Genomic DNA, 57,671 nt, shown 5'->3' on the forward strand with positions numbered 1-57,671 from the left:
CCCGCCTCATGCAAGCGCACGGGAGATCACTCGGAATCCCGCTGGCGACCAACCGCACAACCGTGTGGAAGTGGGAGCAGGGCCAGGAGCCGGACGCGGATACCCAGCGTGTGCTGGCCAACTTGCTGCGGGTGCCGTTCGAGCAGGTCCGGGAGGAAGGATGGCCCCGATGGCTACCGGTCTGGGAGATTGCAGGGCTCGCCACGCCGTGGACCGAGGCCGGTACCGTTGAAGCCTTGTCCGAACTCGTGGGGAGTGGCCGCATGGACCGCCGGGGCTTTCTCACCATAACCGGCGCCGCCTTGACGGGCCTCGCAGCGAGCTGGGCGGACGCGCCTTCCGCCTTCGCCTCAGCGCTCAACGGCGACCAGGTCACGGACACGATGGTCTCGACGATCGAGCAGCGCATCAGCACGCTCCGCACGCTCGACGACCAACTCGGAGGCGCCCGGCTCCTGGAGCAGGCACGCGGTGACCTCGCCTTGGTGACTGGTCTCCTCGGCGCCGGCCGGTACACGGACAGGATTCGAGTCCGCCTCTACTCGCTAGCGGCCCGGGTATCGCACCTGACCGGCTGGATGGCCTACGACGCCGGCCTGCGGTCCGCCGGCCAGCACTACTACGTCGGGGCCCTGCGCAGCGCTCGAACTTCTGGAGACGACGCCTTCGGCGCCTTCATCCTCGCGGAGTTGGGAGTCCAGGTCTCCGAGGCTGGACGGACCGCCGAGCGGGTCGACCTCATCTCGACCGCCATAGACAACGCGCCTCAAACTCTGTCGCCGTACACCCATTCCTTCCTCTACCTGCACAAGGCCGAGGCACTGTCACGTGACGGCGACCATCGGAACGCCGGAACGGCGCTCAACCGAGCCGTGTCGCTCTGGGAGCACGGCGCGGCGGAGGAGAACCCGGACTGGCTCAACTGGTTCGGCGAGGCGCAGTTGAAGTCGACCGAGGGCAAGGTCCTGTTGCGTTCCGGGCAGGTGGAGCGCGCGACGAGTTCCCTGGAGACCTCCGTGGAGAGCGCGGCTCCTCGGGACAAAGCCGTACGCTCCAGTCGCCTGGCAGAGGCACGGCTCGCCGGCGGAGACCTGGAGGGGGCTCTGGACGCCGCGAACTACGGCGTTGGGCTCTTGGAGAGCAGTGTCAGCTCCGTACGGGCTCTGGACCGCTTGAAGGAGTTCAACGCTCGACTCGAACCGCGCAAGTCCGTCTCCGCCGTCCGCGAGTTCCGCGAGCGTCTTCAGGCCCTTCCCGTCGCGGCCTGACAGGCCCCCTCTCGTACGTCGAAGGCCAGCCCGCCTCGCCGGAGTAGACGATCCAAATGCCAGGATGGATGGCATGACGACGATCGACGGCGAGGTCGCGGCTGGGTTCGAACCGGTGCGTGAGGCGTTCGAGGCGAACTTCTCCCAGCATGGGGACATCGGCGCGGCGGTGTGCCTGTACCAGCACAGCCGACCGGTGGTGGACCTGTGGGGCGGCGTCGCCGACCCCGAAACCCATCGACCGTGGACGCGGGACACGCTGCAGCTCGTCTACTCGGCTACCAAAGGGGCCACCGCGACCGCGGCTCACATGCTGGCCCAGCGCGGCTCGTTGGACCTGGACGCGCCGGTGGCGAAGTACTGGCCGGAGTTCGCCGCGAACGGCAAGGCGGACATCCCGGTGCGCTGGCTTCTGTCCCACCAGGCTGGCTTGATCGCGCTGGACCAACCGGTCCCGCTGAACGAGGCGTTGGCCTGGCATCCAATGGCGGCCGCACTGGCCGCTCAGCGTCCCCTGTGGACGCCGGGCACAGCGCACGGGTACCACGGTCGCACTTGGGGCTGGCTTGTCGGCGAGGTGATCCGCCGGGTGTCCGGCCGGACGCCGGGCCGCTTCTTCGCCGACGAGATCGCCGCTCCCCTCGGGCTGGACTTCTTCATCGGATTGCCGGCGGAGGAACGCGCCCGGGTCAGCCGCATGGTGTACCAACGACCGGACGTCGACCTCACCACCGTGCCCGCCGAGTCGGTTCCCGAAGAACTCCGCGAACTGGTCGCCGCCTGGCGCAACCCCAAGTCATTCAGCAACAGGGCGTACGCCGTCACCGACCCCACCGAGATCGACTTCGACTCGCCCGAGGTGCAGGCCGTGGAACTCCCAGCCTCCAACGGCATCAGCACCGCACACGGACTGGCGCGCATGTACGCCGCGCTCATCGGCGAGGTGGACGGCATACGCCTGCTCACCCCGGAGACCCTGCAGGCAGCGACCAAGGAACAGGCCAGCGGGAAGGACCGGGTGATGCTGATCCCGAGCCGATTCAGCACCGGATACATGCTGCCCACCGAAGCCAACCCCATGACCAGCCCGAGCGCCTACGGCCACACAGGGCGAGGCGGCTCACTCGGCTTCGCCGACCTGGAGCACGGCATTGCCTTCGGTTACGTGATGAACAACATCATCGGAGGGGCCGACGATGTGCGTGCAGCTTCGCTGGTTGCCGCAGTGCGAAGGTCACTGGTGTAAATGGCACCGTCACCACTCCGAGTGAGCAGTGTGACGATCGGTCGTCTCAATCCCACAGGGCGACCCAATAGGGCAGCCACAACCAAGTTCAGTCCATGGTCAGCTGCTCGTGATCGGGCAGGTCGAGGTGTGTGATGCGGCCGGCTGGCGTCTCACCGAACTCCCGTATCTCCTGGGCGTTACGGACGAAGGCTCGGTGATACGACAGCTGGGGCGAGAGCGACACGAGGGCGGGGCACGGACGCACGATGCCGTATAGCGCGTGATATCGCCCCTGGGAGTACACCGGCACACCGTAGGCGAAGTGCGCCGCCAAGCTCGGGTTCTCTGGTATCTCCACTCGCAGTTGTTCCTCCCGCCAGGCCAGTGCGGCAACGGCAGCAAACAGTTCCTCGACCTGCTGTCGTGAGAGCCGACCCCACCATGCCTTCGCTGCCTCCAACGCTTGCCGGTCCCTCTCCTCCTGCTCAGCCTGTTCACGAGCGCGGCGGGTCTCCTCTTCGGTCTGCCGTTGGCGCATCTCCTCCATGCGGATGCGGTTGCGCTTCTCCTGCTCTTCTCGGCGGAGGGCAGCCTCCTCAGCACGGCGGAGCCGATCCGCCTCCTCTTGCTCTTTTCGCCGTCGCTCTGCCTCCGCCTCCTGCTGCTTCTCGCGCGCCTGTTTCGCCTTCTCCTGGCGCTGGCGCATCTCCTCGTGTTCGTTCTGGGAGCGCACCGACTGCCGGGAGGTCCACCACAAGTCCCGCAGGGACACCCAGTACCGGTCCTCGACCACGCGGGTCACCCGTCGATACCGCGGCAGGCTACGGCAGGGCAAGAGCTGCCCATGTAGTGCCCACCGGACGAACCTCTGCAGCTCCGCCTCTCGGAACGTCCAGCCGCCAGCGGTGTAGTTGAACCCTGCGACTCCGTCATCCACCATCCAGGGCCCGTCGGCCTCCGGGGCACGCACGCGTACTCCCGGCACAGCGCCCATCCACTGCGGCGGCTTCTTGTGCGGGCTGACCCAGCACACCGCGATCTTCTCGGCCCGGTAGCGGGCAGTTCGAGCTCGGATGTCCTCCACGGTGATCGGCGAGAGCTGCGCCTCCCACGCCATGCGCTCCGTGCCATCTGGCGAGGACGCCATGACATCCGCCCGCCATGAGCCGTCCTCCGCCGGGACTTCCAGTTCGGCGTACCATCCGGCGGCGCGGATCGCGCCCGCCAGCTCCAGCTTGAGCATGTGGTGTCCCCACGACTCATTCGACAGCTCGCATGACGGCGGCCGCCCAGGGTCGTGGCAGAAAAACCGCACACCGTATCGAGAGATCTTGGCGTGGACGCCCCAGGAGCACTCTGGGCAGGTGAGCAGCACGCGGGGACCCGACTTGTGGATCTGGGCCCAGTCCATCGCGCACCCAAGATCGGGCTGGGTGGCATCAAGTCGTCCGGCGGTGGGGTGCAGTGCGGTGAAGGGCATGAATCGCTTCTCCTGGCGATCCGGCGCATATCGCGGCCTATCTGATACCACAGCAGATACCAGGCGGCACTGACAGCCCCTTTTTCGTCCGCTCTCTGCGGGCATGGCGGGTCCGAGGGAATGGCTCCTGCCCTCAGAGCGTGACGCTACGTCTGGGGTCACGGCGTCGGAGCGGCCGGGCCACAGCACATGAGTTGCCGTGATCGGCCCAGTGCTCCTTTCGCCCGGAGGACTCAGCCGGAACGGATTCCGGACTTGCGAACTCATCCGGAGTCTGGACGCGAGCTCGTAGTGGGCGTTGACGTCGTGGGAGCCAAGGACCTTCAGCAGTCCCCGCGTCCTCCCATGACTGCCCAAGGAGCAGCACCAAAAAAGTCGCGGCGAAGGTGTGGGATCTCGAGTCTCCGCATCCATATGAGTCGCCAAGACTTAAAACCACCGTACGAGGATTGGTGTTGCTCAAAATGATCACCAGCGGCGACGAGGCTGAGCTGAAAGTGGAGATGCCACTCGAGTACACAGAGGATCCGCCTCCGCCTCCCCTAGCCCTCGAGCAGGACAGGCAGATCTACGACGAGCTGCTACGGGCGGAATTTCGCGGACCCCGGTATGACGCCTTCGCTCAGGAGCTGTGGACGTATGGCATCCGCACCTTGACCGCGTGGATGCGTACGGGCGCGATTACTCACCACTGCCACCGGTACAGCGTCGCCTTCGACGCTTCCGAGATCGAACTGTCCATCCTCGCCCGGACCTCAGAAGTGCGAGAAGCCCTGGCGGTGGACAGCGTCACGGCGGCCGCGCCCCGCTTCCTGGAGCGCTCTTTGCGCGGCGGTGAATGGGACCCAGACAAAGGCGCCAGCATGTTCACCTTCTTCGTGGGCGGATGCGTCATGGCCTTCGGTGATGCGTTCAAGACCTGGTCCAGGAAGCGGCGCCGGGAAGTGGCGGTGATGGCCTCCGGCCTCCTCAACTCCGCGGAGGCCAGCGCTATCTTCCCCGGTCAGCTCAGCCTGTTTGACGACCCCGCTGAAACGGTCGCCTCGCGTGACACGCTGCAGCGGATACTCGACGAAGCCACTCCGGAGGCTGCTGCCATCTGCACGTTGATGCTGCGCCGACCGGAGCTGAACCAGCGCGAAATTGGCGCTCTCCTGGGCGGTATGAGCGCCCGCGCGGTCGAGGGACAGCTGCACCGACTCCGCAGGACCGCTCGCGGGCTCGCGGCCAGCGGGAAGATCAGCTGGCCACGACTCTGCCCGGCAGGCCAGCGATGACCGTACAGATCGCCCCCGAAGCCATGATGCTCCTCGTCATCGGCTGCGTCGTCGGGCTCGCCGTCTACAAACACACCGCGCGGACCCACACTGGTGCCCCAACCCGAGGAGACCTCGTGGGCTCGATCGGGGCGGCAGTGGGTGTCATGACCGTCCTGGCACTCCTGCTCGGCCTAGGAGACGCCGGCGAGTCGGCAAAGCCTCCAGGCCCGGTACCAAAGCCGACGGCCATGACGAGCGCGGAAACCCGAGCTCCCTGAAGTGCACGGCCTCCGCTGTCTGTCCGGCGGGCATAGTGGTGATGCAGGTAGGCCCTTGCCGAGGGCTTCTGGATGACGACGGTGAGCACGGTTGGACAGCGGTGCACCTTGATCGCCTTCGGTCGTCTTCAATGCCTCGGCATCACCGCAGCAATACGGTCAAGCTTCACTCTGTCGAGGTAAGGCCGGAGGGCGGTCACCGGAAGCAAGGTGAATGATTGAGCGCCGCCTTGTTGTCGGAGTTGTTGCCCGCCACGTGCCACATCTTCGGCACGCAGAGGTGAGGACCTCATCTGTTGTCCGCTCTATCAAGGTTCCCAGATGACGCAGAGCACAGCCGCCCGAGCCGGGCGCTTCCACCAAGGCCGTTTATCCGAAGGACGTCCCCAGACGCTGGATGCGTGGCGTGTCACCACCGACGACGCTGAGGTGGCTGCCCGCATCGCCGGCCTCCTGGGAGGCCAACCTCGGCCAAACGAAGGACGAGGGGGCCTCGCCCACGAAGTCCTGACGAACCGTGAGAGCGTACGCGTAATCATGGATGGGCCTGGCGCGGTAACGGCTCGCATGGTCCTCTGGAGCAGCAAGGGGGTCATCCACCACTGCGACGGCTCGGTGTTCCTGTCACCGCAAGAGAAAGAGGGTCACTCCTGCGGCTGCCCTCCGCGGCTTGAGGAGAAGAGGCTGGCGGCCAGATACGGCCGCGGCCCGACGCCCTCCATCGACCTCGCCTTCCGAATCGCAGCGGCACCCATGCTCGGCGAGTTCCACTTCATGACAAGCTCATGGATGCTGGCCGAGCAGCTCTCCGATCTGATGGAGGCGCTGGAACGTGTCGGCGGGTCTGCGGTCTGCGACCTCACGATGGAACTGGTTTCCTTAACGACCAAGGCAGGCCAGAACGTCTGCTACCGGAAGCCGGTAGTCACGGTGCTCGGCAGTCCCGACACCGTTACGCCGGAACCCCCGCCAACAGCCGCACCCACGCCTTCGTCGGCACCCTCGCCCGCCCGGCGCACGGCCAGGCGAGCCCCTGAGCCGACCACTCCATCTCCACCTGAGCCGACCTGCTCCGTGAATGTGGATGCAGCCATGCTCCGCCGTGCCGCCAAGGTTCTGGGCACCAGTGACCACCAGGAAACCGTGATTGCTGCCCTTTCCAAGGTCGTGGCTGGCCGACAGCAAACCAGAGAGTTTGCCCGGCTGCGCGAGCGTGTCGGGCACATCGCTGACATCGCGGGACAAGCGCTCCGAGATGCGGATTCATCGCTCACCTAAGCGATTCCGACCGTGTCACGGTGATCAACGGCAGCCGGGACAGACTGGTCTCACTTTTGGTCTCATTCACCCCCGTCCGGCGACGTCCAGAACCCGCGTCAGCGCCCACTCCACCGCAGGTCAGAACGCCCCCGTCCCACCCCGAACCCCCAGACGAACATTTGGAAAGCGTACTGGGGGCAACCCCTCACGAGTTCGAATCTCGTATCCTCCGCAGCCTCCCATCTGGGCAAACGAAGGCTCCGACCAAAATTCGGTCGAAGCCTTCGTCGTGCCATGGACCCAGTTGCACTGGCTGGACTTGGGCGGACCACGGCTACGTGCACGAGCCCCAGCGGCCGGTGGGGCCGCTAGCCGAGCACCACTTCAAGCCGACCTGTTGGCCGCCGATACCCGCACCACGAGAGCTTGATCTCCAAGATCGGGCAAGCCCTACACCTGCAGGATGAGGGCCTCCACTTGGCTCAGCACCGTCGCACTGTCCTGAGCCGCCTTACGGGCGGACGCCAGGCGTTCCATCCACTGGATCCTCTGGTCGGCAGGCAGCGGATCCTCACCCATCTGAGAGCGCAGGCGGCTCGCTTCGCCGAAGTCCTCTAGGAGGGTGTTGGTCGCCTCGACGGCACGCTGGTAGATGCCTTCGGCCAGCTCGATCCGGGCCGGCAGTTCTCGTCGGAGTTCGGCAAGTCGGTCGCGCGGGTCGTATGGCGGTACCTGCCCGTGGAGGGTCGTGGCGCCGTCCACCTGGTTAGTGCTCTCGGAGTCGGTCCCCCCGTCGCCGACGTCACTGCCAGAGGCACCGGTCCGTGAGGCACGGCCCAGTTCTGCCGGGAAGAGGTGATCGAACCACTCCTTGTCGGCGACAAAGGAGGTGGCATCGCCATTGAGGTCAGGAGCGAGCACCATCCCCGGCACGATCGGGGTCTGGTCTTCCTCGCTCCAGAGGCTCTCGCCATAACAGACCAGCCGTCCGCCGCCGGGTGCCTCCGGCGCCTGGGTCGCGTCCGGGTGCTCCAGGACGGACCGGGCGAACGCGAGCAGAAGCTCCCTGCTGACTCCCAGCGCATTCTCGGTGTAAGCCAGCGTCAAGGCCGCCAGGGCATTCGTCGGCGTACGGCGAACGCCCTTGCGACCCGCTCCCGCTTCACTGCCCTGACCGGGAGTGATCAGAGGTTCGGGAGCGTGGATCAGCGCGGGTGTCATCCGTCGCACCAACGCGGCCCACGCAGTGGCGTCTCCAGCCTCGGCCCCGAGAAGCAGTTCCTTGAGCGGCCGCGGGTCCTGCCCGGAGCCGTCCTTGACTTCGGGCACGCCGAACAGGCCGAGCGCGGAGAGAATGTTGGCGCGGTGCAGGAACATCTGCGCGATGGCAGCGGACCAGAGCCTGGTACGGGCCTCGGCGGTCTTGGCCCGGATCTGGCTCCACGGAGCTTCCTGCAGGGCGGCCTTCACGATGGGCCAGTAGGGTCCGGTGTCCCGAACCTGGCGCTTGCCCGTCTCCGGACCGGCGGGGGGTACGTCCGGGAAAACGAGGGTGGTGATGGCCCGGATGGCGATGTCCCGCAGGGTGACCGGCGAGACCTTCTCGTCGGCGGGCAGAAGGGGAGCCAGCGGGTCGAGGGAACCGTTCGCGGTGAGGGCGTCGCGCACGCCGCCCAGGTCCAACAGATCAGCCCCCTGAGTAGTGGGGAAGGCGTCGGCAAGGATCGGACCCAGCTTGCCCTCCTTGGCGTAGGTGTCCACGAGCGTGGCAAACAAAGCGATCAGGCGCGCGTCCTCGTCGTACGGCTGGATTCCGCGCAGGTGGTCGTTGACGTTCAACGCCCGCAGCACGTGCTCCAGCGCGGCAGGCTTGCTGCAGCCGATGACAATCTCTGCCGGCACGGTGGCGATCTTCATTGCCCGCAGCGCCTTGTGGTCCGGCTCCGTCACCTCTGCGGCGCTGTCCTCGTTGAAGCCGTGCGAGACGCGGTTGAGGATCTCCCGCTGGCTGAGCAGCAGCACGGTGGGGTCGTTCGGCCCCTTGGAAAGCGGCACAGCGGCCTGAGGCATCCCGGTTACCAGGTGCTCGGAGCGCAGACCGAAGACATCTAGTCGGGCTAGGGCGCGGTTATTGGCAGTCACTGCGGCCATCCGCCACAGCCGGGAGGTACTGCCATCGGCGTTGGCGACTTGCCACTGCTGGAGAACACTCATGCCACGCGTCAGCTGACCGGCAGTAACGAGGGACTCGGCGAGGTCGTAGCCGCGGGTTTTGCCGGAGCGTCGCAGGTTCTCCACGGCGTAGCGGTGAACGTGGACGGCCACCTCGTACGGCTGCTCGGCCAGGACGAGGGCGGTTTTGGGCTCGCCGCCTTCCTCTGCCGCGTGCACCACCGGGCGTGGCCGGCGCTGGCCAAGTGCGGCAAGCAAGGCGGCTTTCGTGCGCTCAGCCTCCCGCACCCGCTTGGTGGCCTGCACGTACTTCTCCTGCGCCGCGGCGAGGGCCGCAGCGGCGTGCGGATCATCGCCGGGTGCGCGTCGCCGGGCATCACACTCCTTCTCGGCGAGCTTCTTGGCCTTCTCCGCGTTCTCCAAGTCGGCTTCAGCAGTTACGAGTTCAACGACGCGCTGGGTGGCTTCCGGGCTCGGCGGAGCCCAGGAACTGACGGTGCGGTCATTGAGGTCCCAGGGGACCACGGCAGCGCCGTGGACGTCGCAGATGAGCAAGAGCACCTTGTCGTCACCCGAGTTGACCTCGCGCCAAGCGGAGGGGGTGAGGACCTTCTTGCCACGCGAGGTGACGACGATCTTCTTGATCTCGGTGTCGCCGAGGGCGGTGGCGATACCCTCGGTGATCGCGGAGCGCGGGGGCGGGATCACACCCGCTTGCTCACAGGTGTTCTCGACGGCGTCCGCGAGTCGCTCGCCCCAGCTATCGGTGCCGATGTAGGGATAGATGCCGTCAGGCCGCTTGGTTGCCAACGGAGTTGTCCTTCTCCCAGCCGGAGCTGGGTGACAGCACGCACCCGTCCGCCGGGCGCGTGACACGCGCCCGAGGCGGAGCCTCGGGGCAGCGGGACGCAAGCCGACAACCCTGGTTGTTCGGCATGTTCCGCTTCGTACGGTCCAGCTGCCGACGCCCGCAGAAGGATCAACCCGAACGGCACCATGGGCCTGGGAATCTCTCGCCTGGTTTCCTACTCCGCCGACGGCGGCATGAGGCGGACGCCGAGGATGGACCACCGACGTGTGTGGTGAACTCTGCCATCGGAATGCCCACCTGGGCCCATTCCCTCCGAAAGCAGTCACTCGATCGAGTGGGCTGCCTGGCGATCTCCTTGCTAAGGATGGCCGTTGAGATAAAGCGGTAGGGATGCCGAAGCCGTTGTGCGGTGCGAACGCCCACGGACTTAGGCACGAACGCGCCTGGAAACCAACTCCCGCTTACGCTCCACACTCGCCTCGTTCCGGCCCCGGTGGACACCGCCATGGTCGGCTGATCTCCCCCTCCGCCGTCAACCCGTACCGCCACAGTCGCATCCATGGGCCGACGAGGCCCTCTGTCCAGGTGCGACGGATTGCCAGTCTCATCAGGATTTGCGCATGCCCGGCGTCGGCCGCGCGTTGCGCCAGTCGTTCTGCCGACCGAGGGTCGTACTGGTCGCGGTATTCGACCAAGGACTTGAGGAACGCAATGTGTCCATGCGAGGCCGCTTCGAGCGCGTACTGGCTAGCCGACTCGCGGTCACCGGCCAGTTCCCTCAGCCGCCCAAGGTCACTCAGAGCACGTACGTGACCGGCCCGGACAGCCTGCTGGAGGGCTCCTTCAGCACCACTGCGGTCGCCCGCCAGCTCTCTGATCAAGGCCAAGTTGAACAGGAGCCGAGTATTCCCTTCCACCACCGCCTCCAGCAACAGGCCCTCGGTGGCCTCCATATTCGGGGCGGCTTCTCGCAACGGGGCCATCTCCCGCCACATCCGGGAGTCCGCCATCTCGGCTCGCCCCCAGGGTGCTATGGCATCAGTGCCGTTCTGTCGTTTCAGCCTTTTCGCCTCGTCGTTCGCAGCCAACCGTTCGCGTACAACGCTCTGCCGCAGGCTCCAGTGAATATCGGACTCGGCAGCTGCTGCGGCTCCTGTACCCCCCGCGTCGACCCGACTCGGGTCATTCGCCCTGTCGCCAGTGTGCGTGCGCAGCAGGGCGACGCCCTCAAGCGCTTGTACGTCCTGCTGCACGGCCGCCTTTTCGTACAGGCTGGCCGCGTCCCGAAGCCTCCAGCGCTGCCGGGCGGCGTACGCGAGCAGGGAAACGTCCTGCGGGGTCTCCGCATGGGCCGCCGCCTCCCAGAAGGCGGCTGGCGGGCTGATGTGCCACCGCTCTGTACCGCCATGTTGTTCCAGGTAGTCGGCGAGCCGGTACCCCGGTCTGCTGTCGACGCCGGCCGAAGCGGGGCGGCGGCGAATCGGACTGAGCGGGCCTCGTGTGCCGCGACACGGTTCGGAAAGATACCGGAGCGCTTGGTCGAACCAGTCGTCCTCCAACAGGTCCCATTCGTCGTCGCTGAGGTAGCCAGACGCTGCATGCTGCAGGAATGCCCGCGGCAACCGCGCACCGTGGCCGAGTCGCCGTGCGTCCATCGCTGCCCAGAGGAGGGCACGAGCGGGAATCGAGGCATGGCGATAGCGACGGATCAACTCCGGTGCTCCGGCAAGGAATTGAGTCACACGTCCATCGCCTGCTTCAGTAGCCTGCGTGAGACGGGGATCGGCATCGAGCAGCTGCTTGTGGCCGAGCAGCTCGTACTCGCTGAAGTTCTCCGGTACGTGAACCACAGTGGCAAGCCGGAGCAGCGAACGGGCAGCCGCATGGGGTTCGGAAGCGTGTCCGTCCTTCTCTGGCTCGGCAGTGAGCTCCTCCCAGTACCTGGGCCAGAGGGACCCCAGGATGAGCAACGGCCCCGTTCGGCCGTCAGTCAGCAGCTCCTGCAGGGCGGCGGCGACATGCTCGCCGTGGGGACTCGGAGTCATGTACAGCTGGGTCTCGTTCAGCCACAGCACAGTACGCGGAGCGATGCGCCCCGAGTTCAGTGCCTCCAGCACCGAGGCGGGCCGGTCCGGGGTAAGAGGGTGCCATAGACGCCAGCCGTCCGGCAGACAGGCGCGCACCGCCTCCCACGCCGCGCGCGTCTTGCCTGTGGACGATCCGCCGACGAGCATCACCAGCCGACTGCCGTTTTCGGCATCGGCTACGGCTGAACGTAACTTGTGGTCCACGCTGGGCCGTTGGAGGTAGGGCGGCAGAATGTCGAGCTGCTGATCGGGCTCGTGTACTTCGATCGCCGGATGAACCTCCAGCGCCAGCGCGTGCTCAGCCGGTAAGAAGCTCACCCAACGCCCAAGCGATGGGCTGTCCTTGGCCTCGTTGACATCGTCGGGCTCGCGCAACGCCGTGGAGAGGCGGCTCGGCAGCAACGAAACGCCGATGGCGTCCTCCAGGCGCCGGGCGGCATCGGCCGGCAGGTTGCCGTGCCAGCCATCAACTCGAAGAACCGCCAGGTGCTCAGGCCCATCGGCCAGATGATGACGGCCCACGAGGCCGATGAGGGTGCCACCGCTGAAGACGGCGGCGCCGGACATCCCTTCCCACGGAGATCGGTCGGCGACCCGCCTAGGCCCCGTCGCCGTAGGGCTCGCCGCGACTCTGAAGTCCAAGGTTCCCTCGCGGCGGTTGGACCACACGGCGCAAGTCCCATGGGCGTGGCACGAATCCCGATACCGCGAGCCGTCGGCAGCGGTGCGCATTTTGAAGGCAGGGAACCCGACGGCAGTGCACTGCAGCACGACATCCCGATCGGGAACGCGTCCAAACTCGGTGCAGGCGACGCTCTGTCGATCGCCCTCGACCGCCAACACGGCGACATCGATGCCCGTGTCCTGCCAGAGAACACCGGCACGGTGAACCCTCTCGGTCGGCAGATCGGCGTCGAACCTCACCTCGACCGTACGTGCACCCCTCACCACATGAGCGGCGGTGAGCACCCGTCCGATGGCGACCAGATAGCCCGACCCCCGCCCCCCTTTGTCGTTGTTGCCGGAGACGATGACCTCCGCGGCTCGACGCACGTCTAAGCCAGCGGGCACCCCTGTAGACACTTCAGCGCTCGTCGGCCACATCGTCGCCGGAAATCAACACGGCCGCACCGGAATTCGCAATACGCGGCTGCAGGGTGAAGGTGATCCGCTGCGTCTCGGCTTGCGCCATCTTGGCTGCGCCTCCTCCCTCGACCACGAGGAAGCGCAGCCGCGCATTGCCGCTCGCTTCCTTGCTCACGGTCACAGACGCCTCCACCTCTACGGGCCCCAGCTCGAACCGCACCTGCTCCCCGTCCCCCGCGGACAGTGCCGTCGTGAACTCACGGCGCAGCTCGCGAATCATCTCCGACAGTTCGATCACGGTTCCCCCAGGTCGATGACGACTCCAGCACCCTACTGATACTCCGCCCCGTGTGCACCAGCAATGACACAAGGGCGCCTCCCCCACGCGCCGACGTGTGTTCTTCAACCTCGACTGCGACATCGAGGAGTGGCGACCGGGTCTGTTCACGGAGTGGGCGCAGGTCGGAGGGGCTGAAGACAGTCGCTCCGTGGTTGCAGTTCTGGTTGCATTCACCGGCGTACAGCACCGTTCGGAAGCCCCACCCGCAACAGCTGCACCGCAGGTCAGAACGCTCCCGTACGCCACAGCACCCCCAGGCGACCTTTGGAAAGCGTGTGGGGGCACCAGCTCGAATCTCGCATCCTGCGCCACCCGAGGAGCGCTAGATGTAACGACCTGAAAGCCGGAGGCTACTGCTGGGCCCGGCGGCAGTGTCGTAGGCGCCTGACAGACAGTAGCCCCTGGCCAGAGCCTCACTATCAGGATAACCAGGGACATAATTGAAGGAGCAGAAAGAGCTCAGCAGCATCATGTCGCCCAGCTCTCCTACTCTTGACATCTGAGGGTGAAGCCGCCTTCGGCTATAGCCCCGGCTCCTTGCGCACATGCTTCGTAAGCGACTCAATGAATCCGGCGTAGGCTAGCTTCGAATCGGGTTGACTTATCGAACGCTCGGGGTCTTTGGGAGCCAACACAAAACAGGCGGCATCGTACAGCCCGTCCTCGACAAGCCTGCGGCAGAGCACTTGATAACGGTCAGCATATGAAGGTCGCCCCTCAAATGCCTCATCTACTTTGAAGCTCGGCCTGAAGTCTCGCTTAGCGCTCTGCGTGGAAGCTTCTACATCCTCCAACAGGAAGACATATCCAAGCCATGGTCGGGCATCACCAAGAAGGCCCTTGGAGATGGCGCGCTGAGTATCTATGGCACTACCGATTGCCTCTTCCGTTCGGTTGTTGAAGTTGTTCCCAAAGGATGGCCCGGACTGCGACTTGAACTCGATAGCTGCAACCAGCTGGGTTCCATCCTTAACGATGAGATCCCATTGCTTGGTTGGCCGATAGTAGCCCGGCAGCTCAGCCTTCTTACCCAGAGAAATCGAGCTAGCGGGGTAGTCAAGGACATCCACGAAGTGTTCCACGATCAGCTGCGTCAGGGCATCGAGGTGGGCACCCCCTGTGACGGCGCCTCGGAGCCCTGAGTCCTGCTTCCCCTCGGCGATTTGCCTCGCGGTCTGCTGCTCTCGCGTCTCCCAGTACTTCCGGACTGCGAGTTCGAATCTTCCGTCCATGGACCCACCACCATAGGCGTGCAGCCAGCGGGTAGGCCGCACGAGACTGTCGCAGCTCTCGACACTGCGGGCCTCGATCACCGAAGCCGATGATCAGGCTAGTGGACTGTGCCGTCTCGGCGCTTGGCATGGCTGGAACGCAGCCTCCAGACCCAAGCCGGTTCACGTCCTGTTTGCACAGTACTTTGCGAGATAATTCCCAAGGGAGGCCATAAAGCCGCTAAAGTCAATACCAGTGCCCGGGTCCGGCTGCTTAATCAGGGTGCCAGGATCGGTATTCGAAAGAAGGAAACACGCTCCATCGTAGAGCTTGTTCTCCAACAGTCGCTGACAAAGCAAGCGATATCGCTCCTCATAGGATGGGTTAGTCCCATAGGCGGGATCCGTCGGAAGGGCGGCACTCACTTGTTGGCGGGCCGGCCGCGTCGACTTGGGTGCCTCCTCCAGAATGAAGAAGTACCCAATCCAGGGCTTATGATCATCTCCCCTATCCCTTCCAAGCAGCCCTCTCTTGTGGGCAAGCCTCAAGTCTGTGGCACTCCCAATGGCCTCCTCGTTCCGATTATTCGCGTTATTGCTGATCTTTTCCACAGACTGCGATTTCATCTCAGTGGCAAAAACAAGGCGGTCACCATCCAGCGCGACGATGTCCCAGTTCTTGCGCGGCCGGTACACCCCAGGAAGTGTGGCGGCCTCACCTCTCAAGAAGGTAATGGGCGTGTTCTTGCAAGCCTGCTTCGCGAATTTGATCACGAGGTCTTCGACCGAGGCCATATGCTTCCCGCTTTGAGTGCCACGCGAACGGGCCGCCCACATCGCGTGGACGGCCCGGTTCAAGGCGTCGTTGTCCCAGTTCGGTTGGGTGCTCATCAGTCCCCCATGTCAGCGTCAGTCCGGGATGCGCTCGATCCCGTAGACGCGGAGGGCGGCCTCTGTGGCTGCTTGCACATCACGGCGATCAAACGCGTGTGCCAACGCTAGAGCATCGGTCTGACAGATGGCCTCGGGGCGAGGTACCCGGATGCGCCTCAGGTACTGGGCCTGGAAGCGGAGTGTGCCGCCCCGCATCCTCACGGCGTACGCCTCAACGAAGGTCTGGGCCACGCGAGATAGGAGAAGCCCTCCCAGGACTTTCATGTCCCATGTGTCGGACACGACGTAATAGAGGTTGTGGTGGGGATAGTAGCCACCTTCATCCAGTACAGGATGAATAGTCATCTTCATGTCCGGCAGCAGTAGCTTCGGTCGATCAGTGAGGCTCGCATCGATCTTGTCGATCGTCTTGTACCAACGGTCAGGCTGCTTCTGTGCCACGTACCGGCCTTCAAGAGCTGTCCGATGCTTCTCAAAGTAAGCCTTCAGCCTGGGGTACCTGTCGAGGTCTACCAGCTCACCATCCTCATCCCACGGGTTGACCATGTGAGTGCCATGCCACTTCAGGTGCCCGCTCTTGGCATCCTTCACCATCGCCATGCGGAGAAGCCGATCTCCCTCCACGAGCGTGTCGTCCTCGGTGAGGAAGACAGCGTCAGATCCTGTGGCGACGCCGATCCCCACCTTCGTCAGGGTCTCTTCGAGCACAGGGAACCGGTCGTTCAGGTCCTCAAGCAACCCGAGGCGCGCGGGGCTGCCCGCCGGCCACGAGTCCGCTGCCGAGAACCAATGCGGCAAGCGGGCCGCCTTGAAGCTGCTTGTGCTCGCAGCAGCGCGATCTTCGTCGCCGATCCAGCTCATCAGCTGGCGAGCCTCGTCTACTCCAAAGGACTTCGTGGTATCGACGGCTACTGACCTGCCTTGCGGGCGATTACGCAGAACCGTGATCGCCGGGTAGGCCGACACCTGCTCGTCGAAAGCATCCACGTCGTGCATAGTTGCAACGAAATCCATGCTGAAACGGTCAGCGACCAACTTACGCAGCTCACGACCATATTGATTGCGCATCCAGCGATCCGCACAGATGAATCCGAGTGCCCCACCGGGCGTGAGGGAACGTAGACCCCTCTCAAAGAATCCGACGTAGATATCAGAGCGGCCAACCATAGACGGATGACCCTTCCGGTAAATCTTCATCCGCTGATCTGGAACATCTTCCAGACGGATATACGGTGGGTTGCCGACAACGAAGTCAGCCTCCCTTGCAGCGTTAAGGAGATAGTCTCCATGCTGAATCCACTGGTTGACGTGAGTATCGACCGTCTCGCGATCCCAACCATCCGCCAACAGAACGTCCGCCACTGCCTCACGGCTTGCCTTCACGTTGCGACTCAGCAGGTCGAGGGCGCGGACCCCCTGACCGGGGAGGTCCCTGTCATGCTTTCGACATACGGCACTGAGGCGCTCAACGATGCTAAGAAGAAACGCGCCGGAACCGCAGGCGGGATCGACGATGGTCAATTGATCAAGATCCCGGTCGGTGGTGTACCCGACCAGGTCGAGGATCATGTCGACGACCCATCGGCGAGTGTAGACCTCGCCATTGGCCACGGCCTCTGCGGGGATCGCTTCGGCATGGACAGCGGCGCTAGGCGGGCTGGTGAGAGACACAGACGTGAGGCTATCGTCTCCGGCGGCCACGTCGACCGCGAAGAGGGCGTCATCAAGCGTTCCTGCCGGAAGGTCCGCTCCATCCTTTGAACGCGCGACTTGAGGGATGTGGGCTGAAGCAGAGGCAACATTCGCCATCAATGAAATCCTTTTCTGAGGGTCTGCGATTTGCGATGAGGTAACTGTGACATGCCTCGCGAAGGTGTTTCCAGTCATTCGCGTCTGCCCCCAGCGAACTTGCAGTCTATCTCAACGTTCGCCTCAAAACGCATGAACGGGCCCATTTCTCAGGTTACGAACAGAAATGTAGAACACCTCATCCACCTAGTTACCTCATGCTCCCGCCACCCGTAGGATTCGGATGTGGCTCCCTACACATCGCGGCCCACTCGCACCTGAGAAACGTTGCGCCGAATTTGCTTCTCCTTCTTTCCAGCACAGCCAAACGCCCGCGAAGGGTCAAGTTGAATTGGCGATGTCCGGTTCGTCGATCAGCCCGTAGAGGCCCAGACCGGTGGTCGGCAGACAGCCGGTGATCAGGTACGGGTGGTACTGGATCTTCTTCAGCTTCCGCTTGATCGCTCGGGTCAGGTGTCTGAGCTCCGCGGCGGCGAAGTCGGTCAGGGCCTGTTTCAGCAGGCTCCAGATGCCTTCCTTCAGGTTCATCTCCGGTGCGTACGGCAGCAGGTGGAAGATGACGAACCACTCCTTCTGCTCCGGCGCGAAGTCGAAGTGCTCCTGCTGGAGATGCACGCTGAGGTTGTCCCACACCCAGACCACTGGGGTGCCGAGTTCCAGGCGAACGACTTCGACTCGCCCTTGCGACCGTGGTAGATGTGCAGCTTGAAGAACATCCGCGGGTGGCGCCCGGGCCGGAAGCACACCGCGCCGGCGATGTCTACCCGCCCGCCGCGGCGACCGGCCACCCGCACCACCGGTCGGGCCCCGCGCGGCGCCCATGTGCGCCCCTTCGGCGGGATCAGCGACCGCCCGCTCTCGTCCGCGAAGCAGATATGGGCGCCCAAGTCGTGCGCGGTACTTTTACCCGCGGCCACACCTCGGTCTTCCACACTCAATCGCCTCCTCGTCCCGTTCCAGCGCCCGACGGACCGGCACCTGGTAGCTCTAGCCGTGCCACCGCTACAACCGCCACACGCCCTGGATGGTGTAGCCGACGTTTGGCCACAGTAGATCGATGATCACGGGAACAGGTGTGCCTGTGGATAACTGCACCGCAGCCAGCTGTCGAACTCTCGGACGACAAGGAGCACCTCGTGGGCACTCATGATCTGGAGGACTTCGTTGCGCAGACCGCGACCCGACTGGCTGTCGAGTATTAGCGCATCCGCAAGCGGAATGACGACCGCGGGACGTCTGGCGACGAGGGCGAGGTGCGGTATCCGCAAGAAGAAGATCCAGTACCGCCCGCACCTGATCACCGGCTGTCTGCCGACCACCGGTCTGGGCCTCTTCGGGCTGATCGACGAACTGGTTATCGCCAATTCAACTTGAGTAATAGCATTTTCGGAATATCGGGGTGCACCACGCTCGGGGGCTCCCGAGCCAACGTCCAGGAGTTGGCCAGCAGGCCAGAGCGAGCACCCCAGCGGGCGAACTGCGGGGCGCAGAGAGGCCGGACTGGCCCGCAACAGGCGTGCAGTATAGGAGAGTTGAGCCTCAAGTGAGCTTTCTTGGACTAAATCCTCGAAACTCACCCGCCACCAGGGCTCGGCTCCACTAGGGTCCACGACGCAACCACCTCCGACAGGTGGTCGCTCCACGGACTCGGAAGTCCAACTGCCCTCGCACGCGCATGTGGACGCGCTTGGTCAGCTCTGGTGTACGTCTCCATGGGGGCGGCGCTCGCGTCGTCAATCACCAAGCGCCCACGCCGGCGCGACGACGACGCATCCGTCTCCACCGTGCACTCCTCACAGGCCAAACAGAGCCGCCGATACGGGTGTGTCAGCAGGGAATCGCTGACATGGCACGCAAGAGCACATTCCGCTTCCTCCGCCCCCCGACGGAAGATGTGATCGCCGACGCGGTCGAGGTAGAGGGAGTCTTCCCTCTACTCCCTCCGCGGTTCGAGCCCCTCGATGCCGAGCCGAACCTCGACGACGGTGTCCCTCCGACGAAGCTCGGCAAGGCCGTCATGGAGTGGTACGGCGACGCGCACGCATGCGACCCGTCTGCCACGCCGACCAGCGTTGTACGTGCAATCGAAGCAATCTCGGCTACCCCTGACAACTTCAATGCGGTCCGTAAGGCTCGCTGGCGGCGCAACCATGCTGGGCAGTTCTCTGTCGCACAGCTAGAGGTACTCGTTCCGCTCATCCGACCTGCAACTGTCCAGCCGCGCATGGCAGCTTCCGCTCAACGGATCATGCGAGATAATTACAGTCAGTCGCTCATCCACGAAGTGAGCCCCAATCTCAGGATCCACGCGCAGTCAGCCGAGCACCTGCGCAACATCACAGACGCGCAGAAGAACGTGCGGCACCCACACACCTACGTTGGTCCTGCTGAGAAGGAGTTCGCTGACTCGCTCGCGCTAGAAGGGATCCGCGAGGAGCTGCGGGGCTACGTCTACGACCTTCATGTGTCGGACGACGAGCGCGGCCACCTGGTCGAGACTGACGACGGCTGGACCCGGGTGACAGTCGCGCAATCCTTCATGGGAGCGCTGATGGAGACAGACGCGGACCTCTCCACGCTGCATTGGGAAAACCCTGATGGCACCCTTACCGTCCGCCCTCACACAGCAGAGACAATTCTGAGGGCACACGAGGCGCTCCAGTTCGAAGAGGCGCCCTTCGCCGTGTGGCCTACCACGCATACCCGATCTGGTGTTTCCTCATGGGTCGCAGGAGCTTCACCCGAAGCCCTCGCAACCATTCGAATGATGACGGCGCGTATGGACATTGGGATCGCCGTTCGTCCGTACCGTGAGAACAGCGATCACGATGTCGTGTATGCAGACATGGCGCGCTTCCACGTGAAGGGCCAGAACCCCACGCTCTGGGGCAAAGCAGATGACGAGGCTTTCAAGGCGCGTACGGTCGTCAAGGACCTCGTTCGACGCAACTACATCACCCCGGAGCAGCGGGACATCTTCTTCGGCGACGTTGTCGTACCGTGGGCAGACGACGCCCTACGAGCCCCGTTCCGGAACCGCGTCGTGGCCATCACCAAGGTGATGGTGTCCACCGTAGTCGCCGACCCTGCGACTCCCGGCCGCTACCCAGAGGTCCGTCGCACACTTAAGCGTCTGCGTGTATCCAACTCTCCTCTGCAGGCGGCCACCACGACCGCATCGCTCGCGGGACTCGTCGCTGGACTCGACGGTGACGGGGAAATGGGGCAGTTCACAGCTGCGATCTCGCGGACATTCCGCAAGCCTGAACTACGCGAAATCAGTGACACCACGAAGCACCGTGGTAGCTGGACCGACGTAATTGACCTTGACGCCAAGGAAATTGCCGCGGGGGCTCGCAAGGAGCTTCTCGATGCCATCGGTGCCGGCAACACTCGTGTCCCAGGCAAACACCAACGCGCCTTGGCCATCTTGGCGTTGGTTGCACACGCAGCCAACCCTGCATTGCGCGACTACCGCCAACCCATCGCGGGGGACGAGAGCGGTAGGACCCGGCGGTATCCGTCTTCAATGACGCTGACCGGTCGCGGGGGACGTGGCGGTGTCAGGCCAATCGACGCAGACACGATCTGCTTCAACGCTGCTCGTTCGCCTCATGGGATCAATCAACTCGAATCGATCATCAACGCAGCGACTCTCAGCTCTCCAACGGTCCCTCTCGACCCGGAGACCGGTGAGGAGTTGCTGGAGGAGTGGCTGCGTATCCGCTGGCAAGTGGCACCGGATGCGACTGGAAAGCCAGCCGAGCGGACCGCAACCGCCAGCGGTATGACCTCGACCAACGGGTTCCAGCAGCCCGAACTCGATCTGGACGATGAGGCCAGCGAAGTCGGCACTTCGAGAACACCAGACTTCGATCCGCTATCGGATTCCCACGAGTGGAATGCGGAAGTGATCACGCTCATCGACGAAATTTCCCAACTGGCAGACAGGATTGCGACTCTTTCGCAGGTCCGCGCCAATGCCCAACTGGCAGATGTCGACGAAGAAGACTTCGATCCCGATGATGAGAGTCTTCCCTTCATGATCGATAAGATTGGGATCGATCCGGAGGTGGAGAACGGGTCGGACGAGTCTCTCGACAAGCTCCGCAACTTCCTCAAGCGCGGTGTCTTGGGCTACCTGAAGCAACGGGCACGGCTGTGACGATCCAGGTGCCCCGCGGCAGCGCGTTGGGAACAGTCGGGGTTGACTGCGAGGGGCGGCCGGTAGTCCATCGCCCGAACGACGTCACCGATCAATGGTGGCGCTCGGTCACCGCCTTGCTGCGACCCGCCCTCCACAGCATCTCACCAGCAAAGGTGACTGTGCATCGGCATCGCGCGGGGGCGCTCACACGGCTTCTGGCTCGCTATCCCGCTACAGCGGTCAGCTGGGTTTGGACGCCTGCAGCCACACTTATGCGTGAGGACGTTGCCAGGAGCGCAACAGGGCTGAGTCGGCTACTCGCCACAGATATCGCCGAACAAGCAGTGTGGCCATCCGATGTTGACCTGGAGGCTCTTGGGTTCGTCCGGCGGCTGCGGCCCTTCCAGCAGGTCGCCGTCGCCCGCTTGCTCGCTGCAGGCGGCGGGGCAAACTTTTCTGTCCCCGGCTCCGGCAAGACGGCGGTGACCTATGCCGTGTTCACGGCACTACGCTCTCGGGGCTCGGCACATGCGATGCTCGTCGTCGCGCCACCATCTGCCTTCGAAGCGTGGGTGGATGAAGCCAAGGCATGCTTCGCGGACGACAGAACGCCGGTCGTCACCGTCCGCCCAGACCTCCCCTCCCGCCGCGACACCATCCTCGTACTCAACTACGAGCGTCTGAGCGACGCCACCAGCCGCGCTGGGCTCTCCGGATGGGCACGCGGCCGCAAGGTGCTCACCGTGTTCGACGAGGCCCACCGTGCGAAAGCTGGCCCAACCTCAAGACGCGGCGCGGAGGCCGCGGCGCTCGCCCGTCGTTCGGACGCAACGATGGTTCTGACAGGGACACCAATGCCGAACAGGCCCACAGACCTGGAAGCAGTCTTTGACTTGGCATGGCCGGGGCATGGCAGCCGACTCGTACGCGGTGACCTCGCCAACGCCCGCGAGCGTGCCTATGTGCGAGCTACGAAGGCCGAATTGGACCTTCCAACCTTGGAGGTCCGGGTAGAACGGGTGGCGCTCGACGGCCCACACCGCGCGCTGTACGACGCGATGAGGTTGCGCATGTCGGAATGGGCAAACGCGCATAGCCACTCCGACGATGTAGCGGCCGATGCTGGACGTGCGGTGATGCACTTGATTGCCGCCGCGACAAATCCAGCGGCGGTGTTCACACCGGACCAGCCATGGTCGCTTCCATTCGACCGCCCCGACTTCACCGACCTTAGATCAGTCGTTACGGATCCAACCCTGCACATCCGCCCTGCCAAGATCGTGCGCGCCGCACAGCTCGTCACAGAAAACCGGGCCCTTGGCCGCAAAACTGTCGTGTGGTCCACCTTCGTCGCGAACATTGCCGCGCTCACCACAGCGCTAGCGCGGCACAACCCTGCCGTCATCACTGGCGCTACCGCCGTCGATGAGGCATCGGCGCCGACCGATCGGCGCCGGCAGTTGGAGCGATTCCGGACTGACGACGACTGCTGGGCCCTCATCGCAACGCCGCAAACACTCGGGGAGGGCGTCTCCTTGCACCAGACCGCGATAGACCAAGTGCACGTTGACCGTGGTTACGCTGCTGGGACATGGCTTCAGGCGATTGACAGGACACACAGGCTTGGCTTGCCTGCGGACGCAAACCCCACGTGCACCGTCCTCATCGCCGAAGACACAATCGATGAACGCGTCTCCGAAGTTCTCAATGCCAAGGTCACAGCAATGGCCTCGGCGCTCAATGACCACGCCCTACAGCCGGTCGCCGACCCAATGATCGCTGAAGGCGACTCAGTGGCGGCCGTCCTGGGCGACATCGACGCCCTCCGGGAACTCCTACGTCCAGAAGGCGAAAAGATGACCACGCGACGTGACGCGAGCAGCGGCGGAATACACATCACCAGCAGCGGAGCCCAAATCAATACGGGGAATGTCGGCGGAGACCAGCGACAGGTCTACGTCAGCGGTAACGCCGAGGACACCTCACTCCTCCTGGCCGCGCAGACGAAGCTGGCCGAGCTGAACGCCGCCCTTGAGGAGCACGCCGCCGAGCTGAGCAATCCGGATCTCGCCCGCCGTACTGCCTCCCGCATCGGCGAGGAACTGACCAGCCGGAACCCCGACCGGCGACGCATCACGGAGAACCTGGAAGACCTCGGTCTGGCTGTCGGAGCCGTGGCATCCATCATCACCATCCTGCAGGGGCTCACGGCTGCGGTGGCCGCGCTGCACGGCTAAAGGCCAGCTAACGCGGAGCAAGGCTGGGAGCCATCTGGGAGCCAACCCGCTCCACAAACCCCTTCGAGACCACCCGAGACCACGCCACCCCGACACTCTGACCAGGGCAAACTCCATCCGCGCTGGCAAGATCACCAACCGAACCTCATTCGGGACGAAGAGGTCGTGGGTTCAAATCCCGCCACCCCGACAGCTGAAATACCAGGTCAGGCCCGGTGCTGAGAGATCAGCGCCGGGTCTGATTTGTTGTGCGGGCCCGTTTTGGGGGCCATTTGGGAGTCGACTTCGGGAGCGGGCGTATCGCCGTGTCCTCGACGGGCCGCAGCGATCGACCGCGCAGGGCTGTATCCGCAAAGTCCACGAGGCCGACCGGTGTCAGGCGCTGAGTGTGGTGCGCAGCGTGTCGGCCATCAGTCGGGTGTTTCGGCTGACTCGGCCGACTCGGAGTCGTTGGTCGACGCGTACTCGTCGATGTGATGGGTCGCGGCCCAGCTGGCCAGCAGGTTCAGGGCGTCCTGCGAACGTGACGCGGGCTCGGCGGTGTAGGTGAGGAGGAACTGGCCGGCGTCTGCCCCGAGTGGGAAGGTCTCGAACGGCAGGTCGAGGTCGCCGACGACCGGGTGGTGGAGGCGCTTCAGGCCCGTGGTGTGGATACGGACGTTGTGGGCGGCCCAGCGGCGACGGAACTCCTCGCTGCGGGTGGACAGTTCCCCTATCAGGTCCGTCAGCCGTCGGTCGTAGGCGTCGCGGCCGGCCTCGGCTCGCAGCATGGCGACCGTGTCGTTGGCAACTTCGTCCCAGTCGCGGAAGAACTCGGGTGCGTGCGGGTCGAGGAAGACGAACCGGGCGTTGCTCGGTGGCCGCACCGGGTCGCCGTAGAGCGGGGAGAACAGCGCGCGCCCGAGGTGGTTCGCGGCCAGGATGTCCAGGCGTCCGCTGAGTACGAACGCGGGTGTGCGGGTCATCGAGTCGAGGACGTGCTGCACCGCAGGCCGGACGCGCTGCTGGGCCGGCCGACGGCGCGGGGGACGGGTCGTGCCGGCGCCGCGCAGGAGGTCGAGCAGGTGGATGCGCTCGACCTCGTCGAGCCGCAGTGCCTGCGCGATGCCGTCGATGACGCTCTCGGAGACACCGGTGGCGTTGCCGCGCTCCAGCCGGGTGTAGTACTCGCTGGAGATTCCCGCGAGTAGGGCGACCTCCTCGCGGCGCAGCCCGGTGACCCTCCGGCGGTCTCCACCGTAAGCGGGCAGTCCGGCCTGTTCAGGGGTGACCCTGGCCCGTCGCGTGCCCAGGAATTCCCGGATCTCCGCACGGAAATCATCACGGATGTCGCGGTTGGTGCCGTAAGGGTCGTTTCTGCCTGCCATGCGCTCCACTCTACGAGCGCTTCCCGCTGGCTGGGGGTCCCTCTCAGGGACCCCCTCATCAGGGACTCCCACGCTCCCGTGACAACCGGTTCTGTTGGTGGTGCACCGCCCACGGCGGTGTGAACGGCCCGGATACGGCGGCGCTTCCGCCGCCGGTCTCCAGCCCCTCTGCGGCGCCGTCGGCGCTGCGATCCTCGGAATCAGAAGGATGAATCATGCGTCGATACACCAAGCCGGCCGTCGTAGTCACGGCGCTGGGAGCGCTCGGCCTCGCTGCCTTCGGAACGGGTGCCGCGGACGCGGTCGGCACGGACAACGCCAACACCGGCTCCGGATCGCCGTCTCGCGTCACGGCGGAATCCGTCACGTGGAACCACGGGACCGCGCAGCTGAACAAGCGCATCATGGAGCGCTTCACCAGCGAGTTCCTGCCCACCGGCGACCCCGCGCAGGCGAGAGAGTTCATCAGCCCGGACATCGTCATGCACTTCGGCGGCCAGACGCAGGAGGGCCGGGACACGTATCTCGGCATCGTCGCCGCGAACATGAAGGCTTTCCCCGACCTCAAGTGGACGGTGGAGGACATGCGGGCCGAGGGCGACACGGTGGCCATCCGGTACACCATGACGGGCACCCACGAGGGACCCTTCGCCGGGGTCGAGGCGACCGGCAAGGTCATCCGCGCGGAGAGCATGGCGTTCTACCGCCTGGCCGACGGCAAGATCGTCGAGGAGCGTGCCCAGCTCGACATGCTCAGCATCCTCCAGCAGATGGGCGCCATACCCGCCGCATAGCAGCGGAGCGCTGTGCGCCACCTGCCTACGCCCCACGCCGACGCGATGACCGGCACTCGCCGTCTCCCCTCGGCGCGGCACGGGCCCTCCGCCGGCCCTGCGCCGCACATCCAGAGAACCAAAGAAGAACAGGACACCCCCCATGGCAACGAATCTGACCGGCACCGTCGCTCTCGTCACCGGCGCGAGCAGCGGTATCGGCGCCGCCACCGCCCGTCGGCTCGCGGAGGACGGTGCTTCCGTCGCCCTCGTGGCCCGCCGCAAGGACCGTCTGACAGACCTCGCCGCCGAGATCGAGAAGGCGGGCGGCACCGCGCTGGCGGTGGAGGCGGACATCACCGACCGCGCCCAGGCCGAAGCCGCCGTACAGCAGACCGTCGAGCACTTCGGACGGCTGGACACCCTGGTCAACAACGCCGGCCTTATGCTCCTGGGCCCCGTCGTCGGCGCAGACGCCGACGAATGGGAGCGCATGATCGCCATCAACGTCCAGGGCCTGCTGTACACCACCCGCGCCGCTCTGCCTCACATGCTCAGGGCCGCCGAGGACGACCCGCGCCGGGTCGCCGACATCGTCAACATCAGCTCGATCGCCGGCCGCGTCGCCTGGAACGGCTACGGCGTCTACAACCTCACCAAGTTCGGCGTGAACGGCTTCACCGAGTCCCTGCGCCAGGAGGTCACCCAGCGGCACGTCCGCGTCGGTGTCCTCGAACCCGGCGGCGTGGACACCGGGCTCGGCTCGCACAACGACCACAAGCCCGAGGTCCGTGCAGCGATCGGCACCTTCTACGAGCAGACCGAGGTCCTCGCCCCCGACGACATCGCCGACGGCGTCGCCTACATGGTCACTCGCCCCTGCCACGCCTCCATCGGCGAACTGTGGATCATGCCCACCGACCAGGCCTGACCGCCTCCGCACCCCATCAGCATCGGCATCAGCATCAGCTGAAACTGAACCCGGAAAAGGACCCCCCATGAGCAAGGTCATTCTCGTCACCGGTGCCGGACGCGGTCTGGGCACGGACATCGTCCGCGAGGCCCTCGCCGCCGGTCACCAGGTCGTCGCCACCGGCCGCCGCCCCGAAGAGGTCGAGAAGACCCTGGGCGGACCCCAGCACAACCTGCTGGTCACCAAGTTGGACGTCACCAGCCCGGAGGACGCCGAGGCCGCAGCGCAGGCCGCCGTCGACCGCTTCGGCCGCATCGACGTCCTGATCAACAACGCCGGCAATTTTTTCGCCGGCTACTTCGAGGAGATCACGCCCGCGCAGATGCGCCAGCAGATCGAGACCAATCTCTTCGGCCCGATGAACGTCACCCGCGCCGTCCTGCCCGTCATGCGAAAACAGCGCGCCGGGCACGTCGTCACCCTGTCCTCCTCCGCCGGCATCATCGGCCAGGAGTTCTGCGTCGCCTACGCCACCTCCAAGTTCGGCGTCGAGGGCTGGATGGAGTCGCTGCGGTACGACGTCGAGCCGTACAACATCCACACCACGGTCGTGGAGCCCGGCTTCTTCCGCACCGAGCTGCTCGTGGACGCCTCCACCACCTGGCCCGAGCCGACCATCGACGACTACACCGAGCGCACCACCGCCACCATCGCCGCTTGGAAGAGCATGAACGGCCAGCAGAGCGGCGACCCCGCCAAGCTCGCCCGCGCCCTACTGGCCATCTCCGACCAGGAGCAGCCGCCGCTGCGCTTCGTCGCCGGCGCCGACGCCATCGAAGGCATCGAGGCCAAGGCCCGGGAACTCCTCGCCCAGGCCCAGGCATCCCGCGAACTGGGCGGCAAGCTGGCCTACGACGACACCACCGCCTGACACGCCCGGATCCGGGCTTCGAGTTCACACCCCGGAGGTGAATCCGGGCTGCGCAGCCGTTCGACTGTCGAGCTCGACCTCGTCCCCGTCGTGGAACACAATCGCCCGGAACCCGTCCCACTTCGGCTCGCAGCGCATGCCCTGTGGCATCTGTTCCACGGACTTGGCGAGTATGGGCTTCACGGGCGGCATCACAGGCAGATCCATGCTCCGGCTCCTGAGCGGTCCACGGCATGTCTCGGGACGGCCAGAACGGGCAGGTCAAGGAAGCGGGATCGAGCGCAGGGCGTGATGGGTCCTCGGCTCGACGACGACATGGCCCGAGCGGCCTCCCGGCGCGATGAGCGCGGGGTGTTCGCCGCCCCTGGACTGCGGGTACGGCGGGGACATGCGCGGCGCGGCGGCTCCGGTCCCGTCCGGGCCGGCGTGCAGGTCGATCGTGATCACGCGTCCCCTGGTGTCGTCGTTCCCGGGGGTGAAGGTCACGAACCGCCCACCGGACAGCTCGCCTTCCTCCGTGGTGGTGTCGTAGCTCCACAGCCTGCGGGGGTGGTTGAGATCGTAGGCGTTCCAGGTACCGGTGCCCGGGTCCTCCGGGGTGTCCTCGAACAGCACCAGCACACCGTCCGACGAGATCACACCGCGTTCGGGCCTCAGGCCCGGGTCCTCGGCGGCGGTCCTGAGTGGCCCGAGCGTGACCGGGTCGAGACGGCGCAGGGGCGGGAAGGCGTCGCCGGCAGTAACGGAGCTGCCTGCGCACACCAGGTAGCCGCCGCCGGAGATCAGGTGCGGGCACCAGTCCAGGGGGACGCCGCCGTAGGAGGCGGTGCCTGGCGGGCTGGTCGCGACGCTCCTGCCGGTACGGGCGTCGCGGGCGGTGACCTTCGTGCCGTCAGTGCTGTAGACCCGGCCGCCGAACGCGGCGATGCCTTCGTACGGGATCGCGTCGACGGCCCTGTGCCACAGCACTGCACCGTCGGACGCCCGGAAGGCACCGAGGGCGACGTTCGTGTAGCCCTCGCTCTGCACGGCGTCGCTCTTGGCGTCGAGGGCGTAGACGACGCCGTCCGCCGCGGCCATGCCGACGTAGGAGCGCGTGGAGGGCAGCCGGTGGGTCCAGGCCGCCTTGCCCGTGCGCAGATTCGCAGCGCGTAGCGTGTGACCGCCGCTGGTGGCGGCGCGTTCGTCGGCTGCGTCGACCACGAGCCCGCCGTTCTTTCCGCCGCCACCGGTGGCGGGGACTGTCCAGGTGATCGCGCCGGTGGCCCGGGAGACCCCGACGAGGCCGTCGGGGGCGGTACTGCACACGACCTGGTGGGCCGTGGCGCCACAGGTTCCGGACGCCTCCTGCCGGGAGAGGGACTTCGTCCACGCGCGCCACGGACCGTCGACGGCCACGGACGTGTGCGTGGTGGAGGGAGCGGGCTGTGCGGTGCCCGTAGCCGAGCAGCCGACGATCAACGCCACGCCCGCCAAGGACGCCATCCCTCGCACTCGTCGCATGCCAAGTCACCTCCCGGCAGCCCTGCTCCCAGAGACGACCGACCGCGGCGGCCGATGGTTGTACAGCGTCAGACACCCGAGAGAATGGAACCTTTGTGTGAACGTGGCCGGGCGAACGACTCCGGGAAAGCGCAGTGGAGTTGAGACGGCCCACCGATGAAGGATCCTGAGACAGCGCGGAAGGCCCAGGTCACAGAGCCGCGGCCTGGCTGACAGGCTGGTTCGCCTGGTTTCCACCAGTCTGGGTTGATGTGAGTCTCATCGGAGTTGGCGTTTCTCATCGATGTCTGCCGTGACCGATGAGTTTTGTGCGGATCCGTGGTCGATACGGCTGGATACACCGACAGCGGTGGGCCTGTGCTGGGGACGTTCCAGCGCGGGAGGAAGCAGAGGGTGGCTGTGATGAGCGTCGACGACTCCGACCAGGGGCACGCGATCCGGACGGGCGGGCAGGGGACGCGGGTCAGCGGTCCCAGGGTGTTGGTGGCGGGGGCGAGCATCGCGGGACCCGCGCTGGCCCACTGGCTGCGCCGGCGGGGGGCCGAGGTGACCGTGGTGGAGCGGGCTCCCGAGCTGCGTCCCGGCGGGCAGGCGGTGGACGCGCGCGGGGTCGCCAGGGAGGTCATCGGGCGCATGGGGTTGGACGCGGCGGTGCGCGCGGCGTGCACCGACACCGCCGGCGCGCACACCGTGGACGCGGACGGGCAGGTGCTGGAGACCTTCCGTGCCGACGACGACGGTGGCGACGGGTTCATCGCGGACATCGAGATCCTGCGCGGGGACCTGTCCCAGGTGCTCTACGACGACACCCGCGACGGCGTCGAGTACGTCTTCGGCGACCGAATCGCCGAGCTCGCCCAGGACGCGGACGGGGTCGACGTGGTCTTCGCGGGCGGCAACCGGCGGCGCTTCGACCTGGTGGTCGGGGCAGACGGGCCGCACTCGGAGCTGCGGGCGATGGTCTTCGGGCCGCATGAGCGGTTCCTCCGCCACCTCGGGCACGTGCTGGCCTTCTACAGTGTGCCCAACGAGTTCGGGCTGGACCGCTGGCTGCTGGAGTACCAGGATCAGGAGTCCGGGCGCTCCGCCCTCCTGCGGCCCGTCCAGGACGCCACCCGGGCGATGGCCATGTTCTACTTCGCCTCGGCCGACTTCGACGTCGACCACCGTGACGTCGCGGCCCAGAAGGTCCTGCTGCGGGAGCGGATGGCGGGCCTGGGCTGGTTGGCCCCGGACATCCTCGCGCACCTGGACGACACTCCGGACTTCTACCTCGACCAGGTCGCCCAGGTGGTGATGGACCGCTGGTCGAGTGGACGGGTGGGGTTGCTCGGGGACGCGGCGTTCTGCTCGTCGCCGATGTCCGGGCAGGGCACCGGGCTGGCCCTGGTCGGTGCCTACCTGCTGGCCGGAGAGCTGGCCGCCGCCGGATGGGACCCCGACGCCGGGTTCGCTCGCTACGAGGCACGGATGCGCTCGTTCGTCGAGGCCAACCAGGAGATCGGCCGGTTGAACGCCCGCAGCCGCGACGTCCCCGGGCCAGACGCCGAGCCGGGCCCCGATTTCGCCGGCGAATGGTTCACGGAGCTGGTCGGGCGCGCGATCAACGGCGTCGAGCTGCCCGACTACGCGGGGGTGCCGGACTCCGCAGCCCCGGCCGGATCGCCGATCACCTCGTCGGCCAAGCCGTAGGTGTCACACAACGTGTCGAGAGGGACCACGCTTCGGTAGGACACCGCCGCGGGGTCTCTGTGGTTCTGCCACTTGCCTGGTCGGCGCTCACCGGAACTGACAAGACCATTGGGACATCGACCTTGGCGGGCTTTCGCAAGGACAGGCTGTTCAGCCCCGACCTGATCGGCGAGCACCGAATGCGCGCCACAGTTCACCACCTGCTCTGGAAGGGGAGTGCGCCTTCGGGAAGGGCGTGCAAGTGCGTGGCTCAATTCCCTTTCCGTACATGAGAGTTGCGCGCATCACCCGACCGGCGGCCGGACATGATGCACCCATGAAGCCGGAGACCAGGCGGTCATGGGTGTGGGTGGCAGGTGTCGCCGGGGCCGCCCTGTTCGTCGCGGCTCTCATCTGGGGGCCCTGGCTCCTCGAAGGCCACCATGTGCGTGACAAGAACGGCAACCTCGCCTCGTCCGCGGGCATCATCATCACCGGACTGCGCACCGCCGTCATCGCCATCGCCGCCGGTGCCATCGCGGCCCTTGGCCTCTGGTACACCCACAAGAACCATGAGCTCAGCCGGGAAGAACAGGTCACCGACCGTTACGTGGAAGCCATCAAGCTCCTGGGCTCGGAGAACCTGCACGAACGGCTTGGCGGCATCTACAGCCTCGAACGCATCATGAAGGACAGCGAGAAGGACCACGCCACGATCATCGAGGTGCTCGCGGCGTTCATCCGCACCCCGAGTTCGGACCAGCGGCAGGGGAACCTCGCGCTGGACGACCCGTCCGATGAGGAGGGCGACACGGATGCGACCGTTCCACTGGCCGTCGACGTCTCGGCCGCCCTGACGGTCGTCGGTCGTCGCCCGGATCCCGACGCGACGCCCATCGCGGACCTGCGGCGCATCGACTGGAGCAACACCGACCTGGAGCACGCGAACCTCCAGCACGTGGACCTCACGGGCGCGGACCTCAGAGGGGCCCGGCTCAAGGGCGCGGACCTCAGAGGCTCGGACCTCACCGGCGCACACCTGAAGGGAGCGGACTTCCAGGGGGCGCACCTCACCGGAGCCGGCCTTAGGGAGGTGGACCTGAGAGGGGTGCACCTGCGAGGGGTCGACCTCACGGGGGTGGACATCAGAGGGCTGCGTCTGGGGCGCGTGGATCTCACGGGCGCCCAGTTGAGAGGTGCCGACCTCACGGAGGCCGATCTCAGGACCGCGCATCTGAGGCAGGCGGACTTCACGAACGCGGGGCTCTCGGGGGCGAATCTCGGAGCGGTGGACCTGACCGAAGCGGTGTTCTGGAGGGCCGATCTCAGGGGAGCGCACCTCGGGATGGCGCACTTGGTGGACGCGGACCTCAGGGCGGCTGACCTCAGGGGCGCGCAAGGGCTGACGACCGAGCAGCTGCGGCTTGCTCGGCTCTACGACGACACGAAGATCCCCAAGGAACTCAAGGCCGAGCGCTCGATCCGGGAGCGCATCAAGGAGTGCAAGGCGGAGTCCAAATGGCGGGAGGCCGCCACCCGATGGCGAGAGGAGGGCACCCGGCCCGAACCGTCGTGACCGGCGCAGGCGGCCTTCTACCCGGCCACCATCGGCAACACCGAGATCCAGCTGTACACCGAAATCTCCGATCCGGACGGCGACACGGTCAAGGCCCGGTTCATCGTCTGGTGTACCGGACAGAGCGACAACCTCGTCGACCGCACCGTCGCTGTCTCGGCTCCCAGCGTCGGGCCGCTGACACCGAGTTCGCGCCTCAGGAGCGCGTTCGGGCAGCTTGGGGCATGAGCAGGTACGCCGCAGCCAGGATCTACGCGCTGCCGGAGTCGCTGGACGGATTCGTCGGGCCGGCATCCGGCGCCATGACACTGCCCCGTCACATCGACTGGGGCCCGCATTGCGTGTACGACCTCGGCGATGAGGCCGATCTGCTGCTCATGTACGAGCGGGTCATCCGAATCACTCCGGCCGGTACTCGGCCCACGTCTTGGGTGTCTCGGAGACCCTGACTGCGGTCAGCTCCGGAAATCGATCGGTCCAGAGGCCGAAGATCCATACGGCCAGATTCTCCGCCGAAGGCGAGATACCCCCCCCCATCGCCTCATTCAGATGACGGTGATCGAGGGTCTCGTCCATCCATCTCTTGAAGGCATCAAGCTCACGGTAGTCGCGGACGAAGCCTGCCTCGGTGAGATCCTCGCGGCGGGCGGACAGTTCCAACACGACGATGTAGTTGTGGCCGTGCATGCGGGCGCAGGGGTGCCAGCTCGGCAGCCGGTCGAGGACGTGACTGGCCGAGAAGTGGAACTCCTTGGTGATCGTCAGCATGGCGGCTCCAGTGTGCCACCTGCCGTCAGAACCCTTCCTCGGCCGTCCGCCCTGGTCACTGGTCGTCCCCTGCACCCTGGAGGATGGCGTTGTTGAGAGGGACCCGCGTGAGGAACCGGTCGGGCGACACGTCGCCGGTGATCTTCTCCGCCTTGCGAGCGACCTCGCGCCGGGCTCGCTCGAGGAGTGCGTGCGCTTCCTCCGGCACTCCTGCGGCGGTCTGGACGACTGCGGAGAAGTACAGGACCTCCTCCGTACGGAGAGCGGGCATGTCCCCGACCTCGTCCAGGATGCGCACGGCCCGGCGGGCCTGATCCTGGGCTCCGACCGTGTCGCCTTTCCGGAGCAGGATGCGGCTGCGCAGGGAATGTGCGGCGATCTCGCTGCGGATCATGCCGCTGCGCCGGGTCTCGACACAGGTGGCCACCGCCAGGCGGTCGGCCTGATCCAGGAATTCTCCGGACTCGTCAGCAGCAAGAAGCAGGATCTCGGCGTACAGGTTGCGGACGATGGGGACGAGGTTGGCCAGCCAGGTCCGCTCTGTCTCCGCCCACGCGTCAGCGATCAGCTCCAGGGCATGATCGCGCCGCGTCGGCTGCTGCACGAGGAGGTGAGCGAGCAGCGCCTTGTTGTAGGCGTGCCAGCCGCTGTCGCCGCCGCGGCCCGCCTCGAAGTCGAGAGCCTCGCGAAGGATCTCCTCGGCTTCCTCGTAGGCGCCGAGGCCCATGTGCACCTGCGCCAGGTAGTTGAGCGCTATGGGCAGCTCGGCCTTCAAGGACTCGTCGCGCAGCCGCTGAACGCAGCGGCTCAGCCTGGTCAGTGCCTCACTGAGGTGTCCGCTGTCGAAGAGAGTGATGCCGAGCTGCATCTCTCCCAGGTTGCGAGCATGCTGGAGCACCGGGTCACCGGTACCGCCGAGACGCGGATCGGAGGCGTACATGCGCTCCGCCTCCTGGAGCTGGGTCAGACCGTCGGCGAGCCTCCGCTTGGACACCTGCCGCCCGTATTCGACCCGAGCCACGAAGAGGGCGACCGGGTCACCATGCTGCTCGGCCAGCTCCACGGCCGCGCGGAGCTTGTCCAGGGACGGCACCAGTCCCTGGGTCGCGAGCAGGGTCTTGCCGCGCAGGAGCGTCGTACGGATCGCCAGCTCAGGCGTTCCACAGCGGCTCGCCGCGGCCTCGGCCTCGGCGGCCAGGGCGTCGATGTCCGGGCCGCCGGCCGGCCGGTGCTGGCCCCGCCAGCGCACCTCCGTCAGCGACAGCAGCAGTTCCACGGCCTGGATGAGCCACCGGTCCCGGCTCTCCTCCTGCTTCGGCAGGTCCCGGACCGCCTTGATCACTTCTTCGCAGTGCCGCTCCGCCTCGGCGAAGGACAGTCCTTCCATCGCGGCGTCCCGGGCCAGCCCATAGTGCGCCTCGGCCGACGCGAGCAGGCACTCGGTTCCACCACTGCGGAGATGGCGGGCAATCTCCAGTCGGCGTTCCAGCGGCATACCGTCCAGTGCCTCAGAAGTGAGCGCCGCCGCGATACGGGCGTGCCGGGACCGCATCTGCTGAGGCGTCTGCCGGCCGTACACCACGCCCCACAAGGCGTTGTGCTCGAACCGATAGCAGTCGGACGCGTCCAAGCGCGCCCACCCGGGAGGCTGTTCCGGCAGGATCAGCCGGTGCTGGGCGGCGATCAGCCGCAGCCGCTCCATCACTTCGTCGTGCGGTGCTCCCTTGACCTCGGCAACCGTGCGTGACAGGAACGTCTCGCCCTGAGCCGACCCGATCATGAGCAGTTCGCGATCCGGCTCGGGGAGCAGCCGGAGACGGTCTTCCACCACGCGCGACAGACTGCTGGGCAGTTCAACGACGGACCCGTCTTCCGGACGCCACTCCTCCAGGCAGAGGGTGACGAAGACGGCGTGGCCGGCGGTCAGCCGGCTCAGCTGTTCCGACAGAGCCCGCGGGGCCTCCGGGTGCCGGGAGCGCACCAACTCGGCGACTGCGTCCCGCGGCAGGCCGTTCAGCACCCGTCGGCGCAGGAGTCCGTCCTTCGCCCAGTCGTGCAGCAGATCCTCGACCGTGGAAGCCGGGCCATCAACGTAGGCTCCGTCCGTGGTGTGGCCGAGCACGAGGCCAATCGGCTCGTCGGGCAGCCGCCGCAGCAACCGGTCGAGGACCAGCAGGCTGCTGGGATCGCCGTATTGGATGTCGTCGATGAGCACGACCGTGGGCGGCCCCTGCCGAACGAGGTCCAGCAGTGCGTCCACGATCTGCGCGGCCGCTCCCTGCTGGAAGGGCAGCAGGCTGTCGAATGGCATCGATCCCGAAGCGAGGGAGGACTCTGCGACTTCCTTGCCCAGGGTGAACAGGGCACCCAGGCCGGGCACGATCGCGGACAGCACTTCCGGCGCAGAGCGGACGACGCCCTGACCGGTGAAGCTCAGTAGCCGACGGAAGACCCCGGGCTGCTTGAACTCCTGGTCCCGGGCCAGCTGTAGAAGTAGTTCGACAATCACTCCGTAGTGCAGCCCTGATCCGATCGACGGCTGGCACCGCACGGATACGGCTCGTCCGACGCCCGACCCGTGAGAGGCCGCGACCTCAGCCTCGAACGCCCGCAGTAGCGCCGACTTACCCATGCCCGAGACGCCGTCGACCACGAGCGCCCGGCCACCGCGCCCTGTGGTCACGTCCGCCAGTAGCGAGCGCAGCTCGTCCATGTGCTCCACGCGGTCGACAAATCCGGTCCGCACCACAGCCCCCGTCTCAGCCATCCGTCGCGGAACTTCCGTACCCACTCTGGTACTTGCCGCCCACGGTAGATCATGTGAAACGCGTCTCCCACTGGTGTGGAAGTGAGGAGCGCTGACGTTGATCGTCGCATCGCCCCGCGCAATGGGAATCGCCGTCCCACCCCGAGGAGCGGACGCTGCCGGTCCGCATCGACCTCGCGCGCGCCGCGGGCATGGACTTTGACGCCGAGGTGGTGACGTCGCCGATGCCCCTGGTCGAGGCGTACGACGGCAGAACGATCGACGCAGTGCTCGCTCGCCGTCATCGCGCGACAGCAGAAGGGGCAGGTCACCGTCTTCACCTCGGACGTCGACGACCTGGAGGAGCTGCTACCGGACACGATCGTCGTCAAAAGGGTGTGATCCGACGATGCGCCGACACACGGCGGTGCCGGCCTCTCGTCCACCCGGCCTCTCCCCTCAGCGACGGGCGGCGACCGGCGTGGGACCGTCACTTCCCGCCGGAGGAGGTACGGCCATGGAGGCGCAGGGCGACTGGACGAGTACCGCGCGTGGGATGTGGCTCTGGCCGGTTGCGGTTCTGACCGGCTTTCCCGTCGGGGGGTTGATCGCAGACCTCGTCGTCGACGGAGTCGAACGTGATCACGACAAACGTCGATGAGCAGTTCACGAACTTCGGCGCGGGCGGAGCGCTCGTATTCGGACTGCTGACCGGTCGAGCGGGCCTCAGCGACCGTCCCGCCTGTAGTTCGCATCCTGAAGTACACGGGCCTGATGTGTTGTGTGGGCCGTTGCCGCGTCGTCCGGAACCGGTCCCTCCCCACGTGGGGACCGGTACCGGACGACGCGCGAGGCCTCGGTCCGCGCCAACGCGGCGCCGGCCGAGGCGGGGCGGGATCCGTGGTCGGCGATGAGCGGTCCGGATGGGACCGGCTCCACGGATCTCTCAGGCCTTGGGACGGGTCCGACACCGCCGACTCGTAACTTCGGCGGAAGCTGGCCGAGAACGTACGGCGTCATTGGCTGCCTCTCCGAGCACTGGGCTGGTGGCCTGTCATAACGGCGCGCAGTCGGTTCGCTACTGCGTCGTGATCCTGCCATCTGGAGCTCCTGACGAGGAGGTTGCGGCGTCCGGTCCGGTCCTTCCTCGCAGGTCAGCTGTATAAAGTGAGTTTTCCGGTCCGGATGTTCGGCAGCGAGGGAAGTAAGGGGTGGACACCTTGAGTTCCGACTCAGGGGCGCGCACAGCCTTCGCGGAGCGTCTTGCGCTGCTGTACAAGGAGGCCGGCAACCCTCCGCTCAAGCGGGTGGCCGAGGCGGTCGTACAGCTTCAGCGGGTCGACGAACGCGGACGGCCCGTGCGGGTGTCCGCTCAGCGGATCAGCGACTGGCGACGGGCGAAGAACGTGCCTGCCCACTTCACCGCCCTGGCCGCCGTGCTGTCCATCCTGATCCCGCAGGCGCGGCGCGCACGGCCCACGCCGGTGTCGACAGGCCTGTACGACCTGGGTCAGTGGCAGCGCATCTGGGAGCAGGCGGTGGCCGATCCCATCGGCGAGCGTGCCGCCGTGTCCGGAGACGAGGAGGAGCGGCCTTCGGGCGAAGGTGCGGCCGTCCCCGGTGGGGTGTGTCCGTACCGGGGGCTCGCGTCGTACAGGCAGCAGGACGCCCGGTGGTTCTTCGGCCGGGAGCGGAGCACCGATGCCCTCATGGCCCAGCTTCACACGGCGGAGGAGAGCGGCGGCCTGGTCATGCTCGTCGGCGCCTCCGGTGCGGGCAAGTCCTCCCTGCTGAACGCCGGCCTGGTGCCGGCCCTGGAGCAGGATGCGCGGGAAGTGGTGCAGCTGGTGCCGGGGGGCAATCCGCTCGCCGAGCTGGCCGAGCGGATCCCCGAGCTCGTGCCCCTCGTCTCCGCGGCAGAGGCAGAGACAGAGACAGACACGCAGGCGGTACGGGACGCCGTCACGCAATGGGCGACGACCTGCTCCCCCACTCGCCCCGTCATCATCGTGGACCAGTTCGAGGAGACATTCACCCTCTGCTCCGACGACACCGACCGGCATACGTTCATCCAGTTCCTGCATGCCGCCTGTGCACCCGAGCCCGACGGCCCCGCCCCCGTCCTCGTCGTCCTCGGCATTCGCGCCGACTTCTACGAGCAGTGCCTCGCGTATCCCGAGCTGGCCGACGCGCTCCAGCACCGGCACATGGTGCTCGGGCCGCTGACCACCACAGAGCTGCGTGAAGCGGTGACCGGACCGGCCAAGGCCGTGGGTCTCGAACTCGAGCCGGGGCTGGCGGAGCTGATCGTCCGGGAGGTGAGCGCCGACGGCCCTCGGGGGGCGCACGACGCCGGGATGCTGCCGCTTCTCTCCCACGCCCTGCTGGCCACCTGGCAGCGACGCAAGTCGGGACGGCTGACGCTGGCCGGCTACCGGGGGGCGGGCGGTATCCAGGGCGCGGTGGCGGCGACCGCCGAGCGGGCCTGGTCCAGCCTCGACCCGGCGGCACGTACGGCCGCGCGGCTGCTGCTGCTTCGGCTGGTCCGGCTGGGCGAGGACACCCAGGCCACACGGCGGCGGGGGACGCGGCGACAGCTCGCGGACGAGTCGACGGACCCCGGCAAGACGGAGGAGTCGCTCGAAGCCCTGGTTCAGGCCCGCTTGGTGACGCTCGACGCGGGGAGCGTGGAGATCACCCATGAGGCGCTGCTGCACGCCTGGCCGCGGCTGCGCGACTGGATCGACGAGGGCCGCAGCGACCATCTGCTGCGCCAGCGGCTGGAGGAGGACAGCAGGTCCTGGGAGGGCTCGAACCGCGACACGGCGCTGCTGTACCGGGGCTCCCGGCTGGAACAGGCCCGCGCCTGGGCCAAGACTTCCGGTGACACCTTCCTGACCCGCAGCGCGGTGGACTTCCTGGCCGCCGCGGTGCGCTTGCGCAGGCGCGTGGTCTGGATCAGCCGCGGCGCGGTGGCGGCGCTGGTGGTACTGGCGCTGGTAGCCGTCGGCGGGGCGGTCGTCGCGACGCAGCAGCGGGACGACGCGGTGTTCGCGCAGGTGCTCGCCGAGGCCGATCGCGTCCAGTCCACGGATCCGTCGCTGTCCGCCCAACTCGCCCTGGTGGCGCACCGTCTGCGGTCGGGCGACGAGGACGCCAACAACCGGCTGATCTCGATCGTCAACGCACCGCTGGCCACACCTCTGCTCGGCCACACCGGCGCCGTCTACCTCACCACGTTCAGCCCGGACGGACGGCTCCTGGCCACCGCCAGCTACGACCGGACCGTACGCCTGTGGGACGTGTCGGACCCGACCCGCCCCAAGGCCGTGGGCAAACCCCTGACCGGGCACACCAGTTGGGTGAGCAGCGCGGTCTTCAGCCCCGACGGGCAGACCCTCGTCAGCGCCGGGGACGACGGCGTGGTCCGGCTGTGGGACGTGAGCGATCCGCGCCGTCCGCGGTCGCTCGGCGCGCCGTTGGCCGGGCACAACGGCACGATCTACCTGACCGCCTTCAGCCCGGACGGGCGCACACTGGCCACCGCCGACGAGGACGGGACCGTACATCTGTGGGATGTGAGCGACCCGCGGCGGCCGGCGACGCTCGGCGCCCTGACCGGCCACTCCGCACCCGTGCGCTCGGTGGCGTTCAGCCCGGACGGGCGGACGCTGGCGGCGGGCGGCGACGACAGGACGGTCACGCTGTGGGACATGCGCGATCCGCGCCGTCCGGATCCGATCGGCAAGCCGCTGACCGGCCATACCGACACCGTGCACTCCGTGGCCTTCAGTCCCGACGGCCACACCCTCGCCAGCGGTAGTTCGGACAACACCGTCCGGCTGTGGGACGTCAGCGACCGCGGCCACGCGACCGCGCTCGGCGCGCCGCTGACCGGGCACACCGGTCCCGTGTGGTCCGTGGCCTTCAGCCCGGACGGGAGCATGCTCGCGGCCGGCAGCGCGGACAGCACGGCGAGTCTGTGGAACGTCCGCAATCCGGCGTACCCGTCGCAGGTCGGCATGCCGCTGGCGGGCAGCAGCGGGGAGATGTACGCCCTCGGCTTCAGCCCCGACGGACGCACCCTCGCCACCGGCACCGGCGACAGCAAGGTCCGGCTGTGGTCGATCCCGACGTCGGACATGATCGGCCGCATCGGGGCGTTCCGCGGGGACGGGCGGATCCTCGCCACCGGAAGCGGCGACAGCAAGGTCCGGCTGTGGAACGTGGCGGATCCCGACCGGCCCGTGGCCTTGGGCGAGCCGTTCCCGACCGGGGAGAAGGACCTGAGGCTGATGGCGTTCTCGCCCGACGGCCGCACCCTCGCCGTCCTGACGGGCGTCCGCAACACGCTTCAGCTGTGGAACGTCTCCGATCCCGCCCACCCCGTCGCCCACGGCCGTCCCGTCCTGCTGCACACGCGGTACGCGGGCCCCGACTCGCTGGCCTTCAGCCCGGACGGCCGCACCCTCGCCAGCGCCTACGACGACCGCACGATCCAGCTGTGGGACGCCTCCGACCCGGCCCGTCCGGTCCGGCTCGGCAAGCCGCTGACCGGTCACAAGGGGTACGTCAACGCCCTCGCGTTCAGCCCCGACGGACGCACCCTCGCCAGCGGCAGCGCCGACATCACCATCCGGCTCTGGAACGTCAGCGACCCGAGCCACGCGACGCCGCGCGGCAAGCCGCTCACCGGGCACCTCGGCCCCATCAACGCCCTCGCCTACAGCCCGGACGGCCATACGCTGGCCAGCGGCAGCGACGACAACACCGTCCGCCTGTGGAACGTCACCGACCCCGGCGGGGCGACCCTGCTGGGCTCCCCCCTGACCGGCCACACCGAGGCGCTGGTGTCGCTCACCTTCAGCCATGACGGCCGCACTCTCGCCACCGGCGGCAACGACAACACCGTCCGGCTGTGGAACGTCGCCGACCCTTCCGATGCCTCGCCCATCGGCCAGTCGATGAGCCCCAACGCCAAGACGGGCAACTTCCTGTCCTTCAGCCCCAACAGCCACATGATCGGGGTATCAAGCGGCTCCGACACGGTCCGGCTGTGGAACCTGGACGTCGACGAGGCGATCGACCGTATCTGCTCGGTCACCAGGGGTGTTCTGACCAGGGAGAAGTGGCACGAATACCTGCCCCGGCTGTCGTACGAGCCCCCCTGCGGAAAGTGATCCCGATCACACCGCCTCGGTGTGGCTGAGCAGTCGCCTCCCACAGCACTCGCAGCCTTGTTAGCCTTGGCCATAGCCCGATCGCTGGTGCATCCCCCGTCGCCAGCGGTCGGGTCTTTTCGTGGGGGCCGGGGTTCTCGGTCCTCACCACTCCCCCGGAAAGGTGGTGAGCGCTGCCGTGAGCGGGCGCATCGTCGTCGTCACCGCTGTGCACGCGCCCTCGGCCGTGTTCCTGGCGGACGCGCACAAGTCGCTGTGCGAACAGGAGTTGCCCGCCGGCTGGGAGTGGCACTGGGTGATCCAGGAGGACGGCCACACGGACGCCGTCGCCCCGCACGTCCCCGACGACGACCGTGTGACCTTCCGCCAGGGACGGCCGGGCGGCCCCGGAGTCGCGCGCACGATGGCCCTCGCGTACGCCGACGGCGACTACGTGAAGATCCTCGACGCCGACGACCAGCTCGCCCCCGGCACGCTGGGCCGCGACCTGGCGGCCCTGGAGCGCGACCCGGCGATCGGCTGGGCGACGTCGCGCGCCCTGGACCTGCTGCCGGACGGCTCGACGGCCGGCTTTCCCGGCGACCCCGACCACGGGCCCGTCGAGCGCGGAGCCGTACTCGACTTCTGGAAGGCCAACGCCTTCCGCGCCCAGGTCCATCCGGCGACGCTGTTCGTCCGGCGTGACCTGCTGCTCGCGCTGGGCGGCTGGATGGCCCTGCCGGCGTCCGAGGACACCGGGCTGCTGCTCGCCCTCAACTCCGTGAGCCGTGGGTGGTTTTCGGCCGAGGTGGGGCTCCTGTACCGCAAGTGGGAGGGCCAGGTCACGGGCCAGGCCTCGCATACCGATCCCGCCGAGCGGGAGGCGCGGATGGCCGTGGTGGAGGCACGGGCACGTGCGTTGGCGGACCTACGGTGGCAGCATCCCCCGCCGACCGGGACACCGGACGCCGTCTGAGACTTGGGTCGCCGGCTGGGACAGGTGAAGGGCGCGGTGCCGTCCGTTCCGCTTGACTCGGCTCGGCCGTTCAGGCTTGGCTCAGGCCACCCACCCAACCGCCCCGCTCAGCCCGCCCGTTCGACCTTCGCCGCGGCGGTCTCCGCGTGGCGTCCGGCTTCGCGGACTCGGCGCTCGGTGCGTCGTACGTCCTCGCGCGCCTTGTGCTCGGCCGTACGCGCCTGTTCGTGCTCGACTCGGACGCGTTTGAGTTCGGCGGCCAGCTCGTCCATGTGGCGCTGGAGCTTCTCCGCCAGTTTCCGGGTCTTGTCGGCGTCGCGGGTGGCGGCCGCGGCTTCCTTCTCCCGGGCGCGCAGTTCCTGGTCGGCTTCCTTGGCGCCTTTCCGAGCCCGGGCCAGCCGCTCGCGGCGCTGCTCGTCGGCGGGAGCGGGCTTCGCGGCCGGGGCGGCGCGTGGCTTGGCCGGCGGAGAGGCCGCGGGGAAACCGACCGTGGCGGTGAGGGGCCTGACCAGCCGGCCCTTGGCCCATTCCCGGGCGGCCTCCGGATCGGCGAGGACGGTGTGCAGGGTGCTTTCGATCTCGCGTTGCGCATCCTCGCTGATGGGGTGGCCGGCCCGCGCGGCCAGCTGCCCGGCCTGCCTCGACAGGGCGCCGATCAGGGCCCGCTGCTGGCGGCTGAGGGTCCTCAACTGTGCCCCGTCCAGGTCCTGGTGCGCCTGCCGCAGGGCCTCCCCGAGCCTGAGCAGGGGCTCGATCTGATCGGGCTGCTCGCGTACGAGGAGGTTGCTTGCCCATGCCGACAGGCTGGGGCGGCGCAGCTGTCCGATCTGCTCCGCGAGGGCGCGGTCCCCGGCCGTACGGGCTGCTGCCGCGCGGGTGTCGCGGGCGGCGGTGAAGTCCTCCGGCCGCAGTCCGTACAGCTCGTCGGCGACAGCGTCCAGGTCCAGGTCCATCGGAGCCCTTTCGACGCCTTCTCGACACCATGGAACTCCGGACAATTTTCTCACTCAACGGCGATTCGGGCCCTGTGAGTGGCCCGGCACGCCGCCCGGCTGCCGCGTTGCCGTCGGACGTCGGCTCCCCTGCCGTCCGCACTCACCCGTGCCGATCAGTCACCGCCGCCTTCCCGCGACCTGATCCGCCGGACAGGCCCCGACCAGAGCCCCCGAGCGCACGCAGCGCGAAGTCGATGACCTGCTCGCTCGCCTCCTCGGCGCTCTGTGTGCTCGGCCGGAGGATCTGCTCGTCGAAGGCCCGCTGCAGCACGGCAGCGATCGCTCGCGCGTCCGCCCGGACGTCGGAGACCAGCGGGAAGTCACCGCTGTCGCGCCCCTGCTCCACGATGAGCGCGAGGATCGCCTCCTGGCCCTCTGCCGCACGGTTCCACTCGGCGTCGTAGCCACGCGCTCGCCGTACCTCCTCCGAGGTCAGTACGAGCACCCGCTGCCGTCGGCGCTTCTCCGAGACCAGGCGCATCCTGCACTGCACATAGCGCCGTAGAGCGTCCTCGGGGGAGTCCGCGGACGCGATGGCCGTTTGGAGCTCCGCGGTGACCTTGTCGTGGTCGCGGCGGAACATCGCGAGCAGCAGATCGTCCTTGGAGTCGAAGTGCCGGTAGAAGGCACGGGTGCCGAGCCCGGTCTCCGCGAGGATGTCGCCCACCGAGACGGAAGCCCCGCCCGTGGAGGCCAGACAGCGATGGGCCGCCTCGATGATGCGCGCCCGCTCCGCGCGCTGGTCCTGCTCCGCCATCGCCCCACTCTCTGAATCCCTGGTCCCTGGTCCCTGGTGTCTGATCTCTGGTCTCTGACGAAAATCCCGATCTCGTACGGCATCAGTCTAGCCACGTATGCGCTTCCAGGTTGGAGCCTGCACGGCTCTTGACACGCCTCCCCGGCCGAGCCAACCATGAAAATGGCATTTTCACCGCCCCGCACCTCCAGGCGTGTCGATCGAAGGAGAACGACGATGGAGAAGATCTGGGCCAACTCGGCCGACTCACACTTCCTGGAGCCGGACGACCTCTGGCGGAGCAACCTCCCCAAACATCTGGCCGAGCTGATGCCGCGCTCGGAGAAGGACCCCGACGGTGCCTGGGAGACGGTCCACATCGACGGCATGTCCTTCCGTCGTGCGACGCCTCCGGTGAAGGTCCAGGAGTTCATGGAGGCCACGCATCGCGCGCCGGGCGCCCGGGACATCGGCCTGCGGATGAAGGACCTCGACAACGAGGGCGTCTGGGGCGAGCTGGTCTTCCCGTCGCTGGGCATGTGGTCGTCCTCGTTCCGTACGCCCGAGGCGCTGCGCGAGGCACTGCGGGTCAGCAACGACTGGGCCTGGGAGACCATCGCGCAGGCCACGCCGCGCCTGGTGCCGGCCGCCCAGGTGTCCACCCTGGACGTCGACGACGCCGTGCACGAGCTGGAGCGGGTCGCCGCCATGGGCTACCGGGCGGTGTTCCTGCCGACCGCCCCGCACCCCAGGCAGAAGGACTACAACCACGACGTGTGGGAGCCCTTCTGGGCGCTCGCCGAGGAGGCGAACGTCGTGATCGCCTTCCACATCGGCACCGATCCGGTCGACATGGCCACCGGCGGCCAGATCGGCGTCGTCTTCCGCGGCCCCGGCGGCGCGGTGCTCAACTACACCGAGACGACCTACGGCGGCCAGCGCGCGGTGACCAAGATGGTCGCCTCCGGCGCACTGGACCGGCACCCGGCCCTGAAGGTACTGGTCGCCGAGGGCGGCGCGACCTGGGTGCCCTTCATCGCCGACCGGATCGAGGAGGGCTACCGGCAGCACGCCCAGATGGTCCGCCCCAAGCTCAGGCGCTCGCCCCGCGAGATCATCTACTCGCAGGTGTACGCGTCCTTCCAGCACGACGCCACCGCGGTGGCCGCCGCCTCCTCGATGGGCTACCGCAACGTCATGTGGGGCAGCGACTACCCCCACATGGAGGGCACCTTCGGCCACACCCAGGAGACCCTGCACGGTCTCTTCGACGGCGTGGACCCGGCCCTGCGCGAGCGCATCACGGTGGGCGCCTTCGCCGAACTCTTCCCCGAGGTGCCGCCGCTGCCCACCGCCGCCACCTCCTGAGGCCGCCATGTCCGACAACGTCATGTACGACTCCCCGACCGAGTTCCTGCACGAGGTCGCCGGCTCCGGCAACCGCTGCATGGCCCAGTCGGTGATCCCCCAGGACGACGGCAGCTACGTCTGCGCCTGCTCCTGCGAGAGCTGGGAGGTCGTCGCCCCCAGCCGCGAAGAAGGGCTGCGGCTCGCCCGCCGGCACACCAACTCCTGATGTTCACCCCGTAACCCAACGCGCCGGGAGGCGATGGCGATGACCGATCAGCGCAAGCGGATCTTCGACTGCGACCAGCACATGTACGAGGAGCGGGACTCCTTCACCCGCTACCTCCCCAAGGAGTTCCTCGGCACGGCGGTCGCCCCGATCACCCTGCCGGACGGCCGTGAGGTGATCCTCGCCGGCGACCGGATCGTCGTATGCCTGGAGCCGGAGTTCGGCCAGGTGTACCGGCCCGGATCGCTCAAGGAGATGCTGAAGGCGATGGGCTCGGGCAATCCCGCGGAGACCTACCAGTTCGAGCCGATGCACGAGGCGTACCAGAACCGCGACGCCCGGCTGACGCTCATGGACGAGCAGGGTGTCGACCAGACCATCATGTATCCGGGCGGCTGGGCCCTGGTCGCCGAGGAGTATGTGAAGTCCTCCGAGGCGCTGTACGCCAACGTCCACTCGTTCAACCGGTACATGAACGAGGTCTGGGGCTTCGACCACCAGAGCCGTATCTACGCCCCCGCGCTGCTGTCACTGCGCGACCTGGACAGCGCGGTCAAGGAGCTGGAGTACGTCCTGGAGCAGGGCGCCCGCTTCATCCTGCTGCCGACCGGACCGGTGTACGGCCGCTCGCCGGGCGACCCGTACTTCGACCCGTTCTGGAAACTGGTCAACGAGGCCAAGGCGAGCGTCTGTTACCACATCAGCGAGTTCTACTACAACTCGCAGGTGGCGCCCGCCTGGGGCTTCGAGCCGAACCCGATCCACTTCCGGATGTCGGCGTGGCAGTGGATGAACACGTACGGCCAGCGCCCGATCGAGGAGACGCTCTCGGCGCTCATCTTCGACAACCTCTTCGGCCGCTTCCCCGACATCAACATCCTGGTCTCGGAGTTCGGCGCGGAGTGGGTGCCGCACTTCGTCCGGCACATGGACAAGAGCCGCGGCATGGGCCGCAACGGCCCCTGGATCGGCGGGAAGCTCGACGAGCGCCCCAGCAAGGTCTTCCGCAGGCACGTACGGGTGGTGCCGTATCCGGAGGACGACATCCCGAGCCTGGTGGCGCGGCTCGGGTACCACGAGTCGCTGGTCATGGGCTCGGACTACCCGCACGCGGAGGGCGTCGCGGCCCCGGCGGAGTACTGGAAACTGATGGAGGGCCTCGACGACTCCGTCCAGGACGACATCATGTACAACAATGCTCAGCAGCTGATCACCCGTTGATCGGCCTGGGAGCCGCACCGGAGGCGCGCGATGAGTACCGGCTTCACCGAGGCCCTGGTCACCCTGGGCCGCCGGTATGTGCGCGACGCCCCGGTGCCGCTCGGCAAGGCGCCGCTGGCCGCGCGGTACCTCAACTCCCAGCTGCGTGATCATCCGCGGTGCCGGGTCGCGGAGACCCGGTTCGGCGCCCGGTTCGCGGTCGACACGCAGGACCTCATCCAGCGCTACATCTATCTGTTCGGGGTGTGGGAGCCGCATATGACGGCGTGGCTCCGGGGCCGGCTGCGACCGGGCGACACCTTCGTCGATGTCGGCGCCAACGTGGGCTACTTCGCGGTCCTCGGCTCCCGGCTCGTCGGCGACACGGGCCGGGTCGTGGCCGTGGAGGCGTCCCCCGCCTTCCACGACAGGATGCGGCAGCAGCTCACGCTCAACGGCTGCACCAACGTCCGCACCGTGAACGCCGCGGTCTCCGACAGCCGCAGGACGCTCACGTTCGTCCTGGCCAGCTCCCGCAACATGGGCGCGAACTCCATCGTCCCGTACGACGGCCCGGCGGAGTCGACCTTCGAGGCGGAGGCCCGGCCGCTCTCCGAACTCCTCGACCCGGACGACCTCGCCAGGGCCCGCGTGCTCAAGATCGACGTCGAGGGGGCGGAGGGCAGCGTCGTACGAGGGCTGGCTCCCGTCCTCGACCGGCTCCGGGACGACGCGGAGATCGCCGTGGAGGTCACTCCCGAACGGATGGCCCAACTGGGCGACTCCGTAGAGGAGCTGATGGAAACCATGCGCAGCCACGGCTTCCACACCTACCGACTCCCCAACGACTACAAGCCGCAGAGCTACCCCGACGCCCTGCGCAGCCCCTCCCCGCCGGTGCGGTGGCGGGGGCCGATCGTCGGCGAGACGGAGCTGGTCTTCTCGCGCATCGATGCCGAGGAACTCTCCAACTAATCGGAGATGACGATGGCCTGGGACGGGCACCCCTCCGCCGCCTCCCGAACCTGCGGATCGTCACCGGCGTCCTCGCGACCCGGTATGACGGCACCGAAGCCGTCCTCCACGGTGAAGACGGACGGCACCCGGTAGACGCAATCGCCGGAGCCGTAACAGCGGTTGGGGTCGACGGAGACCTTCATGCCCCTTTCCGTTCCCCACAGGGCGGGCCCCTACGCCCGCCTCTCCTGGTCGAACGGCAGCTGAAGCATCCGGATGGCATTCCCGCGCAGCAGCTTGTAGGTCACGTCGTCGGAGAGACCGGCGACATGCTCGGCCGCCACCTTCTTCGTCTCGGGCCAGGTCGAGTCGACGTGCGGGTAGTCCGTCTCGAAGGTCGCGTTGTTGACGCCGACGGTCTCGATGGCCTCGATGCCGTGCCGGTCGCGGAAGAAGCAGCAGAAGATCTGCCGGTAGTAGTACGTCGACGGCGGCTCCGGAATCAGATCCCGGACGCCACCCCACGCCCGGTGCTCCTCCCACACGTCGTCCGCGCGCTCCAGGGCATACGGGATCCAGCCCATCTGCCCTTCGCTGTACGCGAGTTTGAGCCGGGGGAACTTCACCAGCACGCCGCTGAACAGGAAGTCCATCATCGACGCCATGGCGTTGTTGAAGCTGAGGGAGGCCTGCACGGCGGGGGGAGCGTCGGGTGACGCGGCCGGCATCTGCGAGGACGACCCGATGTGCATGTTGACCACGGTCCCGGTCTCCTCGCAGGCAGCGAAGAACGGGTCCCAGTAGCCGGAGTGGATGGAGGGGAGCCCGAGATAGGTCGGGATCTCGCTGAAGGTGACGGCGCGCACGCCCCGGGCGGCATTGCGGCGGATCTCCGCGACGGCCAACTCGATGTCCCACAGCGGGATGAGGCACAGCGGGATCAGCCGGCCGCCGCTGTCCCCGCACCACTCCTCGACCATCCAGTCGTTGTAGGCGCGCACACAGGCGAGGCCGACCTCCTTGTCCTTGGCCTCGGCGAAGGTCTGCCCGCAGAAGCGGGGGAAGGTCGGGAAGCAGAGCGAGGCCTCGACGTGATTGAGGTCCATGTCCTCCAGCCGGGCCTTCGGATCCCAGCAGCCCCGCCGCATCTGCTCCCGCGTGATCCCGTCGAGCGTCATCTCGTCCCGGGAGAAGCCGACGGCCGCGATGATGCGCTTGTACGGGAAGAACTCGCCCTCGTACTCCCACCAGTCGGTGATCTGGCCGTCCGGATCCGTCGTGAACCGGTACTTCCCGCCGACGTACGCGAGATCGCCGATACCGGCGGTGAAGGGCTTGGGGCCCTTGTCCCGGTACTTGGCCGGGAGCCACGTCTCGAAGAGGTGCGCGGGCTCGATCACGTGATCGTCCACGCTGATGACCTTGGGCAGATCCCTGGTATCGCTCACGCTGTACCCCTAATCTGACGATCCATCAGATTTAGAGGTTAGGGCAGCCTTCTCACGGCAGCAAGGGAACGGCGGCACGGGAACCGGCGCCCTGACCGGGTTACCGGGTGGGAGGTCCATGTGCAGAGCATCTGGCTCAGCGGCGCCGAGTGGTTCGCAGTCCTCCGTGTCGGTCTCGGCCTGTGGTGGCTGGAGAGCTGGCGGCACAAGGACAAGCGGGACTGGTTCGCCGGCGGCGGCATCCGATGGGCGGCCGGTATCGCGGCGGAACACCGGTGGGGATTCGTCCGGCTGGGCTTCGACCGCATCGTCCGACCCCGCCCGCGCCTGATGGCGTACGTCGTCGCCTACGCGGAACTCGCCCTCGGACTCGGGCTCGTCATCGGCTTCCTCACGCCGGTCGCCCTCGTCGGCGGCCTCATACTCAACCTGGTCTATCTCGTCCTGATGATCCACGACTGGGCCGAGCAGGGGCAGAACCTCATGATGGCCCTGATCTCGCTGGTCACCCTGTTCGCGATGGGGTGGCAGTCGTGGTCTGTGGACGCGGCACTGGGGCTCTTCGGGTAGCCGGTCGCCGTCAGTCCGTCACCGGCCAGTTGAGCTCGGTGCGCAGGTCACGGGGGTCCATGTCCGGGGTGGGCTGGGTGACGTAGCACTCCCACCTGACGTCTGAGCCGGACAGCCCCCGGCCCTCCAGCCAGGACTGTAGGCGCTGCCAGGAGGATTCGAGACCGTCGAACGATCCGAAGTGCGTCAGCCGGGCCACATTGCCCCCGGGAAGCGAACCGACGACGACGTCACCCACCGCGTGGACGGGCCGGTCCGTCACGAATCCGACCTCGAGGTCCTGGGTCTGCCCCGGTGTTCCGTGGTAGACGCAGAAGGCGGGGCCCACAATGGCGACCCGCTGAGTGGCGATGGTGTCGGCCAGGACGCGGAAGGACGTGTCGAAGAAGTCCCGCAGTTCGGCCATCGCGATGACGCGGCGGACGGCCGCCGTCGTCGCCGGGTCGAGATTGATGAGCTCCGGCTCGGACGCGCCGATCTCCAGGTCGGGTCCACTGCTGGTCATGGCTCTCCTGTCCGGGGTGCGAGGGCACTGGTCAGTGCGGTCGGCGGAGGCCTGCGACGAGGAGTTCCACCAGTCGGCGTGCGTCGTAGCGGGGGTCGCTGTCCGCGCCGATGCAGAGGTTACCGACGCCGCGCATGACTGCGTAGGCGTCCACGTCGGTGCGGATCTCGCCGGCCGCGGCCGCGGCTTCGAGCAGTTGGGTGCACACGGGCACGAGGCGGTCGAGGAAGTAGCGGTGCAGCGTGTCGAAGCCGGCGTCGTCGGACTGAAGCACGGCGGCGAGTCCGTGCTTGGTGACCAGGAAGTCGACGAAGAGGTCGATCCACTGCCCCAGTGCGGCGTGCGGGGTCGCGCCGGTCGCCAGCAGGGCCGGGCCGGCCTCGGCGCAGGCGTCCACCTGGTGCCGGTAGACGGCGATGATGAGATCCGCCCGGGTGGGGAAGTGGCGGTAGATCGTGCCCACCCCGACGCCGGCCTCGGCCGCGATGTCGCGTACCGGCGCTCCCACGCCCGACGTGACGAAGACCGCGGCGGCCGCGTCGAGCAGCGTCTCCTTGTTGCGTCGGGCGTCCGCCCGCTTGGACCGGGCCGCGCGCCCCGCATTTTCGTCGCCGTCGTTCACCGCGCCGCTCCTCCGCCGTCAGGCTTGCTAAACGGAACAGCGTTCCGTATCGTCGCTACCGGAACAATGTTCCGTTTACCCATGATGCCAGAGCAATGGAGGAACACGGCCATGCAGTACCGCACCTTGGGCCGCACCGGTGTGCAGGTCAGCTCCCTCGCGCTCGGCGCGATGAACTTCGGCGCGATCGGGCGCACCACCCAGGACGAGGCCACCGCCATCGTCGACGCCGCCCTCGAAGGCGGGATCAACGTCATCGACACGGCCGACGCGTACAGCCAGGGCGAGTCGGAGAGGATGGTCGGCAAGGCCATCGCCGGCCGCCGCGACGACATCGTGCTCGCCACGAAGGCGCAGATGCCCATGGGCGACGAGCGCAACCATCAGGGCGGCTCGCGCCGCTGGCTGGTCACCGCGCTGGACGACAGCCTGCGCCGCCTCGGCGTCGACCACGTCGACCTCTACCAGATCCACCGCTGGGACCCGCAGACCAGCGACGAGGAGACGCTGTCGGCACTGACCGACCTGCAACGCGCGGGAAAGATCCGTTACTTCGGCTCCTCGACCTTCCCCGCCTACCGCATCGTGCAGGCCCAGTGGACCGCCCACGAGCGCCACCTGGGCCGTTACGTCACCGAACAGCCCAGCTACTCGATCCTTCAGCGCGGCATCGAGAGCCATGTACTGCCCGTGACCGAGGAGTACGGGATGGGCGTGCTGGCGTGGAGCCCGCTGGCCTCGGGCTGGCTGTCGGGTGCGGTCCGCGAGGGCCGGTCCATCACCACCAGCCGCTCGACGTTCATGCCGCAGCGCTTCGACCTCACCATCCCGTCCAACCGGGCCAGGCTCGACGCCGTCGAGCAGCTGGCCGAGGTCGCCGCCGAGGCCGGTCTCACCATGATCCAGCTCGCGCTCGGATTCGTGACCGCGCATCCTGCCGTGACCAGCGCGCTCGTCGGCCCCCGCACGACGGACCATCTGCACTCACAGCTCGCCGCCGCGGACACCGCGCTCTCCGCCGACGTACTCGACGCGATCGATGCGATCGTCGCGCCGGGCACCGATCTCGCCGCGCACGAGAAGTTCGACACCCCGCCCGCACTGCTCGACCCGGCCCTGCGCCGCCGTTGACAGAAACCTTCGGCCGACGAGCGTCACGGCAAGCGCAAAGAATCGAACACATGATTGAATCTGGTGATGCGACCGATCCCCGACGACCTCGCCCAGGCGCAGCAGGAGTGGCACGCGACGTACCGGCTCCTCGCCGAACGGCCCCGCGCTGATCTGCGCCGTCGGCTGTACCGGCTGTCGACCGCGGTGCTCTTCCATCCGTACTGGAGAGAGCGCGGCCGGACCTCGGCGGCGTGGGCGGAGCTGCGCGGCCTGGGGCGGGGAGGAAGGAGCGGGGGGTGATGACCCGGCTCCGATGCGAGGCCAGGGCACGCCATGTCCGAGCTGCCGCCTGATACCGCCCGGCTTCGGGCGATCATGGCCTACCTCGACGAGCAGATCGCCAAGAACGAGACCGTCGGCATCTACTTGCGGCTCCAGCGCGGCGCCGTGGAGGCGGCGCTTGCCCGCGCCGAGGGGCAGCGGCCACCGGAGCCCCGGCCCCGGCAGCAACGCCCTGCGGCCCTCCCGGCGTTCACGGCCGCCCGCCGCGGACACGGCTCGACGGGCTTCGCCGTCGAGCAGCAGCCGCGGGCCATGGGTCCCGAGCCTGCACGCATCCACACCGACGACTGCCCGCACGGGGGGACAAAGCATCGCATCAGCGCCCATGACGCCCGAGCGGCCCTCATCGACCCGCAGGTGGAGGCGTGCCCGTTCTGCCGTCCCGACGACGAACTCGGCCTCGACCTCGGCTGACCCATCGACCGGAGACCCGCGGACCCGGCGCCCGCACCCCCCTGCCATCCTTGCCCCGTGCCGAAGCCCTCCCCCGTCACCCCCGACGCCCCCGTCCCGATACCCGGCCCGCTGCTCACCCAGCACTGGCTCGACCTCTGTTTCATCCACTGGGCCGTCGAACCGGACGTGGTGGCGGGGCTGTTGCCGAGGGGCACCGTTCCGGACACGTACGACGGGATGACGTACGTCGGGCTGGTCGCGTTCCGGATGGACAAGGTGGGGTGGCTGCGGCTGCCGGGGGTGCCGTACTTCGGGTCGTTCCCGGAGACGAACGTACGGCTGTACTCCGTCGGCGCGGACGGGCGGCGTGGTGTGGTGTTCCGGTCGATGGACGCCTCGCGGCTGCTGCCGGTGGCGATGGGGCGTGTCGGCTTCCGGCTGCCGTATCTCTGGTCCCGGATGAGCGTGCGCGCCGACGGCGACACCGTCTCGTACGACAGCGTCCGCCGCTGGCCGGGTCCGCGCGGCGCCTACAGCCGTATCACCGTGCGGGCGGGTGAACCGATAGCGGAACCAACCGGGTTGGAGTACTTCCTCACCGCCCGCTGGGGCATGCACAACGCGTTCCCCCGCGGTGTCGCGTTCCTGCCCAACGACCACCCCAGCTGGCCCCTGCACCGCGCCGACCTGATCGACTGCGAGGAGAACCTGATCGCGGCGGCCGGGCTGCCCGCCCCGACCGGCGCCCCGGTCAGCGTGCTGTACTCCCCCGGCGTGCCCGTCCGGCTGGGCCGGCCCGTCAGGAGTTCCATGTCTCGTCGTACGGATCCCGCGGCTGAGCCACCGGTCGGGCCTCGCTGACCTCGATGAACGGGATCGGGCCGTCGTTGACCCGGTCGTGCGTCCGGCGGGCGGTGTACGTGCCGGTGACCTCCAGCCAGGTGTCCGGTTGCAGCACCGGCGGGATGTGTCCGGCCAGGCCGACCTTGACCGGCTGGGCGTCCGCCGCACAGCAGTTGAGGGTCATACGCACCAGGTAGGGCGTGCCGTCGCGGTCCAGCGAGACAAAGCCGGTGATCTTCAGCTGGCGGCCGCCGAGCGAGCGGCCCTTGTCGTAGACCGCGCGGCCCGCGTAGTCGGCCAGGGCGAGGCGCAGTGGGCCGTCACCCTGCGGCAACTTCGTGAATCCGTACGGCTGTTGAAGCGCCGTCCCCGTGCGTTCGGCGCTGTAGGAGCCGAGGGCGGGCGGGGCGACCAGGATCAGAGCGAGGACGGGGAGGGCCAGCAGCCAGGAGACGCGCGGTTCGGGATGGGCGTGTCCGTCGGACTTCCGCCGCTCGTACCAGACCGTCGCCAGCGCCGCCGCGATCAGCACCACGCCGGACAGCAACAGCATCGGACGCAGGCCCGCCTTGACGTAGCGCAGGTAGAGGTCGGTCAGGCCCGCGTGCAGCAGGGTCGCGCCGAGCAGGAAGAGTACGGCCGCCTGGGCCTGCCGGTTCACAGGAGCACCGCCCCGGTCAGTACCGACATCAGCACCGCCAGCACGAAGGTGGCGGGCGCGAAGCGCAGGGCGAAGGAGCGGCCGAAGGTGCCCGCCTGCATCGCGAACAGCTTCAGGTCGATCATCGGCCCGACCACCAGGAACGTCAGCCGGGCGGTGAGCGAGAACTGCGTCAGCGAGGCCGCCACGAAGGCGTCCGCCTCCGAGCAGATCGACAGCAGCACGGCGAGCACGGCAAGGGCCAGCACGGACACGACCGGGTTGTCGGCCGCCGTACGCAGCCAGGTCTCGGGCACCACCGACTTCAGCGTCGCCGCCGCCATCGCGCCCAGAACCAGAAATCCCCCCGCGTGCATCACGTCGTGCCGGACCGACCCCCAGAACGCCGCGCCCCTGCCCTGACCGTCGTACGACGAACGGGCCGGCGGACGCAGCCAGTCGGCCCGGCCGAGCCGCAGCCACAACCAGCCCATCGCACACGCCACCAGCAGGCTCGCGACGAGTCGGGCGAGGACCATTTCGGGGTTGCCGGGGAAGGCCACGGCCGTCGCGGTGAGGACGATCGGGTTGATCGCCGGGGCGGAGAGCAGAAACGCCAGCGCCGCGGCCGGAGTCACCCCGCGGCGCACCAACGCGCCCGCCACCGGCACGGACGCGCACTCGCACCCGGGCAGCACCGCACCCGCCGCGCCCGCCACGGGCACGGCGAGTGCGGGTCGCTTCGGCAACGCGCGGGCGAAGAACGACGGCGGGACGAACACCGCGATCGCCGCCGACAGCAGCACGCCGAGTACGAGGAACGGCAGCGCCTGTACGACGACGGCCACGAACACCGTCATCCAGCTCTGCATCACCGGCGCGGCGAGCATCCCCCGGATCGGGCCCTGCGCGAGGACGGCGAGGACCAGCAGCATGGTCAGCAGGAGGGGGGAGTTGAGGTGTCTGGCCTGCGGTTCTTCCGGGTTTTCCGTTGGCGCGGCGGCCCGCGGCGGGGGCGGCTTGGTGATGGCCACGGGTGACGTACCTCCGGTGCTGGGCGCTCCGCTGGGTAGGTGGTTCGTTGTGTGCGGGCCGGTGGGGGCTTGTCGCGCAGTTCCCCGCGCCCCTAAAGGGGCGCTGCTGAACCCCCCTCCCGTCTAGTACGGCCGAACAATGCCAGGCGTTCAACCAGTTGTTGGAACCACGCGTCTCATTGAGGCAGTCTGTCCCCTCGTGGGGAGCAGCGTTCCGAATCAAGGTCAGCCGGGCGGCACGTCCGCGCACATGGTGGTGTGCGGCGACGACGGCCTCGCGCACCGGCTCGCCGCCGAGCTGCGCGGAGTGTACGGCGAGCAGGTCACCCTCGTCGTGCCACCCTCGGTGACCAGCGTCCGGCCACCGGTGGTCGGGCGGGCGCGGGCGGCCTCGGCGGCGTTGCTGGACCGATGGGTCAGCCGGGCCAACGGGGACCCCGCCGGCAACGGGCGGGTAGTGGAGGCGGCCGAGATCACCGAGGCCGTGCTCGCCGACGCCGGCGTGGACCGGGCCGAGGCGCTGGCGCTCGTGTACGACGACGACGAGACCAACATCCGCGCCGCCCTCACCGCCCGCCGGCTCAACCCCCGGCTGCGGCTCGTCCTGCGGCTGTACAACCGGCGGCTGGGGCAGCACATCGAGGAACTCCTCGACCAGGCGGCCGCGTTGGCGACCGGCGACGAGGACATCGGCGCCGACGCCTCCACGACCGTCCTGTCCGACGCCGACACGGCCGCGCCCGCGCTGGCCGCCACCGCGCTCGCCGGGACCAGCAAGGTCGTACAGACGGACGGGCTGCTGCTGCGGGCGGTCGAACGGCAGCCGTGGCGCGGCCGGATCGCCGATCCCGGACTGGCCACGCTGGCACTGCTGTCCCCCACGAACAACGACTCGACGGACACCGACGAACAAGGCCCGCAGCTCCTGCCCGACGACGCCACGGTACGGGCCGCCACCGGGCGCGGAGCCGTCGTCCTGGAGCAGGTGTCGTACTCGGGTCCTTCGCTGACCGCCGGGCGCGCGGTCGGCGTCGTACCGGCCTTCGCGTCGTTGTTCTCGCGGCGGCTGCGGTGGTCGCTGGCGGGCCTGGTGGGGTGTGTGCTCGCGCTCGCGGTCGCACTGACGGTGGTCACCGACGAGCATCCGCTGTACGCGACCTACGAGACCCTGCTCGACCTCTTCGCCATCAACGAACCCGCCCTGCACCAGCCCCTCGGCCGCCAGATCCTCCAACTCCTCTCCGGGCTGCTGGGGTTGCTGCTGCTGCCCGTGCTGCTGGCCGCCGTGCTGGAGGCGCTGGGCACCTTCCGCAGCGCCTCCGCCCTGCGCAAGCCGCCGCGCGGACTCGGCGGGCACGTCGTGCTGCTCGGCCTCGGCAAGATCGGCACCCGCGTACTGACCCGGCTGCACGAGCTGCGTATCCCGGTCGTGTGCGTCGAGGCCGACCCGGAGGCGCGCGGCGTTGCGACCGCGCGCCGGCTGCGCGTGCCGGTGATCCTCGGGGACGTCACCCAGGAGGGCGTCCTGGAGTCCGCCAAGATCCACCGCTCCAGCGCGCTCCTCGCGGTGACCAGCGCGGACACCACGAACCTGGAGGCCGTGCTCTACGCCCGTTCCGTACGGCCCGACCTGCGCGTCGTCCTCCGCCTCTACGACGACGACTTCGCGACCGCCGTGTACCGCACCCTGCGCGCCGCCCACCCGAACGCCGTCACCCGCAGCCGCAGCGTGACCCATCTCGCCGCGCCCTCCTTCGCCGGCGCCATGATGGGGCGGCAGATCCTGGGCGCGATCCCGGTCGAGCGACGCGTGCTGCTGTTCGCGGCCGTGGACGTGGGCGGGCATCCGCAGCTGGAGGGCAGGACGGTCGGCGAGGCGTTCCGGCCGGGGGCGTGGCGGGTGCTGGCGCTGGACACGGCGACGTCCGGCGAGCGCCAGCCCGACCCGTCTGCGCCGGAGAACGCCGATGACGGGGAGGGACGGCCGTCCGGGCTCGTGTGGGACCTGCACGAGGGGTATGTGCTGAAGGCCGAGGACCGGGTGGTGCTGGCGGCGACGCGGAGGGGGTTGGCGGAGTTGTTGGGGCGTAGGCGTCGGGAGCCTGCGGGGATGTAAGGGCTTCGCTGGTGCTGTGTGAATCTGCGGGCCGGTGGGGGCTGGTCGCGCAGTTCCCCGCGCCCCTGAAGGGGCGCTGAGCTGACCGGCGCGAATCAGCCAGCCACGGCCGCCAAGGCGCCGACACCCAGGAACAGCGCGCCGCCTATCGCCATCGCGACCGGCGGTATCACCGTGTGGGCGCGGGTGCCCACCCGTGGCGCTTCGGGCTTGTCCGGCATGAAGAGGACGGGGACCTGGCGGCCGACCGGCAGGCCTAGCCCGACCCCACGGGCCTGCGGCGTGAACTCGCGGTACAGGCCGCGGTGGTCGGTGTACGCGATCACGAACGCCCACTTCGGTCCGTCGGGGTCCCCCGAGCGCTCCCGTCGTGTGACGAGTCCCGGGACCGTGATGCCGCGCCTGCGCAGCCGTCGCACGATGCGGGTGTCCCGCCATGCGGCCAGGAACAGCAGCGGCCCGACCACTGAGCAGACGAGCGTGGCGATCATGCGTTCTCTCCCTGTTGTGAGCCCAATGCCCGGTATGCGGAGGGCAGTTACGCCTCGTCGAGGGGCGAGACGTGAAACCGGGCGTGGTGGTTCCGGCGGGCAAGCAGCACGAGCTGAAGGAACGGCAGTCGTCGCTC

General features: G+C 67.7%; 45 protein-coding genes and 2 pseudogenes (1 of these 47 running past the window's edge). 25 read left to right on the plus strand and 22 right to left on the minus strand.

All coding sequences use genetic code 11. The annotated features are described in order from the left end of the window. Together KCH87_RS06995 and KCH87_RS07000 are read left to right on the plus strand one after the other, a co-directional pair. Window positions 1-1,268: transcriptional regulator (locus KCH87_RS06995; RefSeq protein ID WP_247195859.1), on the plus strand; the 1,268-nt coding region annotated here is incomplete at its 5' end. 73 nt (window positions 1,269-1,341) lie between these two features. Next, a complete protein-coding gene (locus tag KCH87_RS07000) occupies window positions 1,342-2,514 on the plus strand; it encodes a serine hydrolase domain-containing protein (protein WP_210585027.1) in 1,173 nt (390 codons plus the stop codon). 88 nt (window positions 2,515-2,602) lie between these two features. Here KCH87_RS07000 and KCH87_RS07005 read toward each other — a convergent pair whose 3' ends face one another. Further along, window positions 2,603-3,739, minus strand: a complete 1,137-nt coding sequence (locus KCH87_RS07005) for a competence CoiA family protein (RefSeq protein ID WP_247195860.1) — start codon at window positions 3,737-3,739, stop codon at window positions 2,603-2,605. Between the two features lie 701 nt (window positions 3,740-4,440). Between KCH87_RS07005 and KCH87_RS07010 the strand changes: the two genes are divergently transcribed. After that, entirely contained in the window at window positions 4,441-5,253 is an 813-nt protein-coding gene (locus KCH87_RS07010; protein WP_210585029.1) for a hypothetical protein, read from the plus strand. A 581-nt stretch (window positions 5,254-5,834) separates the two neighbouring features. Beyond that, complete coding sequence (locus KCH87_RS07015) at window positions 5,835-6,791, plus strand: hypothetical protein (protein ID WP_210585030.1); 957 nt, start codon at window positions 5,835-5,837, stop codon at window positions 6,789-6,791. A gap of 432 nt (window positions 6,792-7,223) precedes the next feature. Here the strand turns inward: KCH87_RS07015 and KCH87_RS07020 are convergent, their stop codons facing one another. The 7 genes from KCH87_RS07020 to KCH87_RS50380 form a co-directional block, all read right to left on the minus strand. Continuing rightward, on the minus strand, window positions 7,224-9,755 hold the full coding sequence (locus KCH87_RS07020) for a hypothetical protein (RefSeq protein ID WP_210585031.1): 2,532 nt from the start codon (window positions 9,753-9,755) through the stop codon (window positions 7,224-7,226). A 462-nt stretch (window positions 9,756-10,217) separates the two neighbouring features. Then, the gene (locus KCH87_RS07025; protein WP_210585032.1) at window positions 10,218-12,896 is read right to left on the minus strand and encodes a trypsin-like peptidase domain-containing protein; all 2,679 of its coding nucleotides are present in this window, start codon (window positions 12,894-12,896) and stop codon (window positions 10,218-10,220) included. A gap of 31 nt (window positions 12,897-12,927) precedes the next feature. After that, window positions 12,928-13,227 carry a trypco2 family protein gene (locus KCH87_RS07030; protein WP_210585033.1) on the minus strand — a complete coding sequence of 100 codons (300 nt, stop codon included), beginning with the start codon at window positions 13,225-13,227 and terminating at the stop codon, window positions 12,928-12,930. A gap of 563 nt (window positions 13,228-13,790) precedes the next feature. After that, window positions 13,791-14,501, minus strand: a complete 711-nt coding sequence (locus KCH87_RS07035) for a PaeR7I family type II restriction endonuclease (protein WP_210585034.1) — start codon at window positions 14,499-14,501, stop codon at window positions 13,791-13,793. 162 nt (window positions 14,502-14,663) lie between these two features. Further along, complete coding sequence (locus KCH87_RS07040) at window positions 14,664-15,371, minus strand: PaeR7I family type II restriction endonuclease (RefSeq protein WP_210585035.1); 708 nt, start codon at window positions 15,369-15,371, stop codon at window positions 14,664-14,666. Window positions 15,372-15,389: 18 nt separating this feature from the next. After that, window positions 15,390-17,183, minus strand: coding sequence for an Eco57I restriction-modification methylase domain-containing protein (locus KCH87_RS07045; RefSeq protein WP_210585036.1), 1,794 nt, complete (start codon window positions 17,181-17,183; stop codon window positions 15,390-15,392). Between the two features lie 321 nt (window positions 17,184-17,504). Beyond that, window positions 17,505-17,798 (minus strand): hypothetical protein, encoded by a 294-nt coding sequence (locus tag KCH87_RS50380; RefSeq protein ID WP_308298773.1) that lies wholly within the window; start codon window positions 17,796-17,798, stop codon window positions 17,505-17,507. A 603-nt stretch (window positions 17,799-18,401) separates the two neighbouring features. Between KCH87_RS50380 and KCH87_RS07055 the strand changes: the two genes are divergently transcribed. The 3 genes from KCH87_RS07055 to KCH87_RS07065 all read left to right on the plus strand — a co-directional run bounded on the left by KCH87_RS07055 (window position 18,402) and on the right by KCH87_RS07065 (window position 23,567). Continuing rightward, window positions 18,402-18,557 carry a hypothetical protein gene (locus KCH87_RS07055; protein ID WP_210585037.1) on the plus strand — a complete coding sequence of 52 codons (156 nt, stop codon included), beginning with the start codon at window positions 18,402-18,404 and terminating at the stop codon, window positions 18,555-18,557. A 472-nt stretch (window positions 18,558-19,029) separates the two neighbouring features. Continuing rightward, window positions 19,030-21,348: a hypothetical protein gene (locus KCH87_RS07060; RefSeq protein ID WP_210585038.1), complete on the plus strand. Its 2,319-nt coding sequence runs from the start codon at window positions 19,030-19,032 to the stop codon at window positions 21,346-21,348. Window positions 21,349-21,602: 254 nt separating this feature from the next. Then, window positions 21,603-23,567 carry a DEAD/DEAH box helicase gene (locus KCH87_RS07065; RefSeq protein WP_210585039.1) on the plus strand — a complete coding sequence of 655 codons (1,965 nt, stop codon included), beginning with the start codon at window positions 21,603-21,605 and terminating at the stop codon, window positions 23,565-23,567. A gap of 410 nt (window positions 23,568-23,977) precedes the next feature. On the opposite strand, the gene KCH87_RS07070 is transcribed toward KCH87_RS07065, so the two are convergent. Then, window positions 23,978-24,934 carry a helix-turn-helix domain-containing protein gene (locus tag KCH87_RS07070; protein ID WP_210585040.1) on the minus strand — a complete coding sequence of 319 codons (957 nt, stop codon included), beginning with the start codon at window positions 24,932-24,934 and terminating at the stop codon, window positions 23,978-23,980. 215 nt (window positions 24,935-25,149) lie between these two features. On the opposite strand from KCH87_RS07070, the gene KCH87_RS07075 reads away from it, so the two are divergent. The 3 genes from KCH87_RS07075 (at window position 25,150) to KCH87_RS07085 (ending at window position 27,551) form a co-directional block, all read left to right on the plus strand. Then, window positions 25,150-25,728 (plus strand): ester cyclase, encoded by a 579-nt coding sequence (locus KCH87_RS07075; RefSeq protein WP_210585041.1) that lies wholly within the window; start codon window positions 25,150-25,152, stop codon window positions 25,726-25,728. 142 nt (window positions 25,729-25,870) lie between these two features. Beyond that, complete coding sequence (locus tag KCH87_RS07080; RefSeq protein WP_210585042.1) at window positions 25,871-26,638, plus strand: SDR family NAD(P)-dependent oxidoreductase; 768 nt, start codon at window positions 25,871-25,873, stop codon at window positions 26,636-26,638. Window positions 26,639-26,705: 67 nt separating this feature from the next. Then, window positions 26,706-27,551 carry an SDR family oxidoreductase gene (locus KCH87_RS07085; protein WP_210585043.1) on the plus strand — a complete coding sequence of 282 codons (846 nt, stop codon included), beginning with the start codon at window positions 26,706-26,708 and terminating at the stop codon, window positions 27,549-27,551. Between the two features lie 57 nt (window positions 27,552-27,608). Here KCH87_RS07085 and KCH87_RS07090 read toward each other — a convergent pair. Together KCH87_RS07090 and KCH87_RS07095 are read right to left on the minus strand one after the other, a co-directional pair. After that, a pseudogene (locus KCH87_RS07090) lies at window positions 27,609-27,758 on the minus strand (ATP-dependent DNA ligase); the annotation flags it as partial. A gap of 54 nt (window positions 27,759-27,812) precedes the next feature. Then, window positions 27,813-29,054 (minus strand): PQQ-binding-like beta-propeller repeat protein, encoded by a 1,242-nt coding sequence (locus KCH87_RS07095; protein ID WP_210585044.1) that lies wholly within the window; start codon window positions 29,052-29,054, stop codon window positions 27,813-27,815. Between the two features lie 402 nt (window positions 29,055-29,456). Here KCH87_RS07095 and KCH87_RS07100 point away from each other — a divergent pair, with 402 nt between their 5' ends. Continuing rightward, complete coding sequence (locus tag KCH87_RS07100) at window positions 29,457-30,746, plus strand: FAD-dependent monooxygenase (protein ID WP_210585045.1); 1,290 nt, start codon at window positions 29,457-29,459, stop codon at window positions 30,744-30,746. A gap of 316 nt (window positions 30,747-31,062) precedes the next feature. Next, window positions 31,063-32,301, plus strand: a complete 1,239-nt coding sequence (locus KCH87_RS07105) for a pentapeptide repeat-containing protein (protein ID WP_210585046.1) — start codon at window positions 31,063-31,065, stop codon at window positions 32,299-32,301. 399 nt (window positions 32,302-32,700) lie between these two features. On the opposite strand, the gene KCH87_RS07110 is transcribed toward KCH87_RS07105, so the two are convergent. Beyond that, entirely contained in the window at window positions 32,701-33,069 is a 369-nt protein-coding gene (locus KCH87_RS07110) for a 6-carboxytetrahydropterin synthase (RefSeq protein ID WP_210585047.1), read from the minus strand. Window positions 33,070-33,124: 55 nt separating this feature from the next. Further along, entirely contained in the window at window positions 33,125-35,836 is a 2,712-nt protein-coding gene (locus tag KCH87_RS07115; protein WP_210585048.1) for an AAA family ATPase, read from the minus strand. A 1,190-nt stretch (window positions 35,837-37,026) separates the two neighbouring features. Between KCH87_RS07115 and KCH87_RS07120 the strand changes: the two genes are divergently transcribed. Both KCH87_RS07120 and KCH87_RS07125 read left to right on the plus strand, forming a co-directional pair. Further along, a complete protein-coding gene (locus KCH87_RS07120; RefSeq protein WP_210585049.1) occupies window positions 37,027-40,995 on the plus strand; it encodes an AAA family ATPase in 3,969 nt (1,322 codons plus the stop codon). A 166-nt stretch (window positions 40,996-41,161) separates the two neighbouring features. Continuing rightward, window positions 41,162-41,950: a glycosyltransferase family 2 protein gene (locus KCH87_RS07125; protein ID WP_374198971.1), complete on the plus strand. Its 789-nt coding sequence runs from the start codon at window positions 41,162-41,164 to the stop codon at window positions 41,948-41,950. Between the two features lie 107 nt (window positions 41,951-42,057). Here the strand turns inward: KCH87_RS07125 and KCH87_RS07130 are convergent, their stop codons facing one another. Together KCH87_RS07130 and KCH87_RS07135 are read right to left on the minus strand one after the other, a co-directional pair. Continuing rightward, the gene (locus KCH87_RS07130) at window positions 42,058-42,903 is read right to left on the minus strand and encodes a hypothetical protein (RefSeq protein WP_247195864.1); all 846 of its coding nucleotides are present in this window, start codon (window positions 42,901-42,903) and stop codon (window positions 42,058-42,060) included. Between the two features lie 142 nt (window positions 42,904-43,045). Beyond that, on the minus strand, window positions 43,046-43,702 hold the full coding sequence (locus KCH87_RS07135; protein WP_210585051.1) for a TetR/AcrR family transcriptional regulator: 657 nt from the start codon (window positions 43,700-43,702) through the stop codon (window positions 43,046-43,048). A 216-nt stretch (window positions 43,703-43,918) separates the two neighbouring features. Between KCH87_RS07135 and KCH87_RS07140 the strand changes: the two genes are divergently transcribed. Genes KCH87_RS07140 through KCH87_RS07155 form a run of 4 tightly spaced genes read left to right on the plus strand, consistent with a single transcriptional unit; the run spans window position 43,919 to window position 47,432 of the window. After that, window positions 43,919-45,049 carry an amidohydrolase family protein gene (locus tag KCH87_RS07140; RefSeq protein WP_210585052.1) on the plus strand — a complete coding sequence of 377 codons (1,131 nt, stop codon included), beginning with the start codon at window positions 43,919-43,921 and terminating at the stop codon, window positions 45,047-45,049. A gap of 7 nt (window positions 45,050-45,056) precedes the next feature. Continuing rightward, window positions 45,057-45,257 (plus strand): hypothetical protein, encoded by a 201-nt coding sequence (locus KCH87_RS07145; protein ID WP_210585053.1) that lies wholly within the window; start codon window positions 45,057-45,059, stop codon window positions 45,255-45,257. 39 nt (window positions 45,258-45,296) lie between these two features. Beyond that, the gene (locus KCH87_RS07150) at window positions 45,297-46,478 is read left to right on the plus strand and encodes an amidohydrolase family protein (protein WP_210585054.1); all 1,182 of its coding nucleotides are present in this window, start codon (window positions 45,297-45,299) and stop codon (window positions 46,476-46,478) included. Between the two features lie 30 nt (window positions 46,479-46,508). Continuing rightward, window positions 46,509-47,432, plus strand: a complete 924-nt coding sequence (locus KCH87_RS07155; protein ID WP_210585055.1) for an FkbM family methyltransferase — start codon at window positions 46,509-46,511, stop codon at window positions 47,430-47,432. Here the strand turns inward: KCH87_RS07155 and KCH87_RS07160 are convergent. Both KCH87_RS07160 and KCH87_RS07165 read right to left on the minus strand, forming a co-directional pair. Continuing rightward, the gene (locus KCH87_RS07160) at window positions 47,429-47,617 is read right to left on the minus strand and encodes a ferredoxin (protein WP_210585056.1); all 189 of its coding nucleotides are present in this window, start codon (window positions 47,615-47,617) and stop codon (window positions 47,429-47,431) included. The two genes, KCH87_RS07155 and KCH87_RS07160, sit on opposite strands and share 4 nt — an antisense overlap. 30 nt (window positions 47,618-47,647) lie before the next feature. Then, on the minus strand, window positions 47,648-48,862 hold the full coding sequence (locus tag KCH87_RS07165) for an amidohydrolase family protein (protein ID WP_210585057.1): 1,215 nt from the start codon (window positions 48,860-48,862) through the stop codon (window positions 47,648-47,650). 120 nt (window positions 48,863-48,982) lie between these two features. Between KCH87_RS07165 and KCH87_RS07170 the strand changes: the two genes are divergently transcribed. Next, the gene (locus tag KCH87_RS07170) at window positions 48,983-49,432 is read left to right on the plus strand and encodes a DoxX family protein (RefSeq protein WP_210585058.1); all 450 of its coding nucleotides are present in this window, start codon (window positions 48,983-48,985) and stop codon (window positions 49,430-49,432) included. 10 nt (window positions 49,433-49,442) lie between these two features. Here the strand turns inward: KCH87_RS07170 and KCH87_RS07175 are convergent, their stop codons facing one another. Together KCH87_RS07175 and KCH87_RS07180 are read right to left on the minus strand one after the other, a co-directional pair. After that, entirely contained in the window at window positions 49,443-49,937 is a 495-nt protein-coding gene (locus tag KCH87_RS07175) for a GyrI-like domain-containing protein (RefSeq protein ID WP_210585059.1), read from the minus strand. Window positions 49,938-49,968: 31 nt separating this feature from the next. Continuing rightward, the gene (locus KCH87_RS07180; protein ID WP_210585060.1) at window positions 49,969-50,559 is read right to left on the minus strand and encodes a TetR/AcrR family transcriptional regulator; all 591 of its coding nucleotides are present in this window, start codon (window positions 50,557-50,559) and stop codon (window positions 49,969-49,971) included. Window positions 50,560-50,670: 111 nt separating this feature from the next. Between KCH87_RS07180 and KCH87_RS07185 the strand changes: the two genes are divergently transcribed. From KCH87_RS07185 to KCH87_RS07200, 4 genes are all read left to right on the plus strand, one after another. Next, window positions 50,671-51,690 (plus strand): aldo/keto reductase, encoded by a 1,020-nt coding sequence (locus KCH87_RS07185; RefSeq protein ID WP_210585061.1) that lies wholly within the window; start codon window positions 50,671-50,673, stop codon window positions 51,688-51,690. A gap of 66 nt (window positions 51,691-51,756) precedes the next feature. Further along, window positions 51,757-51,972 carry a hypothetical protein gene (locus tag KCH87_RS07190; protein WP_210585062.1) on the plus strand — a complete coding sequence of 72 codons (216 nt, stop codon included), beginning with the start codon at window positions 51,757-51,759 and terminating at the stop codon, window positions 51,970-51,972. 33 nt (window positions 51,973-52,005) lie between these two features. After that, window positions 52,006-52,428 carry a DUF6233 domain-containing protein gene (locus KCH87_RS07195; RefSeq protein WP_210585063.1) on the plus strand — a complete coding sequence of 141 codons (423 nt, stop codon included), beginning with the start codon at window positions 52,006-52,008 and terminating at the stop codon, window positions 52,426-52,428. A 57-nt stretch (window positions 52,429-52,485) separates the two neighbouring features. Continuing rightward, on the plus strand, window positions 52,486-53,271 hold the full coding sequence (locus KCH87_RS07200) for a YqjF family protein (protein WP_210585064.1): 786 nt from the start codon (window positions 52,486-52,488) through the stop codon (window positions 53,269-53,271). Here KCH87_RS07200 and KCH87_RS07205 read toward each other — a convergent pair. Both KCH87_RS07205 and KCH87_RS07210 read right to left on the minus strand, forming a co-directional pair. Then, window positions 53,210-53,914 (minus strand): TIGR03943 family protein, encoded by a 705-nt coding sequence (locus KCH87_RS07205; RefSeq protein ID WP_210585065.1) that lies wholly within the window; start codon window positions 53,912-53,914, stop codon window positions 53,210-53,212. The two genes, KCH87_RS07200 and KCH87_RS07205, sit on opposite strands and share 62 nt — an antisense overlap. Further along, window positions 53,911-54,927 (minus strand): permease, encoded by a 1,017-nt coding sequence (locus KCH87_RS07210; protein ID WP_374198972.1) that lies wholly within the window; start codon window positions 54,925-54,927, stop codon window positions 53,911-53,913. The genes KCH87_RS07205 and KCH87_RS07210 overlap by 4 nt, the downstream gene beginning before the upstream one ends. A 250-nt stretch (window positions 54,928-55,177) precedes the next feature. On the opposite strand from KCH87_RS07210, the gene KCH87_RS07215 reads away from it, so the two are divergent. Next, complete coding sequence (locus KCH87_RS07215; protein WP_210585461.1) at window positions 55,178-57,043, plus strand: NAD-binding protein; 1,866 nt, start codon at window positions 55,178-55,180, stop codon at window positions 57,041-57,043. A gap of 95 nt (window positions 57,044-57,138) precedes the next feature. Here KCH87_RS07215 and KCH87_RS07220 read toward each other — a convergent pair whose 3' ends face one another. Further along, a complete protein-coding gene (locus KCH87_RS07220) occupies window positions 57,139-57,534 on the minus strand; it encodes a DUF3592 domain-containing protein (protein WP_210585066.1) in 396 nt (131 codons plus the stop codon). A gap of 98 nt (window positions 57,535-57,632) precedes the next feature. Here KCH87_RS07220 and KCH87_RS07225 point away from each other — a divergent pair. Continuing rightward, a pseudogene (locus KCH87_RS07225) lies at window positions 57,633-57,671 on the plus strand (DUF6191 domain-containing protein) (its annotated part continues 126 nt past the right edge of the window); the annotation flags it as partial.

Origin of the sequence: Streptomyces sp. GESEQ-35, assembly GCF_017948485.1 — a bacterium.
Classification (GTDB): domain Bacteria; phylum Actinomycetota; class Actinomycetes; order Streptomycetales; family Streptomycetaceae; genus Streptomyces.

Bases quoted from the DNA above. Each gene is read 5' to 3' on its own strand.
- KCH87_RS07070 (WP_210585040.1), bottom strand. From the start codon at position 24,934: ATGGCAGGCAGAAACGACCCTTACGGCACCAACCGCGACATCCGTGAT.
- KCH87_RS07145 (WP_210585053.1), top strand. From the start codon at position 45,057: ATGTCCGACAACGTCATGTACGACTCCCCGACCGAGTTCCTGCACGAG.
- KCH87_RS07015 (WP_210585030.1), top strand. From the start codon at position 5,835: ATGACGCAGAGCACAGCCGCCCGAGCCGGGCGCTTCCACCAAGGCCGT.
- KCH87_RS07010 (WP_210585029.1), top strand. From the start codon at position 4,441: ATGATCACCAGCGGCGACGAGGCTGAGCTGAAAGTGGAGATGCCACTC.
- KCH87_RS07160 (WP_210585056.1), bottom strand. From the start codon at position 47,617: ATGAAGGTCTCCGTCGACCCCAACCGCTGTTACGGCTCCGGCGATTGC.
- KCH87_RS07175 (WP_210585059.1), bottom strand. From the start codon at position 49,937: ATGACCAGCAGTGGACCCGACCTGGAGATCGGCGCGTCCGAGCCGGAG.
- KCH87_RS07150 (WP_210585054.1), top strand. From the start codon at position 45,297: ATGACCGATCAGCGCAAGCGGATCTTCGACTGCGACCAGCACATGTAC.
- KCH87_RS07035 (WP_210585034.1), bottom strand. From the start codon at position 14,501: ATGGACGGAAGATTCGAACTCGCAGTCCGGAAGTACTGGGAGACGCGA.
- KCH87_RS07135 (WP_210585051.1), bottom strand. From the start codon at position 43,702: ATGGCGGAGCAGGACCAGCGCGCGGAGCGGGCGCGCATCATCGAGGCG.
- KCH87_RS07105 (WP_210585046.1), top strand. From the start codon at position 31,063: ATGAAGCCGGAGACCAGGCGGTCATGGGTGTGGGTGGCAGGTGTCGCC.
- KCH87_RS07095 (WP_210585044.1), bottom strand. From the start codon at position 29,054: ATGCGACGAGTGCGAGGGATGGCGTCCTTGGCGGGCGTGGCGTTGATC.
- KCH87_RS07185 (WP_210585061.1), top strand. From the start codon at position 50,671: ATGCAGTACCGCACCTTGGGCCGCACCGGTGTGCAGGTCAGCTCCCTC.
- KCH87_RS07140 (WP_210585052.1), top strand. From the start codon at position 43,919: ATGGAGAAGATCTGGGCCAACTCGGCCGACTCACACTTCCTGGAGCCG.
- KCH87_RS07055 (WP_210585037.1), top strand. From the start codon at position 18,402: ATGACGACCGCGGGACGTCTGGCGACGAGGGCGAGGTGCGGTATCCGC.
- KCH87_RS07100 (WP_210585045.1), top strand. From the start codon at position 29,457: ATGAGCGTCGACGACTCCGACCAGGGGCACGCGATCCGGACGGGCGGG.
- KCH87_RS07155 (WP_210585055.1), top strand. From the start codon at position 46,509: ATGAGTACCGGCTTCACCGAGGCCCTGGTCACCCTGGGCCGCCGGTAT.
- KCH87_RS07060 (WP_210585038.1), top strand. From the start codon at position 19,030: ATGGCACGCAAGAGCACATTCCGCTTCCTCCGCCCCCCGACGGAAGAT.
- KCH87_RS07080 (WP_210585042.1), top strand. From the start codon at position 25,871: ATGGCAACGAATCTGACCGGCACCGTCGCTCTCGTCACCGGCGCGAGC.
- KCH87_RS07005 (WP_247195860.1), bottom strand. From the start codon at position 3,739: ATGCTCAAGCTGGAGCTGGCGGGCGCGATCCGCGCCGCCGGATGGTAC.
- KCH87_RS07115 (WP_210585048.1), bottom strand. From the start codon at position 35,836: ATGGCTGAGACGGGGGCTGTGGTGCGGACCGGATTTGTCGACCGCGTG.
- KCH87_RS07045 (WP_210585036.1), bottom strand. From the start codon at position 17,183: ATGGCGAATGTTGCCTCTGCTTCAGCCCACATCCCTCAAGTCGCGCGT.
- KCH87_RS07085 (WP_210585043.1), top strand. From the start codon at position 26,706: ATGAGCAAGGTCATTCTCGTCACCGGTGCCGGACGCGGTCTGGGCACG.
- KCH87_RS07215 (WP_210585461.1), top strand. From the start codon at position 55,178: ATGGTGGTGTGCGGCGACGACGGCCTCGCGCACCGGCTCGCCGCCGAG.
- KCH87_RS07130 (WP_247195864.1), bottom strand. From the start codon at position 42,903: ATGGACCTGGACCTGGACGCTGTCGCCGACGAGCTGTACGGACTGCGG.
- KCH87_RS07000 (WP_210585027.1), top strand. From the start codon at position 1,342: ATGACGACGATCGACGGCGAGGTCGCGGCTGGGTTCGAACCGGTGCGT.
- KCH87_RS07110 (WP_210585047.1), bottom strand. From the start codon at position 33,069: ATGCTGACGATCACCAAGGAGTTCCACTTCTCGGCCAGTCACGTCCTC.
- KCH87_RS07195 (WP_210585063.1), top strand. From the start codon at position 52,006: ATGTCCGAGCTGCCGCCTGATACCGCCCGGCTTCGGGCGATCATGGCC.
- KCH87_RS07065 (WP_210585039.1), top strand. From the start codon at position 21,603: ATGCGTGAGGACGTTGCCAGGAGCGCAACAGGGCTGAGTCGGCTACTC.
- KCH87_RS07040 (WP_210585035.1), bottom strand. From the start codon at position 15,371: ATGAGCACCCAACCGAACTGGGACAACGACGCCTTGAACCGGGCCGTC.
- KCH87_RS07190 (WP_210585062.1), top strand. From the start codon at position 51,757: ATGCGACCGATCCCCGACGACCTCGCCCAGGCGCAGCAGGAGTGGCAC.
- KCH87_RS07220 (WP_210585066.1), bottom strand. From the start codon at position 57,534: ATGATCGCCACGCTCGTCTGCTCAGTGGTCGGGCCGCTGCTGTTCCTG.
- KCH87_RS07075 (WP_210585041.1), top strand. From the start codon at position 25,150: ATGCGTCGATACACCAAGCCGGCCGTCGTAGTCACGGCGCTGGGAGCG.